Below are 44,818 nucleotides of genomic sequence, written 5' to 3' on the forward strand. Positions count from 1 at the left end.
GTTCTCATTAGTGAATTTTGAAAGCCACTAATTTATCCTAAGCGAGCAAGGAATGAGTTATCAAGTTTTAGCAAGAAAATGGCGACCGCAAAAGTTCTCCGATGTGGTAGGGCAGAAACCTGTTCTTACCGCACTTGCTAACGGATTAAATGAAAATCGCCTGCACCACGCCTATCTTTTTTCTGGTACGCGTGGCGTGGGGAAAACCTCCATTGCTCGTTTATTTGCGAAAGGGTTAAACTGCGTTGAAGGCGTAACGGCCAATCCTTGTGGCGTTTGCGAACATTGTAAAGCCATTGAAGAAGGGCGCTTTATCGATCTCATTGAAATTGACGCTGCTTCACGCACTAAGGTCGAAGATACCCGTGAATTGCTCGACAATGTGCAATACAAACCGGTGCAAGGGCGTTATAAAGTCTATTTGATTGACGAAGTGCATATGCTCTCTCGCCATTCTTTCAATGCCTTGCTGAAAACCCTTGAAGAACCGCCTGAATATGTCAAATTCCTGCTGGCAACCACTGATCCGCAGAAATTGCCGATTACCATTTTATCTCGCTGTATTCAATTTCATCTGAAAGCGCTCGATCAGCAACAAATCGCCGATCATTTGTCCTTTATTCTGCAGCAAGAAAAGATCCCCTTTGAACCCCTTGCCATTGAAAAATTAGCTAAAGCGGCACAAGGCAGTATCCGTGATAGCTTAAGTTTAACCGATCAAGCCATTGCAATGAGCAACGGCAATATTACCCTTGATGCGGTAAATACAATGCTCGGCTTGCTTGATGACAGCCAGCCTATTGATATTTTGTACGCGTTACAGCAGGGCAATGGTGAAGCCTTAATGAAAGCCATTCAAGCGGTGGCGGAAAAAGGCAGCGATTGGAATGAACTGCTAAAAGCGGTGGCCGAAAATCTGCATAAAATTGCAATGTGTCAATTATTGCCACAAGCGCAAATTAGTGATGAAAGCCATATCGGCTTTTTGGCGAAACATCTTCCACCAGAAGATGTGCAATTTTTCTATCAGATTATTTTAAACGGACAAAAAGAGCTTGCCTTCGCACCAAATCAGCGAATGGGTGTGGGAATGATTTTATTGCGTGCTTTAGCTTTCCACCCTAAATTAATCCAAGCAGCTCCTGCTATGCAGCCAGTGGAACAAGTGAATGAGCGCAATCATACTGCGCAAAGTGCGGTGCAAAATTCGGCAAAATTAGTGGAGATGCCTGTTGTATCACAACAGATCAAAGCAAATTCAGCGCCACAAACCAAAACAACGCCGTCTGCTAGACAGCCAGTTCGTTCCACACAAAGCCATTCATCTTCGCCAGTAAGCGATTCTACTTTTGATGTGCTTGATGCGCTAGATCAGCTTTCTAAACCCACAACAAGCGAAAAAAAAAACACTAACGCCAATAACGCGAAGCTAGTTTCGGAGCCAGCGGTTCACCACTCGCAAGAGATCAGCTTGCCTGTGGTAGAGCGCAAATTCACTCAGCAAAAAAATACGGCACGAGCTACTCATCAGGCTACTTCTCAGCCGTCTGTTTCTCAATCCGCTATTTCTCAAGCACCATCTCAATCAGCAGCAATGATTCCGCCAATGCGTGAGCCGGTGGGCGAAAGTGCGGTGCAAAATTCGTCAGATTTTTCTGCTGATCTTGATCAGGAAGAGGATCTCAATTTGCCCGAAAACTACCGCTGGAATTGGAGCAATCCAGCAATGGCGGAGGAGCAGGATAGTGCCAGACTGTCTGAAATCCGCAAAGCCATTTTGGAAAACACTACACCAGAATTAAAAGAAAAAGTGCTTACAATGGCAAAAGCACAGGACAAATGGACGGAAATTATTGAGCAACTAGATATTTCAGGCTTGGCAAAGCAAATGGCAATGAATTGCGTGATTTTAAGCCAAGATGAAAAGCAAATTCGCTTAGGCTTGCGTCAAGATAAATTGCACCTCAACAATGAAAAACTGCGTATTCAATTACAAAATGCCCTCAGCCAATTTTATCAGCAAGATATAGCTGTTTCTGTGGATGTGAATACCGATTTTCAGCAACTCACACCAATGGATTATCGCAAACAAATCTACCAAGAGCTAAGCGATCAAGCGCGAGAAAATTTACAAGCAGATGAACGTTTGCAACGCCTTTGTGAAGAATTTGGTGGCGTATTGGAGCTTGATAGTGTTCGACCAGTTTAAGCATTTGAAACGCATTTTATGCCTAAAAATAAAGTGCGGTATAAAATTCTGATATTTTTTATCGTTTAATAAATCATCACCTTATTTTTTTTATATTTACTCTCCTATATACTCATAAATAAGTATATAGATCCAATTAGATGATCTTTTTTCTCAATCCCTGCATAAAAACTGTGCGGAAGATCACATAAAATGCAACAATATATTTACACTAGATTTACTCTTGTTAAACTTGCGCACGAAATTTTATGTTTAATTTTTATGAGGTTCTTTATGTTATGGTTTCTCTCCTGCGTAGCCTTACTTTTGGTGGGCTACTTTTTGTATGGTTCTGTGGTTGAACGCGTTTTTAAGATTAATCCAAACCGTGCAACACCTGCTCACACAATGGCAGACGGCGTGGATTATGTGCCGATGTCTAAAAAGAAAATCTGGCTTATTCAATTATTAAATATTGCAGGAACAGGTCCGATTTTCGGTCCAATCCTTGGTGCGTTGTACGGACCTGTTGCAATGTTATGGATTGTATTTGGTTGCATTTTTGCTGGAGCGGTACACGATTATTTCTGCGGAATGTTGAGTGTTCGCAATGGCGGTCAATCTGTGCCTAACCTTGCAGGAAAATATTTGGGGGCACCTGTTAAGCATTTTATGAATGCGCTTGCTCTCGTATTATTAATCCTTGTTGGGGTCGTATTCGTTATTTCACCAGCTAGCTTATTAACCAACCTAACGGTGGATAATGTGGGTGAAATGTTTAACTTAGAGATGAAAAGCACCTTATTAGTTTGGACGGCAATCATCTTTGGTTATTACATCATTGCGACCCTAGTGCCTGTGGATAAAATTATTGGTCGTATTTACCCACTGTTCGGAGCGTTATTGCTATTTATGTCTTTCGGAATGTTATTTGCCTTATTGTTTGAAGATAAAGCCTTATTCCACACAGTTGGTGAGATGAGCTTCTCGAAATTCTTTGAAAATATGCATCCAAAAGATTTACCAATTTGGCCGTTAATTTTCGTGACTATTGCCTGTGGTGCGGTTTCAGGTTTCCACGCAACACAATCTCCATTAATGGCGCGTTGCATGGAAAACGAAACAGAAGGTCGTTTTGTTTTCTATGGTGCGATGATTGGTGAAGGCGTGATTGCTTTAATTTGGTGTATGGTAGGCTTAACTTTCTACGATAGCCCAGCATTAATGAATGATGCGATCACAGCGGGTACGCCTTCAAAAGTGGTGTATGATTCAGCAACCCATATGCTTGGCTACTTTGGTGGTATCTTAGCGGTACTTGGTGTGGTGATCTTACCAATTACCTCTGGGGATACGTCATTCCGTGCTGCACGTTTGATTATTGCTGAATTCTTCAAAATCGATCAACGTAGCTTAGTAAAACGTTTAATGATCGCAATTCCATTATTCGTGTTAGGTTTCATTATTTCTAAACTTGATTTCCAAGTGATCTGGCGTTATTTCGGCTGGGCAAACCAAACTACCGCAATGGTAATGTTATGGACAGCCGCTGCTTATTTATACCGTTATCATAAATTCCACTGGATTTGTACTATTCCAGCGATCTTTATGACAATGGTATCAGCCACTTTCCTTGCTTACGCGAAAATCGGTTTAGGCTTAAGCTACGATGTATCTGTTTGGGTTGGCGCAGGTTTAACAGTATTAGCAGTGATTTGTTTCTTTACTTTGTTAAAACCGATTGCTAACGGTGATCCTGATTCGGAAAGTGTTAAAAGCTAATTAAAAATACACAAAAATTTAACCGCACTTAATTTATTTAAGTGCGGTTTTTTTTCTGATAAATTTATCTATCAATATAAACCAAAGATTTATTTTGCATTGATCGCATTGCCGCACTGGCAATATAAACTGCGTTTGCCGGCAATTCGTTCAGTACGCTAGGTTTATCGGTTAATAAGTGCTGAAGAACGCTCTCGGATTCCAGCTCAATCGCACGGGTCATCCAATAAGGGCAATGTTCGTTTGGTTGCCCGTATTTTTGAATGCCTTTGCTACTTTCACGCAATGAAAGATCGGCTTCAAATTCATTATACATATTGAAATGCTCTCGGTTGCCGTTAGCAAAGGTGAGTGTTACGGTTGAGGTAAAGAAATTGATGAGCATTGAGCCTAGTTCACCGTGAATAGCGATGTCCCATTTAGGCAAGCGATAGGCTGTACCCATTTCCAGCGAGCCGAATACGCCGTTTTTAAATTGGAGTAATAATTGAATAATGTCGTGATGATCGGGTGTTTCAAGGTGGGCGCGATTGGTGGATTGAGCAAAAACAGCGTCCACCTCACCAATCAGCCACGCTAATAAATCCAGTTCATGAATTTCGTGAAAGAGTTTACCACCAGTGAGTTGAATATCATTTTTCCACCAATCTTTTTGATAAATTGGGTTGATCCAACGTTGGCGATTGGCTCGTACAACAGTAATTTTACCTAATCGTTGCTGAGTTAAAAATTGTTTGGCTTGTTGTAAACCGGGCAATACTCGTAAGCAATGCCCGACAAACAATGGGACATTTTTGGCTTTGGCTTGTTGGAGTAAATCCGTTGCGTCTTGTGCGTTGATGGTAAAAGGCGTTTCAATAAAAACCGCACAGCCTTGTTGAATGGCGATTTCGGCAAGCTGCCGATGGCTTTGATTATAGGTGGCAATCAAGACCAAATCGACTTTTTGTTGAGCCAATAAACTGGCTAAATCGGCGTAAGCAAAAGTGCGGTGCTTTTCTGCTAAGTTTTGTGCAAGGTCAATTTGCAAATCGGTTACGCCCACGAGTTTGGCTGGGGATTGGTTAAAAATTGCGGCGAGCTGTTGTCCGAAAAAACCACAGCCGACTAAAGCAACATTAATTTGATCCATTTTCTTTCTCCTTTTGTTGTAAGCGTTGGCGTAAGGCACGGAAATAGCGTAACAGGGCGTGCTGAAAGCGATCGACTTCTCGGGCTTCAACCGCATCAACCCATTCTCGATATTGCAAAGCAACGTCCGTTGGTGAAAGTTGTGGTGGCGGCAAATTGGCTTCTTGCTGTTGAAAGATTTGCCAAAAGGCATCTAAATATTGCAGCAATAACGGGTTTTGAATGGCTTGATAAGTTTGCAGATGAATTTGATATTCCAGTTCCAGTGAAAATTGCTCTTTGCGTGCAAGCCGTTGTAACTCAAGGCTTATTGACTGCAATTCCTCAATGTGGCGTTCATTGATATGGGCAATGGCAAGAGGGGCAAAACCGTATTGTAAAATCTCTCGTACATCTAAAATATCTAGCAGATATTTCATATTATTCTGCAAATGCAACTGAGTGTGAAAGGCGAGGCTGTGGATCATCGGGATGAGCGAAGAGGAGCTAACGAATGTGCCGACACCGTGCCGAATATCTAAAATATGCAAGGCTTCCAATGACTTAATCGCTTCACGCAAACTAGAACGGCTAACAGCTAAGGTTTCCATTAGCTCATTTTCCGTAGGCATTAAATCCCCTTCTTTTAAGCCACGATCTAAAATCAGTTGCTTAATTTCTTCTTGTAAAGCGAGATTTTTCACTTTTTTTTCAGATTTTGTCATTTTTGTGATCTCTATCGCAGAAATATTGTACAGAATAAGACATCATATATCTAAATTTAAGACATCTGATGTCTTATCTCTTAATTGATTAAATAGTAACTTATTTTAATGGCATTGTCAGTGAATAATTGAACAATTAAACCAAAAGGAGAGATTATGGCAACACTTTCTCTAACACATATCTATAAACGCTATCGCAATGGTTTTGAGGCGGTGAAAGATTTTAATCTAGAGGTGGAAGATAAAGAATTTATTGCGTTAGTTGGGCCTTCAGGTTGTGGAAAATCAACCACATTGCGAATGATCGCAGGGCTGGAAGCCATTTCAGAAGGGGATTTTTATATTGACGATCGCCGTGTCAATGAGGTTGAGCCAAAGGATCGGGATATTGCGATGGTGTTTCAGTCTTATGCCCTTTATCCACATATGACGGTTTATGAAAATATGGCATTTGCCTTGAAGTTACGCAATGTTGCCAAAGCGGAAATCGATCGCAAAGTGCGTGAAGCGGCAGCCATACTTGGGCTAGATGGTTTACTAGATCGTAAACCGAAAGCCTTATCAGGTGGGCAACGGCAGCGAGTGGCATTAGGACGCACCATTGTTCGTTCGCCAAAAGTATTTTTGATGGATGAACCTTTGTCCAATCTTGATGCCAAGCTACGCAGTAATATGCGGGCGGAGATCATTCGCATTCATAAAAAACTCAATGCCACCACCATTTATGTCACGCACGATCAAACGGAAGCGATGACAATGGCGGATCGCATTGTGGTGATGAATGCGGGCGTAGTGCAACAAATCGGATCGCCAAAAGCGATTTATGATCACCCAGCTAATTTATTTGTGGCAGGGTTTATTGGTGCACCAACGATGAACTTTTTAAAAGGGCGGTTGGAAAATCAGGCGTTTTTGACCGCAGATCAGCAACAATTAGCCATTCCTGATGAGATTTGGCGGCACTTAGTGGCGTTGGGTAAGGAACATCGAGAGGTTATTTTAGGCATTCGCCCTGAAAATATTACTAACGAACCGCTGTTACTTGGTTCTTATCAAAATGCAAGGGTAACTGCTCCCGTTTATGTGGCGGAATTGCTTGGTGCGGAATATATCGTGCATACCCGACTAGGTGAGCAACCCATTAAAGCGATTGTTCATTCACGACAAAAAATTGAAATGGAACAACAAATTACTTTAGCCTTTGATATGAAACGGGCACATTTTTTTGATCCAATCAGCGAGCAAGCGTTGTTTTAATTGCTCCTCCGATAACAATGAGGTGAATTATGAAACTGAAAAAATTATTAACCGTAGCCGCATCGGTGGTGTTAGGTGCGTTAGTGCTAAATGGTTGTAAAGATGAAAAACAGGTAGCGAGTTCGGTGGCAACAAATGATCCTGCTGAATTAGCGGGCAATATCACGATGTGGCATTCTTTTACACAAGGTCCATGCTTAGAAGTGATCCAACAAGCCGCAAATGACTTTATGCAGAAAAATCCAAAAGTGCGGATCAAAATTGAGACATTTTCGTGGAATGATTTTTATACTAAATGGACAACGGGATTAGCTTCGGGCAATGTGCCTGATTTAAGCTCCGCCTTGCCGAATCAAGTGATCGAAATGATCAATGTTGATGCCCTTACGCCGATTAATGATGTGATTGATAAAATTGGGCGTGATCGCTTTTCTGCTAATGCGATTAAAGAGGGGACGGTGGGGGAAAATAATTATTCCATTCCGCTTTATTCACACGCTAAAGTGCTTTGGGTTCGCAAAGATTTGTTAGAGAAAAATGGCTTGAGCGTGCCACAAACGTGGGAAGAGCTTTATCAAGCGGCGAAAGCTTTAACCAAAGATGGCGTTTATGGGCTTTCTGTGCCGATGGGAACGAATGATTATGTGGCAACAATTTTCCTTGATCTTTATATCCGAAGCGGTGGCGGTACGTTGTTGAGCAAAGATCATAAAGTGGATTTGACTAGCCCATTAGCCCAAGAAGCGATTAATTATTGGGTGAAAATGTACAAAGAAACCTCACCGAAAGATGCCGTAAACTACAACATTTTGCAACAAGCGACCTTATATTATCAAGGCAAAGCAGCGTTTGATTTCAATTCGGGCTTCCATATTGGTGGGGTGCAAGCGAACTCACCTGATCTTTTACCTTATATTGATGCCTATCCTGTACCAAAACGGAATATTAATGATCCGCAAGGTGCGTCTGAAACCTTGAGTTTTCCACTTGTGGTATGGAAAAACTCAAAACACCCAGAGATCTCCAAAGCCTTTATCGAAAGCATTTACCAAAAAGATCGCTATATTCAGTTCTTAAATGCCGTGCCAGTCGGAATGTTGCCAGCGGTTACGGGCGTTGATGACGACCCAGCCTATAAAGATTTACCGATTCGCCAAGAATTTAAACACGCGGAGAAAGTGATCCAAGAGGCGGTGAATCTTGGTTCAGCGATTGGTTATGAGTATGGACCAAATGTATATGCAGGCTTGCTGACGAACCAACATATTATTGAAGCGATGTTCCAAGATATTGTGGTGAATGGCACAGATCCGATGGTGGCAGCGAAAAAAGCAGAGCAACAGCTTAACACCTTATTTGAAACCATTTCGCAATAAGAATTAGGGGCGGTTCGCCGCCCGATTCATAGTCGTTTGATTTCAAAATAATACTGCGTTACTTCGCCCTGCTGTACTCTTTGTACTGTCTACGGCTTGTTGCCTTGTCTTATTTTGAACTTAAACGACTACAAAAACAAACGACTACGCAAATTCTCAATAATTGAGAAGGAGGCTTTATGTATCAAAAAAACTATACAAGATGGATTTTTGTGCTGCCAGCGATGATTGTGGTTTCGGTGCTGTTTGTGTATCCCTTCCTCTCAAGCATCTTTTACAGCTTTACCAACAAAAATCTGATTATGCCGAATTGGAAGTTTGTCGGTTTTGATAATTACATTGCTGTGATCAATGATCCTAATTTCTGGCTGGCATTCTCCCATTCGATTTTATGGACGCTTTTTTCTCTCGTGGGACAAGTGCTGGTTGGCTTTGCCCTCGCAATGGCGTTGCATCGCATTCGTCATCTACAATGGCTTTATAAAATCCTTTTGATTATTCCTTGGGCGTTTCCAACTATCGTGATTGCCTTTTCGTGGCAATGGATCTTAAACGGCGTTTATGGCTATTTGCCGAATATTTTAGTGCAATTAAATCTGATGGAAATTGCACCGCACTTTCTTTCTGATAGCACTTGGGCGTTTATCAGTTTGGTGTTTATTAACGTTTGGTTTGGTGCACCACTGATTATGGTGAATGTTCTATCCGCCTTGCAAACCGTACCACAAGAACAATACGAAGCGGCGAAGATTGACGGTGCGAATGCGTGGCAAGTGTTCCGCCATATTACACTTCCACATATCAAAGTGGTGATTGGATTATTAGTGGTGTTACGCACAGTTTGGGTGTTTAACAACTTTGACATTATCTATCTCATCACGGGTGGTGGGCCAGCTAACTCAACAATGACATTACCAATCTATGCTTACAATATGGGCTGGGGAACTAAAATGCTCGGACGCTCTTCGGCGGTAACCGTGCTGTTGTTCCTTTTCCTACTGTTAGTTTGTTTTATCTATTTCAAAGTGATTAGCCGTTGGGAAAAAGAGGGGGAATAAAATGAAAACGAAAAAATCAATGTTAGGTGATATTGCCGCACATCTTTTCCTCATTATCACCACGATTATTGCGGTGTTTCCCTTAGTGTGGATTATGATTTCATCGGTTAAAGGCAAAGGAGAACTTACCAGCGAGCCAACAAGGTTCTTGCCAAAAATCTTTACGTTAGATTATTTTGAACACGTTATCAATGACTTACATTTCATCGTTAATATTAAAAATAGTCTGTTTATCGCCTTAATCACCACGCTGATTGCGATTATTATCTCGGCAATGGCAGCTTACGGTATCGTACGATTTTTCCCAAAATTGGGTGCGATAATGTCGAAATTGTTGGTTACTACTTATATTTTTCCACCGATTCTGCTTGCCATTCCTTATTCCATCGCAATGGCAAAAGTGGGATTAACTAACACAATGACAGGGCTGATTGTGGTCTATCTCTCATTTAGTGTGCCTTATGCGGTGTGGTTATTGGTGGGCTTTTTCCGTACCGTACCGATCGAAATTGAAGAAGCCGCACGCATTGATGGGGCAAATAAATTCACCGTATTCTTTAAAATTGTATTACCGCTGGTTGCACCCGGCATTGTGGCAACCGCCATTTACACCTTTATTAATGCGTGGAATGAGTTTTTATATGCCCTCATTCTCGTCAATGACACCAGCAAAATGACGGTGGCAGTGGCATTGCGTTCATTAAACGGGGCGGAAATCTTAGATTGGGGCGATATGATGGCAGCTTCCGTATTGGTTGTGTTGCCATCAGTGCTGTTCTTCACCTTTATTCAAAACAAAATTGCAGGTGGGCTTTCAGAAGGCTCAGTCAAATAACATTTATTGAGGAAAATAATATGAAAAATTATGCAGTTATTGGGGTCGGCTATTTTGGTGCAGATTTAGCCAGAATTATGAATGAAACAGAAAATGCACGGGTAACGGTGGTTTACGATCCTGAAAACGGAACAGCCGTTGCACAAGAATTGGGTTGTGATGAAGCCCATTCTTTAGAAGCAGCGATTAATCGCCCTGATGTGGATTGTGTCATCGTGGCAACGCCAAATTATTTACACAAAGAACCCGTTTTACTGGCGGCAAAATATAAAAAACACGTTTTTTGCGAAAAACCCATTGCATTAAGCTATCAAGATTGTGATGAAATGGTGCGAGCTTGTGAAGATAATGGCGTGATTTTTATGGCAGGGCATATTATGAATTTCTTCAATGGTGTGCATTATGCCAAAGAATTGATTAATCAAGGCGTGATCGGCAAGGTGCTTTATTGCCACACCGCACGCAATGGTTGGGAAGATTTACAACCGAATGTGTCGTGGAAGAAAGTGCGGTCGAAATCGGGCGGACATTTGTATCATCATATCCACGAATTAGATTGTGTGCAGTTTTTAATGGGGAGAATGCCGAAAACGATAACGATGACAGCAGGTAACGTGGCTCATCAAGGCGAAGGATTTGGTGATGAAGATGATATGCTATTTGTGAATATGGAATTTGAAGACGGGCGATTTGCGGTATTAGAGTGGGGATCGGCGTTTCGCTGGGGAGAGCATTATGTGTTAATTCAAGGGGAAAAAGGGGCGATTAAGCTGGATATGTTCCACTGTGGCGGCACATTGCGAGTAAACGGCAAAGACAGCCATTTCTTAATCCACGAAAGCCAAGAAGAAGACGATGACCGCACGCGTATTTATATGGGAACCGAAATGGACGGAGCAATTCAATACGGTCACCCCGGCAAACGCACGCCACTGTGGCTTAACTCTGTCATGCGAAAAGAAATGAAATACTTAAACGATATTATGCACGGTATGAAACCAAGCCAAGAATTTGAGAAATTATTGACAGGAGAAGCAGCAAGAGCGGCGATTGCCACTGCGGATGCTTGTACAAAATCTCGTTATGAAAATCGTAAGGTGGAAGTGCGAGAAGTGATGTAGAGAGATAAATATTTCCCCCTTTTAAGGGGGAAATTTATATAGTCCAGTTTGTTATAAGAAAAATCCCTTATTTTTCCACCGCACTTTTTACTTCATCAATCATAATGCCCATACTTTCCAAACCGCCAAAAGTTAAGTACCAATTCGCGGCGTTTAAGTAAACAATGTGGTTATTTTTATAGGCTTGGGTTTGCTGGATAATGGCGTTGTCTAACACAGTTTTTGCGTTGTTGGCTTTATCGGTAATGGCTGCGGTGCGATCGACAACCAACAAATAATCTGGATTTTTCTCTAGCACATATTCAAAACCAATGCTCATTCCGTGCGTGGAAGATTTGATGTTTTTATCAATTGGAGTGAAGCCAAATCCACTGTACACAATGCCGTAGCGTGAGTTTTCACCAAAGGCACTTATACGGCTTTCATTGACTAAAGCGAGTAGGGCAGTTTTGCCTTTGGTTTTCTCGGCAAGGGCTTTCATTTGCTTGTCTAGCTGTGCCAGTTTTTCATCGGTCAGTTGTTGTTTATCAAAAATTTGTCCAAAGGCGTGGATATTTTGTTGGAAACTTGGATAGAAATTAGCGTAATCCACTTTCACGAAAAACACGGGGGCAATTTCTTTTAAGCGATCCAGCACTTTTTCTTGGCGACCTGTGGCGATGATCAGATCAGGGTGAAGATCATTGATTTTCTCAAAGGCCGGTTCTGGTGGCACGCCAACGCTTGGGTAATTTTCCTTGCTAAATTCACTCAAATAGTCAGGCACTTTTCCCGCGTTGCTAATGCCGACAATGCTGTCTTTCGCCCCTAACGCACGAATGGTATCCACCGCAGAAAAATCAAGCACCACCACACGCTTAGGGTTTTGTGGCACAACTTGTTTGCCCGCGGCGTTTTCTACCGTGATGTCCGCCGCATTGGCGCTAGCAACACCGAGTAACGCACAAAGGCTAAGGGCAAGGGTTGATAAGGTTTTTTTCATAGCATACTCCTGTATTAAGCTGATTGATGTCGAAAATACACAGCAATTTTATGCTGATTAATTTGTTGAATTGGGATTGGCATATCATAAATGCTGGCTAAAATCGGCTCTTGCATCATTGTGGCAACGTCCCCTTGATGCATCAATTTGCCGTCTTTCATTGCGATAATGTAATCGGAATAGCAAGACGCAAAATTAATATCGTGGATTACAATCACCACGGTTTTATTTAATTCTTTGGTGAGCTTGTGTAGCACCTGCATAATTTGTACGGAATGTTTCATATCCAAATTATTCAGCGGTTCATCAAGCAAAATATAATCGGTATCTTGCGCCAAGGTCATTGCAATGTAAGCGCGCTGACGCTGCCCACCGCTGAGCTGATTGATATATTGATGACGAAACTCGCCTAAATCCATATATTCAATGGCATTATCAATAAAAGTGCGGTCATTTTTGGTTAAATTTCCTTGGCTATAGGGAAAACGTCCAAAAGCAACCAATTCTTCCACCGTTAAAAGCAAATTAATGTGGTTGGATTGTTTTAAAATAGAAAGTTGCTTGGCAATGTCGCTGCTTTTTTGTTGATCTAACGGCACACCATTTAGGCTCACGATGCCGCTATCGGCGCGCAGTAAACGGCTGATAATGGCAAGCACCGTGCTTTTTCCTGCACCATTTGGGCCAATAAAAGAGGTGATTTTGCCGCGCGGAATGGTTACCGAAAGGTTATCCACCACTTTTTTCGTGCCATAGGTTTTATTAATATTTTTAATTTCTATTGCCATTTTTTATTTGCTCTTAATAACAGATAAAGGAAATACACTCCACCGACAAAATTCACAATGATGCTTAGGGTTGTATTAAAAGTGAAAACTTGGGAAACCAATAATTGCCCGAAAACAAGAGTGATTACCGCAATCAACATTGCTGCGGGGATTAACACTGCGTGGCGATAAGTGCGAATAAATTCAAAGGTAACGTTCATTACCAACAAGCCTAAGAAGGTTAAAGGCCCCACAAGTGCGGTGGAAATTGAAGTTAAAATTGCCACAACAATGAGCAACCGTTTAGTGATCACCAGATAATCCACGCCTAAATTAATCGCCTGTTCACGCCCAAGGGCAAGCACATCAAAATAGCGTACATAGCGCCGGGTATAAAGAATGGTAGCGAGCAAGCCAACCAATGCGATCCATAAAATATCAATATTGATGCGGTTAAAACTGGCAAAGCCAATATCTTGCGCGATCTGAAATTCATTCGGATCGATCAGCACCTCCATAAAGGAGGTTAAGCTTTGGAAAAATGTACCGAAAATGATCCCCACTAAAAGCAGGAAAAATAGACTTTGCTGCTCCGTTTTAAATAGAAAATGATATAGCCCCATTGCGAATAAAATCATCAAACTGGTGCAAGCAAAAAATAACACAATGGGGTTCATTGAGGTTAAGGTGTTAGAACCAAAGAGAAAAATAATCAGGGTTTGAATGAGCAAATAAAGGCTATCCAAGCCCAAAATACTTGGCGTTAAAATGCGATTATTCACAATGGTTTGAAAGATCATTGTCGCCAGTGCAATGGCCACGCCTGTCATTACAATGGCAAGCACGGCTAGGGCGCGGTTGTATAAGGCATATTCCCAACGGCTAGGCAGATGATAGAACACATACAGCACCACACTCAGCAAGGCAAAAATACTGAGTAAAATCAACGATATTTTAGGATTATAGAAACGCTTAGCCATTTTGAATCCTTTGTTTTAACAGCATATAAAGAAAAATGGCACTGCCGAACACACCCACAATGGCGTTAATGGAAATTTCGTAAGGATAAATTAGCGAACGCCCTAAAATATCACAAAAAAGCACAAAAACAGCACCCAGTAGCGCGGTGTGAGAAAGCACTTTTTTCAAATTATCGCCTAAATAAAGAGTAACAATATTAGGGATAATCAGCCCGAGAAAGGGGATCACTCCCACAGAAACAATGATGATCGATGACACCGTTGCCACAATCGCCAAGCCTAAATACAGCACTTGCTGATAGTTCAAACCGAGATTAACAACAAAGTCTTGCCCCATTCCCACAATGGAAAAGCGATTGGCAAACACATAGGCAAGAACAAGTGCTGGCACGCTGAAATATAACATTTCATAACGCCCAGCCATCACTAAAGAAAAATCCCCTTGCAACCAACCAGAGAGATTTTGCAACAGATCTTGTTGGTAGGCGATAAAAGAGGTGATTGAACTAATAATATTGCCAAACATAATGCCCACCAACGGCACGAAAATGGTGTCTTTAAATTTGAGGCGAGAGAGTAGCGTCATAAACAATAACGTACCGAGAAAAGAAACCAGAATCGCCACGCTGGTTTTGAGCAACATTGACGCAGAAGGAAACAGTAACATTGCAATTAAAATGCCAAGCCTTGCACTGTCCATTGTGCCTGCTGTGGTTGGGGATACAAAACGATTGCGACTCAACTGCTGCATCACCAAACCACAAATACTTAATGATGATCCTGCAATTAAAATACTCACCAAACGCGGCACACGGCTGATTAAAAAGATCTGCCATTGGGCGGAATCAAAGGCCAGCAAACCTTGCAGATTGACCGTACTCACACCCAAAAACAGCGAAATACCCGAAAGCAACAATAATAAGATAAACAAATAACGGCGTTTAACCATATAACATATTTTGCAAATGAGAATAATTAGCATAATTATACCAAGTATTATCACGTCAGGGCTACGCTGCAAAGGAAAATTAAAGTGCGGTGTAAAAATTCTGTATATTTAAAATCTTTCATAGAAAGCACTATTTTTCTTATCATTTGGAGCGTATGATAGGCAAAATTTTATTGATAACTAATGAGGAATAGAATGGAACAGCAATTTTCTCCTTTATTTCAACCTTATGTTTTGAATAATAATGTTGAAATCAAAAATCGTTTAGTGGTAGCCCCTTTAACGCATTTTGCTTCAAATCCCGATGGTACATTGGGAAGCCAAGAAGCTCAATTTTTGCAAGGGCGAGCAGAAAATATGGGAATGTTCATTACTGCGGCGACGTTGGTTTCCGAAAATGGTAAAGCTTTCCACGGACAGCCAGAAGCCTTAAATGAATGTCATTTGGAAAGTTTATGTAAAACGGCTGATATTATTAAACAACAGGGAGCAAAAGCCATTTTACAAATTCACCACGGAGGAAATTTAGCGTTATCTGAATTGTTGAATGGAAAAGATAAAGTTGCCCCTTCGGCAGATCCTAAAACTGGAGCAAGGGCTTTAACTCAGGAAGAAATTTTACAAATCATTCAAGATTTTGCTCGTGCTACAGAGCTTGCTATTCGAGCTGGGTTTGATGGAGTAGAAATTCACGGAGCAAATGGTTATTTAATTCAGCAATTTTTCTCTGCGCAAAGTAATCAACGTACAGATGAATGGGGCGGCAATTTAGCAAACCGCCTGCGTTTTCCTCTTGCAGTGATTGATGCCGTCAATGCAGTGCGCGAAAAACATCAATGCCCAGAGTTTATTATTGGTTACCGTTTATCACCAGAAGAACCCGGAGAGAATGGTTTAACAATGGCAGATACACTTGAACTTGTTTCTGCTTTAGTTGAGCAGCCGTTGCAATATTTACACGTTTCGCTATGGGATTTTTACAAAAAAGCTCGCCGTGGTGCGGATACCAATGCAGCTCGCCTTGAGCTTATTCATCAGCGTTTAAATGGTCGTTTGCCATTAATCGGGGTGGGGAATTTATTTACCGCAGAACAGATCGTGGCAGCCTTGAATACTGGGTGGGTGGAATTTGTTGGGGTGGGTAAGTCCATAATGATTAATCCAAATTTGGCGACCTTAATTGCTGAAGGAAAAACGCAAGAAATTATTACCGCACTTGATCCTGAGCAGCCTGATCATTATCGCATACCCGATCATTTGTGGTCGCTATGTGTGAAAGGAAGCCCTTGGTTACCACCAGTGCAAGGACAAGATTGGCAGCCTGTCGATATTTAAAGTATGAATTATTGAAAACGCAAATAGCACTCAATGAGTGCTATTTTTATATTTATCAAGTTCGGTGTGATTTTTATTAAAATGTTTGTTTTATCTCAATGAGCGGCAATCAGTTGTGATAGATAAAATCCGCCAACTTCTTGAAATTTCAAGCATTAAAAAAGCCTTTCGAGTGGTTACAAAAGGCTTAGTTAAGTGTTTTGGTGCTCTGAGCGAGACTTGAACTCGCACGTCCTATGGACACTACCCCCTCAAGATAGCGTGTCTACCAATTCCACCATCAGAGCAAAATTCGGTTTAAATTATTGTGGGATATCTGAGTTTTGTTTTTCTTCCGCTTTTGGTTGCTGTTCTTGAATTTTTTCGGCAACTTGTGAAAGATTATCAAATTTGCCTTGTTTAACTTCACCGTGGTGAGAATTAATATTCGCGATAGCAAGGCTAGTAATAAAGAAGATAATTGCTAAGATTGCCGTTGTGCGAGATAAAAAGTTACCCGCACCACTTGAACCAAATACTGTACCTGATGCACCGCCACCAAATGAAGCACCTGCATTCGCCCCTTTACCTTGTTGGATTAGAATAAAACCAATAAGGGCAACAGATACAACTAAGTAGATAATTAACAGTGCTTGATACATTATTTCTTCTCTTATTATTGGATACCAAAAATTAACGGGCAAATATTAGCGAATATTAAAACGCTGCGCAAGGAATTTTCTTAAAAAAAATCATTGATTGTTTTAATTATAAGCAATTTAGCGTTCAACAAAATTTACGATTTTCTCACCGCACTTTTCTTTCTCAGTGCTTTTGCTTTTTGAGTTGTTGCCTGCTGCCGTGATAATGCACTAAGCTGTCGTAACGCATCAAAATTGGTATAACTGAGCATTTCAGGCAGGGATTGCACCAATTCGTGCATAAATTGATGATAACTCAGCGCTTTTTGGCTAATACTGTTGAGCTGTGCTTCCCAGTGGGCGGTCATATCTGGTAGCGTGGCAATGTCAGGCAGGGCTTGAATTAAAATTCGTCCTGTTTCGGTGCTGTGAATATGACGCCCTTTTTTATAAACAAAACCACGCTTAAATAGCAGTTCAATAATGCTGGCGCGCGTGGCTTCTGTGCCTAAACCATCGGTTTCGCGTAGGATTTTTTTCAACGCTTTATCTTGTACGAAACGCGCAATCCCAGTCATTGCGGAAAGCAGCGTTGCATCTGAAAAGGGCTTTGGTGGTTGCGTTTTTTTACTCAGAATTTCGCCTTTTTCACAGAATAATTCTTGCTCTTTTTCCACTTCAGGCAGCAAAGGTTCAGCATTATTTTGCTCATCATTTTCTTTGCCCCACAGTTCTTTCCAGCCTGCCACTTGTAAATTGCTGGCTGCTGCGGCAAATTTTCCTCCCGCAATATTTAAGGTGATTTTACAGCGGCGGTATTCCGCATCTGCGCAGAATTGGGCGAGATATTGGCGCGCGATAAGATGATAGATATTACGTTCCATTTGCGTCAGATTGACAGGGCGATTTTTTGCCGTTGGAATAATTGCGTGGTGTGCTTCCACCTTTTTATCATTCCAGCAACGGTTTCGCTGTTCAGGATTGATAATAGTCGGTAACGGCTGATAATCGGGCGCGTGAATGGAAATAGCATTCATCACCTTATGGCGTTCAGCGAAATGTTCTTCAGGCAAATAACGGCAATCGGAACGCGGATAAGTAATCAAGCGGTGCGTTTCATATAAGCGCTGGCAAGTATCTAGCACTTCTTGCGCTGAAAGCCCGTAGCGTTTTGCCGCATCAATTTGCAAGGCGGAAAGGGAATAAGGCAAGGGGGCGGCTTCTTTTTCGCGTTTGTCTTGATAATCCGTTACCGTTGCAGGCTGGCCAGTAATACGCTTCACCACATTTTCCGCTAAGGCGCGGGAAAGCACACGGCCGTCTTCATCTTGATAATCTTCGCAGGCTTTACTTGGCTGCCAAAGAGCGGTGAATTTTTGTGGCGTTTTTTCCAGTGTTTGCACAAAAGCCTGCACTTCAAAATAATCTTTCGGTTGGAAGTTTTCAATTTCTAGATCACGGCGAACGATTAAGCCTAGCACAGGCGTTTGCACGCGTCCTACCGAAAGCACACCACGATAGCCTACGTTCTGTCCACGCTTAGTGTAAGAACGCGTCATATTGATGCCATACAGCCAATCCGCTCTGGCGCGCGCAAGCGCTGAGGTGGCAAGGGGGATAAAGTTTTGATTCGATTGTAATTTTTTTACCGCTTTTTGCACCGCACTTGGGTTTAAATCGCTAATTAAGCAGCGTTGAATTTGTGCTTTTTTCTCAGCAGAAAGATTGGCGTAGCTAAACACTTCGTCCACCAACAATTGCCCTTCACGATCTGGGTCGCCGGCATTGATAAGTAGATCTGCTTGATGAATCAGTTTTATTACCGTATCTAGCTGTTTTTTCACTGATTTTTTTGGGATAAGCAGCCATTTTTGCGGCACGATAGGCAAATCTTCCACACGCCAAGTTTTGAATTTGGGATCGTAAGCTTCGGGTTCAGCTTGCTCTAACAGATGACCGACGCACCAAGTAACACAGTCATTTTCACCACAGCGAATAAAACCATCACCGCGCTGATGAGGTTTGGGCAATACATCAGCAATGGCGCGGGCAAGGCTAGGTTTCTCGGCTATAAATAATCGCATAGGGGACAACATCAATCATCTAAAACAAAGTTCGGCATTCTAACACAGATTTGATTATTCCCAATTTATTAATTTTTCGTTAGAATGTCGCCACTTATTAACATTGAGGATAAAAATTATGTTTGGAAAAGGTGGCTTAGGCAACTTGATGAAACAAGCTCAACAAATGCAAGATCGTATGCAAAAAATGCAAGAAGAAATTGCACAGTTGGAAGTAACAGGCGAATCAGGCGCAGGATTGGTAAAAATTACGGTGAATGGTGCGCATAATTGTCGTCGCATTGAAATCGATCCTTCGCTAATGGAAGACGATAAAGAAATGCTCGAAGATCTTATCGCAGCGGCGTTCAATGATGCGGTTCGTCGTGCAGAAGAATTGCAAAAAGAAAAAATGGCATCTGTTACCGCAGGAATGTCATTACCCCCTGGCTTTAAAATGCCATTCTAAATTTTCCCTAATTTTGCACCGCACTTCGTTTCTTATTAAAAATCAAAGTGCGGTGTGTTTTTTGTTTATTTTTAGGCAAAACAATGCAAACAAGCCCATTATTAGAAAATCTTATTGACGCATTACGTTGTTTACCTGGTGTCGGTCCGAAATCTGCACAACGAATGGCGTATCATTTATTGCAACGAGATCGCAGTGGTGGAATGGATCTCGCCCGTGCATTAACTGCCGCAATGTCGCAAATTGGCCATTGCGAACAGTGCCGAACCTTTACTGAAGAAGAAGTTTGCACCATTTGCAATAATCCACGCCGTCAAAACACAGGCTTGCTTTGTGTGGTAGAGCAGCCTTCCGACATTCAAGCCATTGAACAAACAGGACAATTTTCAGGACGTTATTTTGTCTTAATGGGACATCTTTCCCCGTTAGACGGCATTGGGCCAAGAGAAATCGGCTTAGATTTACTTAACAGGCGCCTACAAAATGAAGCCTTTCGTGAAGTGATCCTTGCCACCAACCCAACGGTGGAAGGCGAAGCTACCGCCAATTACATCGCGGAACTTTGTATGCAACAAAATATCAAAGTAACCCGCATTGCGCACGGAATTCCTGTCGGCGGTGAACTAGAAACTGTGGATAGCAACACCCTCGGCCATTCTTTCTCAGGGCGGAGAGAGATTCAGTATTAAATATTGGAAAATTCAATGCGGGGATAATAAAGAAAAGAATGGACTAGCTGAACTCTAATTAAAAATCTAATACATTAATTTTAAAAGATTTTTATTTTAAATATGTCTATAAAGGGTACTAAAAGGGTACTAAAAAACAAAATCAACATAACCCACAATAAACCAAAATAAACGATTAAAGCCAGTGTTTCCACGGTTTCCCATTTATTCCCGCATAATTCCGCCAAATTCCTGATAAAAAACGCTGAAAGGCGGGAAAAATGGGGATTTGTTGAAAAAATGAAATAGCCCCGTTTTGGGGCTATTGTGGCTGATTTTATTTGCTTAGGCAATCTTTAATAAGATAGCCGGCGGATTTTCCTAAGATATACGGCTTATAAATGTCCGTACATCTAATAACTTGAACTTTGCCCCCGTTTTCTTGATAGGTATCAACAAATAGCCCATCTTTGCGGCGTAACGTATAAGCAAAAGAAGGGGCGTAGATATGTCTATTTTCTTCTTCTGCACGTGGAACATAAGCGAGGATAATGCAATCCGTCCAGATTTTTTGTAATTGCTCTGATACTTCTTGCGTTGCCTCACCAATAACTACTTGATCAACCTCAATGAGTTCCGCAAAGACTTGCGGCGTTAATAGCCCCGTTCTGGTGTATTTGATACGATCTAATAGCCCAGCATTTTCTTTCAAATGCGCCCACACATCACCCGCAATAACGCACACATTCGGCAATTTTCCAATGTCGCCCGCAATTTTTGCTTTTGCGTCATCAATAATTTTTAAAATATCCGTACTAGTGTCATTAAGTTGTTTTTTCGCTGTTTTTAAGCTCAAAACGTGATCGCTATCATAATTGTCCGCATTTTGTGCTAGGGTGGCAACTTCAATTTCACGACCCAGCCCGATAACATCTTGCGTTACGTTTAAAGCATATTGTTTGAGATTATAAGACGCTTCATATTCTTCACGGTAATCCATAGGATATTCAATATCGTGTTCATCTAGTGTGACGATAATTGATTTTGCATATTCTGGCGTAAGGCGATTTGAAACCCCGTGAATTTCGCGGATTGTTGAAGTCAATCTAAAGGCTTGTCGCCCAAAAACAGGAACCGCCCCGCCCTCGTTTGGAATTTCTGCAATAGGGAATAAAACTTCACTTACAAAATTCGCGTTAAAATAGCCCTGTGCTAGTTTTGTTAAAACGGGGTCAGTAACCCTTAATGTTCTTAATGTGTTTTGCGTACTCATTAATATACTCCTCTTAGTCCTTTGGTAATTGCTAAAAATGCTTGCTTATATGAAACTTTATGCCGTTTCATATAAAACATAATATCTCTGTCTAATGCCTCCCCCTCTGCTTTATGTCTTTCTTCTGCGGTTTGTTCTAATAGCTCTCGCGTTCTTTCCCGTTCTGTTTGCATTGATAAATTAATGATCGTTCCTCTGCTTTTTAACAGGGCTTTTATCTTGCTTGCTAAACCTGCTTCCCCCTCTTTAAGGGTAACAATGCCGCTTTCATCAAATGTATCCGTAAGGGAGATAATTTCTCTTGCAAGCTCCCTTTGTCCGGGCAAGATATGAAGATTTTTAATAAGTTCCTCGATAAAATCTTCATTTCTTTCTTTTTGAAGTTGCTTTCTAAGCGCCTCATTATCTTTTTCTAGCTGCTTATTTTTTTCAGATAATACCGCTAATTTATCGTCTTTCATTATTCCCCCCGTTATTTATGGATTAAATTAAATGCTTGTTTATAGGTGATATTTGCAACAGATTGTAAAAATTCTGCTTTGTCTGTTGCGTCTTGTGGATTATCTAAAATCTTGATATTAATTTCGTCGTTGAGATTAATCACGCTCACGCGTGGATCTAACATTTCTTTTATGGCTGGTTCGTCTTTGCCTTTCAATAAAAAGCCAATATGCTTTAAATATGCGCCAATGCCTTTTATTGGGTTCTGCTCATTCTCTTTTCTGAAAAATGCGCAAGAAATCCCACTAATCTCGCCGTTTTTTATTTTGCCAAGTAAATCGTCATTAATTTCAATTTCTGCAAAAAGTCGGTTATTAATATTGTATAGCTTCGATACTTCCCCTAGTTTTGGTTCATCATTATCCGGGTGTCCAATCACGGCATTCGCAGAACGTAAATCTTTATCATAAAACTGTGCAATAGATTTTATTTCGTCTTCTCTAACTTGTGTTGTTCCGCTCTTAAATAATCCGCCTCGCAATACCTCAAAAATAGCCTTTTTCATTTTTTGCCCCTTTGTCTGATTTTTATCAGATATTTTATAGAGGTTAGTTGTGTGGTTTAGTCTGTGGATTAATAAACAAGTGCAAAAACAAAAAGCCAACATTAAAAATTTCCCCCTAGGGTTGTAAAAAGACGGGGACAGGGGGGACACAGGGGATACAAAAATGAAATGCTTTATTTTTCATTATGTTACGTTCATTTTTGTGTCCCCAAACAGGGCAAAAATTGGGGACACAATAGGGGGACACGCAAGAAAAAAGCCCGTTTTTGGCGGGCTTTGTCTGTTTTTTATGCGTTAATCCTCTTCTTCTAGCAAATAAACGAGGTAAGAACGCGGGCGATTTTGGTCGATATTCTTCGGCACGCGCACAACATAGGGCTTTGCTTTTTCTGCACCGGGTTTTAGCATTCCTTTATTAATTAACACGTCGCACGCCATTTTTAGCGGGTAGCCGTCAATAGCTTCTTTAAAGGCTTGGGGGTAAATATAGAAATGTTCTTTATTACCGTTTAACTGCGAACTAAGCACGCGATAACCTGCCGTATCTCTAATGGTAATATCGCCACGGCTTGGCACTTCAATAAAACGGCTATCCCGATTAGCTAAAAGCCAATCTATCACCCCTTCGGAGATTTTCCGATCTTCTCGGTTTTCAATGCCAAATTCTGCGAGCCAGTCATTAAAACACTTTATTAATGCTTCGCTATTGCTATGCTCGCTCCAGCCCGTTAAATGGCGGGAGAGCTGCAACGCCGTTTCTAAAATAGCAAATCGCCCTGCCACGCGTTGCACTTGCGCACTTGCGTTTTCGGGTAAACGCTTCTGCCATTGTTCGGCATAGGCTTTATAAGTGGTTTTCACGCGCTCACTTTGCTCAACAAGATATTCAAGCCACGCGCGCCCAATCACGCCATAATGCGAAAGCGTGGCTTCGTTTAAGTGGTCGGCGTGGGCTTTGCTGTTGGGAAAGCCTGAAAGGTTGCAAGGTTCGCTAATTGGCACATTTAAAAGGCGCACGAGTTGCCCCGCATTAATGTCCACGCCTTTTAATTGTAGATAGGTTTCTAAATCCTTTTCGCCCGCAGAAAGTGCGGTGATTTTCCAGCGCGTAAATTCACGGTTTCCCCCTTCTTTCATTCCTTGCAAGCGTCCACTTCCGTTAAATAGGGAATAGGCAATATTTGCCACGTCATTAAAATTTTTTGCTTGCCCGAGTTCGTCAAGGGTCATAAAGCCGTCATTGCGTGCGGCAGCTTCGTTATTCATTGCGTGCGGCGTGCTGTTCCAGTTCAATGAAATTTTCTCACGGTTGCCATAAACGCTATTGGCAAGGTTTAATGTGGTGCTTTTCCCTTTGGTAGAATGATTATGCAAATGCACGCCAAAAGGTTCAGCGTTTAATAGCGATAATAGCGGGCTTGCCAATGCTGTGGCAATGCCTAACATCATTGAGGCGTTTCCCTCAATATGGCGCGCGATTTCCTGCCGCCAGCTCTCAAGCGTCCCTTTTGTGGTGTAGCCCTCTTTGCTGCCGCTTTTTTCAGTGAAAATCACGGGCTTTTCAGGCTCGCCGATAATCTCGCCATTCGGCAATAAATACGCGCCACCATTCCAGCCCGTTTTATTGGTGATAATCCATTCGGGCTTGTTTTCGCCCTGAATATGGAAATAATCCACCAAGTTTTTTAGTTGCTCACTGGTGGACATTCGCAAACCGTTCGCCTTGAATTTATCCCACGCTTGCGCTTTGCCAAAGTCTGCCGTTGGCATTGCTTCCGTGATAGTTTTATGATTAAAAGCGTGCTGCCATTGGAAAATATAATAAAATTGTCCCGTGTTGCTAATGCCTCGCCCTACAATTTGCAAATCATCACAAAGCCACGTGGCCCGCTCGCTGATAATATCGCCGTCGCGGTCTAATTTCGGCACAACATAATAAAGTCCGTTTAATTTTCCCGTGCGGTATTCAATAAACGGGGCGGATTTATCTTCATTCCGCTCTTGGCTCAATTCCGCCACCTGTTGCGCTTGTTTTTTGACTTCCTCATTGTTGCGCAATTCAGCAATATAAGCACTTGAGTTCTCCAATCTTTGCCCAATGCTATCAATTATTTGTACTATCTCGGCTTTGGTATGCTTGGCTAAATTAAGTTGGATTTCGGCAATTTGTTCTTTACTCAATTCGCCGCACTTTACAACACAAATAACCTTTTGATTTTCAGGCGCAAGGCGTAAACGGCTGATTTCTTCAAGCTGATCACTGCCTAAAATCACAGGTTTTTGCTGGCGGTTGCCGTGAATGGCTTCATTAAGTAGAAGCCAGCCTTGCCCGTTGCCGTCTTTTCCCCACAGATTCCACGCTTCACTTCCCGCTAAAATAAGCATTTCATCAAGTGGGGCGTTGGGTTGATCTTTCAAAAACGGGGCATTTTTTAATTTAGTTTTCATTTTGCCCCCTTAACTGTGTTTCAATAAAATTCATTTTATCAATGCCAGCACTGCTAATATCAATGAAACACCTTAATAGCAATTTTACACGGTTGATCTCTGCAAAAATTTCTTTTTCATTGAGTTTTTTGCCACCTTCAATGAGTTTAAAACTGGGGGTTGTATTAAGCATAGCGCACCCCCTTAATTCTTGCGATAAATACCGCACTTTCACGGGGTAAATTTAAAAATTGGCGGGCTGCCGCTTCGCTTTGGGCATAAGTTGAAATGTGTAGGCGTGTGCCTAGCAATAAGAATTTATAGATCATTGCTGTAACTCCACTGAATAAATGTTGAAAAGTTACCGCTAAAGTTGTCAGGCTTGGGCGGTAACGTGTTACGGGCTGACAAACTGCGATCAGTGGAACACAGCAAAGGGCGAAACCTTTCCCATAACACGCCACCATAGATAGACGCTCTCGGCTTTCGTGAAGCGCTGGGCGTTCTTGGGGTGTGTTGGTACTACGCATAAAAAAACACGCATTAAGCGGCGTGTATTCATACGCCACTGATATATCGTTCGAGTTGTCAGGCTCGGCACTTTTTGAAAGTGCGGTGATAAAATACGACAAATTTCCCGCACCTGTCAATCTTTTTTTGTTAGAATGTGATTTAGTCATTGTTTCGCTCGGTATTGTTAAATAATGGCTAGGGGCTTTTCCTTGTTGGTCGCTTGGAAAAGCTCCGCTTGTTTTTCCGTTCATTGGTTCGCACTCGCTAAATAGCGTTGCACCTCTTGGGCACTGAAAAGCGTGCTGTTGCCGAACTTGGTCTTTTTAATTTTGCCTTGTCGGGCTAGGCGGTCTAATTTTCCGCGCGATACGCCAAAAAGTTCTGCCATTTCCTTTACGGTGTAATGCTTGCAAAGGTCTGTTGCTTGTGTGTCATTCATTGCCTTTCTCCTTGAATGTGAGTTGAATATTTCGCCCGTTCATCATAACCGCAGAAAATCGTTCATTTAAGTCAAAAATGATTTATTTTGGGTTATTTTGCTCGGGCTTTTATAGGCTATAAAACTCTTGGAATGGCGTCAATATGCTCATAAAGAGCATAATTTCAGTAAAATGTGACAGATTTTATTGATTTTTGTCACGTTTTTAAAATTTAAATTTTTAAACGCAATTTAAACTCTATTTAAACGTCATTTAAACGCCATTTAAAAATTGAGTTTAAAAAATAACCAATAAATACACTCAAAAAAAATTTTTATTTTTAAGTTTGATTGCTGATTTTTTGTGCTAAATCTCGGCGTTCTTTATTTAGTTTTCGCTGATTTCTGATAATGCTGTAAATATGGCTTTCGCTTAAATGAAATTTTTTTACAAGCTCTTGCAAATTATCGCCGGTAAAACTGTGATAAATTTCGTTATCTCTTAATGCAACCTTTAAACGGCTTCCAAAAGGTAAATAAAAACTTTTCCCGCCAAAATATTCACCTAGCTTAAAGGCGAGTGATTGGGCTTTTTTTATTGCGTTTTCTTCGCTTTCGCCTAGCTCTTTTAGCTCATTGGCAAAAACGTCAATAATTTCACCTAGAATAGTCGCCCATTTACCGCGATAGTTTGATAAATCTTCTTTTTTCATTCTCTTTTTTCCTTTTGTCTGTGATTTATCAATCAATAATAAATAGGGATAGCATTTTTCTGAGTTTGTGGAGTTTCAGACATTGCCAATTAGGGACACAAGGGGACACAACAATAAATATAATATATTGATTTTATTGATTATATTATATTGTGTCCCTAGTGTCCCCCGTGTCCCTAAAGAAATAGCAAGGCGAGGGGGAATTTTATAAGGCATTTATTGCGGGCATAAAAAAAGCAAGCCTAAAAGCTCGCTTTCTTTTGCGGGGTTAGATTAATCAAATAGCCCCGTTCCCTTTGCACATTGCTCTACATAATCGCCCCATTGTTGCATAGCTGGGCGACGTTGTTCGACATAGTCGGCGCGGTTATAGGTTCGGCTTGTTTTGTCGCCGATTTTATGTGCTAAACAGCTTTCCCCAATGCGGTGATCTGTCATTTGGTCTTCTAGGTAAGTTCTTCCAACAGTTCGCAAGCCGTGGGCGGTTTGCTCGCCCGTGTAGCCCATTCTTCGCAAAGTGCTAGCTATCGTTCCTTTGCTCATTGATTTAGGTAGGCGACTGCGCTTAAAACTAGGGAAAACAAATTTGTGCGTGCCAGTGATTGGGCGCAGTTGTTTCAAAATATCAATCATTTGGCTGGATAGTGGTACAGTATGCGCAAATGCGCCCGTTTTGACTTTTTTCATCTTTTCCGCTGGGATATGCCAAAGATTTTTTTCAAAATCAATTTCTGACCATTCAACCGATACCGCTTCAGATGGTCGAACCATTGAAAGCAATTCCCATTTAAAAAGATATTTGGTTAATTCTTCCCCTCTGTCATCTGCCACTGAGCGCATAAGCGAGGGCAATTCAGAATAGTGAATAGCCGCATTGCTAACTTGTGGCTTTCTGTGGTATGCGCCTGACGCTTTATAACAAGGATTGATTTCAAGCGCGCCTATTGTTACAGCATAATCTAAAATCTGATTAGCTAGATTAATCATTCTATGCAAAGTGTCGTTATAGCCCTTTTCGTCTAATGGCTTGACGGCATTAACCAGCAAAGGAGAATTAATTTCAGTAACGGGATAATTCCCAAGAATTGGAAATAAATACATTTCTAGCCGTCGCCAGTTCTTCAGCATTGTCAGCGGTTTGATTTCATTTTCTCGCTTCTTGCGCCATTGTTCAGCAATAGCGAGAAAGGTATTATTTAATCTTTGCGCTTGTTCTGCTTTTGTTTGGGCAAGGTGAAATTTAGGGTCAATGCCTTGCACTAGGAGCGAACGGATTTCTTCGCGTTTTGTGCGTGCTTGTGCTAGCGATAATTCGGGGTAATTGCCAAGCGTGAGCTTTGTGCGCTTTCCTGTGGCTGGGTTGTCATAGCGGATCCGCCATATTTTTGAGCCTGTTGGCGTAAGCTGTAAAAACAAGCCGCCACCGTCATTTAATTCATTTCTTCCACCCGCTGAAAATTTCGCTTTTTCTGCCTGCGTGTTGGTTAAAGGTTGAATAATTCTCGCCATTTAGTACCCTCCAAAATTTACTGATTGCGGTATAAGGTACTAAAAAAGGTACGAAAAAGCAAAATCAAAATGAACTAATATGAAGCATAATAAACGATTAAAAGGGGGGTAAATGTAGGAAAATCAAGGGTTTTGAAGCTTTATAAATCAGGATAAACTACTATGAATTATGGATTTGGTGCGACTAGCTGGACTCGAACCAGTGACCCCCACCATGTCAAGGTGGTGCTCTAACCAACTGAGCTATAGTCGCACTGAAATTTGCGAGCTATCTTAGCGAGTTTTATTGCGTAAGACAAGCTTGTTTTGCATATCAAATAATTAATTGACATAAATTTAATCAATGGGTTAGCGTTTTTTGCTGTTTTTTTCGTGTGGGCGATCTCGATCTCGTCTTGTTTTAGGCGTATAATAGCCCGCAATTTTTAGTTTGTATTTTGAAGAACAATGGAGTAAGTAATGTCTAGAAGACTAAGAAGAACCAAAATTGTATGTACTATGGGGCCTTCTACAGACCGTGGTAATAATTTAGAAAAAATTATTGCGGCGGGCGCAAATGTAGTGAGAATGAACTTCTCTCACGGTACGCCTGAAGATCACATTGGGCGTGCGCAGCGTGTGCGTGAAATTGCACAAAAATTAGGTAAAACTGTGGCGATTTTAGGGGATCTACAAGGGCCTAAAATTCGTGTTTCTACCTTTAAAGATGGCAAAATTTTCTTAAATGTTGGTGATAAATTTGTTTTAGACGCAGAATTACCAAAAGGTGAAGGTGATCAAGAGTCTGTAGGTTTAGATTATAAAACCTTACCGCAAGACGTTGTTCCGGGCGATATTTTATTATTAGACGATGGTCGTGTTCAGTTGAAAGTATTATCCACTGAAGGCGCGAAAGTGTTCACTGAAGTGACAGTTGGCGGTCCTCTTTCAAATAATAAAGGGATTAACAAATTAGGTGGTGGTTTATCTGCAGACGCGTTAACTGAAAAAGATAAAGCGGACATTATCACTGCAGCACGTATTGGTGTAGATTACTTAGCGGTGTCTTTCCCACGCTCAAGCGCAGATTTGAACTATGCGCGTCAATTAGCGGAAGAAGCAGGACTTAAAGCAAAAATTGTTGCGAAAGTAGAACGTGCGGAAACCGTAATGAGTGATGAAGCAATGGACGATATTATTCTTGCTTCTGATGTGATTATGGTGGCGCGTGGTGATTTAGGGGTTGAAATTGGCGATCCTGAATTAGTAGGTGTGCAGAAAAAATTAATCCGCCGTTCACGTCAATTAAACCGTGTGGTGATCACCGCAACACAAATGATGGAATCGATGATCAGCAACCCAATGCCAACGCGTGCGGAAGTAATGGACGTAGCGAATGCGGTATTGGACGGTACAGACGCAGTAATGCTTTCGGCGGAAACTGCTGCGGGTCAATACCCAGCTGAAACGGTGGCTGCGATGGCGAAAGTATGTTTAGGCGCAGAAAAAATGCCTAGCGTAAATGTTTCACGCCACCGTGTTGATCGCACTTTTGAAACGATTGAAGAAGCAGTTGCGATGTCAGCGATGTTCGCAGCAAACCATATGAAAGGGGTTGCGGCAATTATTGCAATGACAAACAGCGGCCATACAGCGAAATTAATGTCGCGTATTAGCTCTGGCTTACCAATTTTCGCATTATCACGTCATCAAGAAACCTTGAATCTTTGTGCGTTATATCGTGGTGTTGTGCCAGTTCATTTCGATCAAGAAAGCCGTACAATCGAAGGCTTAAAAGCTGCGATTCAATTGTTGAAAGATAAAGGGTATTTAGTAACAGGTGATCTTGTATTACTAACCCAAGGTGATCTTTTAACTTCTGGCGGAACAAACACTTGTCGCACATTAGTGGTTGAATAATCTCATTTTTAACCAGAACTAAGATTGAAAAAGAAAAGTTACCCACCAAAATGGGTAACTTTTTTATTTGATACCTATCAATTTTAATCGGAATAGCATTTCCTTATTTTTCCTACTGATTGTTATAATGACGACGTTTAACTTTATCGGGAGAAAGCATAATGAGCGTATTTAGCAAAGACCAAGTATTGGACAGATTTCGTTTTCGTGCCGCAACGCGTTATTACGATCCAAACAAAAAAGTGAGCCGTGAAGATTTTGACTATATTTTAGAGCTTGCACGTTTATCGCCAAGTTCTGTAGGCTCAGAGCCTTGGCACTTTGTGGTAATTCAAAACCCCGAATTGCGTGAAAAATTGAAACCAGTGAGTTGGGGAATGGCAACGCAACTTGATGATGCGAGTTATGTAGTGGCGCTTTTAGCCAAGAAAAATGCCCGTTACGATTCAGATTATTTTCATAATGCTTTGGTTAAGCGTGGATTAACCGCAGAACAAATGGAAAAAGCAAAAGAAAAATACCGCACTTTTCAGCAAAATGATATGAAAGTGCTAGAAAGTGAGCGTGCATTATTTGATTGGACAAGTAAGCAAACCTACATAGCCCTAGCGAATATGATGACAGGCGCGGCATTTATTGGCGTGGATAGCTGTCCAATTGAGGGCTTTAACTATGATGCGGTAAATCAAATTTTAGCGGAGGCAGGGGCGTTTGACCCAGCGGAGTGGGGCGTTTCTGTGATGGTAACCTTTGGTTATCGTGCGAAAGAGATTAAAGCCAAATCAAGAAAATCGATGGAAGAATTGGTCACTTGGATTGAATAAATTTTAAAAAAAACCACCGCACTTTATTTTCTCAACCTTGCTAGCTAGATAAATGCTAGGTGTTAATGAAATAGAAAAACTGAAGTGCGGTGGTTTTTTCGTGAATTTTCGCATTATGAATCCAAATGAAGATTAGCTTCTATCTTGTTTTATCAATTTATTAATCTACTTCAACTAACGAGCTGTCGTTCCACAGTTCTTCTAAATATTCCATCAGGCGTTCTTTCTCGTCTTTGTTTTTAATCCCTGTTACATCTACGCCAGCTGCACTGGAAAAACGGATACGAATATGAATATCATCAAATTTTTCTGCGATCTTTCTAGGTAAAACCTCTTGTAGTTTGGCGATAATTTTTAATTGATATTCTTGGCGTTTTTTGTCGCTTTCTTTCATAAAACGGATGTCTAACTGTTTCATTATGTTCTCCTTGTTTTCTTGATTATTTATTCTGTTCAGCAAAAATGAGAAAATTTGCACCGCACTTTTATTTTTAGGATGTTAAGCGGCAAATCGCATTTGCTTTTTAGGCTTCATTTGATGAATGGTATTGGTGATGACTCCAATAATTGGCAACGCAGACCACTTTTCACATTTGATGCTTTGCATTTTGGCGTCTAGCGGCAGAAAGATAAATTCTTTACCGTCATAGGCAGCAAACTCATATACGCAGAAGTGGTGATTTTGTTCCATTACGACTAAATCACCAATGCTAAGATGATCGCTTTGTTCCACCACAAGCATATCGCCCATTTCAATTCCCCACGCCAACATATTTGGATTGGTTACCTGAACAAAGCAGGTTTTTTGTGGGCGTTTAATGCAATATAGGTTTAAATCAAGTTTTCGATTAAAGGTTGAGTTGAAAGATTCACTATCCGTTAAAAATGGCATTGGCTGATAGGAAAATGGGGGTTGTTCGTTGAGGTAATTCATCATAATGCTCCGCTAATCATCAATTTACTGGTTGTTTATACAGTGAAGATGATACTGGTGTTTTATACAGTTCGTCAATACTGTATAAAAACTTTTTTTCACTTTTTTGTGTGGCTAAGGCAAATCAAGGGAAGAAAGAAGAAAATAATGTGTTTTATCTAATTTATAGGGAAATATTTCTATATTTATGCAAATAATATGCGTTAATTTACGATTTTATATTTTCTTTAGCACAAAATTAGGCTATCTTTACACTCGCTATGGGGGATCTAATTTTAGATCTGAATATCAACAATCTTCTGAAGTCATTGATCTTCAGTTTTAAACACAACATTGTAAATAATTATGAACACATCTCGTTTATATTCTCTGTTTTTTCACGGAAGTTTAGTGAAAAGAATTTCTATCGGTTTAGTGCTAGGTTTGCTACTTGCGATTATTGCGCCAAGCTTGCAATCTGTACTCGGTTTCAACCTTGCTGAAAAAGCGGGTTTTTTAGGTAAAGTGTTTGTGCGCTCATTGCGTGCTGTTGCGCCAATTCTTGTATTCTTATTGGTAATTTCAGCCATTGCGAATAAAAAAATTGGTACGCAAAGTAATATGAAAGCTGTGGTGGTTTTATATTTGTTAGGCACGTTCCTTGCAGCATTAACTGCGGTGTTATTTAGCTTTGCTTTTCCAACCGAAATCGCACTACAAACACAAGAAAATTCTTTATCGCCACCAAGTGAAGTTTCTCAAGTATTAGGCACATTAGTGTTAAATGTGGTGGACAACCCAATCAATGCGTTATTTAATGCCAACTTTATCGGTATCCTTTCTTGGGCAATCGGTTTAGGTGTTGTATTACGCCACGCGTCAGATACCACGAAAAATGTGATGAATGATCTTTCTGAAGGGGTATCAAAAATCGTTCACTTCATCATTAGCTTTGCGCCAATCGGGGTGTTTGGTTTAGTGGCAGAAACCCTTGCAGATAAAGGCTTGGACGCGTTACTTGATTATGTGCGTTTATTATGCGTATTAATCGGTGCGATGCTATTTACTGCGTTCGTGGTAAACCCAATTTTAGTGTACTGGAAAACACGCCGTAACCCGTATCCATTAATTTGGACTTGTGTACGCGAAAGTGGTTTAACCGCATTCTTCACACGTAGCTCGGCGGCAAATATTCCTGTAAATATGGAATTAGCGAAACGCTTAAACTTAAATGAAGATACCTATTCTGTATCTATTCCGTTAGGTGCAAGTATTAATATGGCGGGTGCGGCAATTACCATCACCGTATTAACCTTAGCAGCAGTGCATACTTTAGGTGTGGACGTTTCATTCCCAACAGCCTTGTTATTAAGTGTGGTAGCGAGTGTATGTGCTTGTGGTGCTTCTGGTGTGGCTGGAGGCTCATTATTATTAATCCCATTAGCTTGTAGCTTATTCGGTATCTCAAATGACATTGCCGCGCAAGTAATGGGCGTAGGCTTTATCATTGGAGTGTTACAAGATTCTGCAGAAACCGCATTGAACTCATCAACTGACGTGGTGTTTACTGCAGCAGTGTGTATCTCTGAAGAAGAAGCACAAAAAAGCTAATCTTTACTAAAGATAAAAAAGAAAAAAGAGCGGATGAAAATTTCCGCTTTTTTTTATAGGTGGCTAATATGATTAAGATCGAAAATGCAACATTCCAGCTTGCTCATTATCAACGCTTAAAAATTGATGAATTATCCATTCACCCCAATGATTATTGGGGTGTAGTGGGCAGCAATGGCAGTGGCAAAACCGCGCTCGCCTTGGCGCTGGAAAGCAAATTGCCTTTACTGGAAGGCGCAATGGAAAATCGCTTCCAAACTATTTGTTCCCTTTCTTTTGAAAAACAACAGAAAATTGTGAGTGAAACCTTTAAAGATCGCAACAATGATGGCGTCAGCCCTGATGATTTCGGCAAAACGGCCAAGCAGACTATTTTGGCTGAACAGAACGATCTAGCGTTATTTGAAGAATATATTTCTCTGTTAAAAATCACCGCACTTTTAGATCGCCCTTTTATCCAGCTATCCACGGGGGAAAGCCGTAAAGTATTACTGTGCCAAGCCTTAGTGCAACAACCTGATTTGCTGATTTTAGATGAGCCTTTTGAAGGGCTGGATCAGCAATCTGTCAAAGAATGGAAAGCATTGCTCGCGCAGTTACAACAAAAAATGGCGATTTTACTGATCTTAAATCGTTTTGAAGATATTCCTGATGAAGCCAATCATCTCGCTCTGCTGGAACATCAAGAGGTTATTTTGCAAGGAGAACGCCAGGCTATTGAGCAACAAAGCCTTTATCAACAACTTCGCTATGCAGAATCCGCCCAGCATATCCCCTTGCCTGAACGCGCTGTCCCTGAGATAAAACTCGATGAAAATCAACCGCTCTTTGAATTAGAACAGGTTACCATTCAATATGGCGAGAAAAAATTCTCGATAAACTTGATTGGCAAGTTAAGCGTGGCGAAAACTGGTGGATCAAAGGCCCAAATGGTGCAGGAAAATCTACCTTGCTTTCGGTAATTAGCGGTGATCACCCGCAATCTTACGCCAATAAAGTGCGTTTATTTGGCAATCAACGCGGTTCGGGCGAAACGATTTGGCAAATCAAACAAAAAATTGGTTATGTCAGCAGCCAACTGCATATGGATTATCGCGTGAATTGCTCCGCGCGAGATGTGATCCTATCGGGCTTTTTTGACAGCATTGGCGTTTATCAAAAAGTGCCAGATGCCCTGCATATTAAAGCGATGGAATGGCTTGCCCGTTTAAATTTAACCGCGCAAGCTAATCAGCCGTTTAAATCCTTGTCTTGGGGACAACAGCGTTTATTGCTGATCACTCGTGCAATGGTAAAACATCCGCCCGTGTTGATCTTAGATGAACCCTTACAAGGGCTAGACGGCGTGAATCGTAAACTGGTTAAAGGCTTTATTGATCAACTGGTGACGAACAGTGAAACGCAGTTACTTTTTGTTTCCCACCAAGATCAAGACGCGCCAAGTTGTATCACTCATTTATTTGAATTTGTCAATGAAAATGGGCATTATCGCTATATACAAAAGGCTATTTAATTTGTTAGACTTCAATCAGTTATCACCCATTTTAAGGAGAGAAAAATGGAATTGTTAGACGGTTTTCCAGTTGCTGTGGTCGTCTTTGTTATCTTTGTGATTGTTGTACTGTTTTCCACCTTGAAAACCGTACCGCAAGGTTATCATTGGACGATTGAACGCTTTGGGCGCTACACTCGCACCCTCACCCCTGGGCTAAATTTTGTCGTGCCTTTTGTGGATCGCGTAGGGCGAAAAATTAATATGATGGAACAGGTATTGGATATTCCTTCGCAAGAAGTGATCTCAAAAGATAATGCCAATGTATCCATTGATGCCGTGTGTTTCGTGCAAGTGATTGATGCGCGCCGTGCCGCTTATGAAGTAAACCATTTAGAGCAAGCGATCATCAATTTAACGATGACGAATATTCGTACCGTGCTAGGCTCAATGGAATTGGACGAAATGCTTTCGCAGCGTGATAATATCAACGGACGTTTGTTATCCATTGTGGACGAAGCCACCAACCCTTGGGGCATTAAGGTAACGCGTATTGAGATCCGTGATGTGCGTCCACCACACGAACTCATCGCCGCAATGAATGCGCAAATGAAAGCAGAACGTAATAAACGTGCTGAAATCTTGGAAGCAGAAGGGATTCGTCAAGCGGAAATCTTGCGTGCAGAAGGGGAAAAACAATCCCGTATTCTCAAAGCGGAGGGGGAACGTGCGGAAGCCTTTTTACAAGCGGAAGCCCGTGAGCGTGCCGCCGAAGCAGAAGCCAAAGCCACCCAAATGGTGTCGGAAGCCATTGCCGGCGGAAACACCAAAGCCATTAATTACTTTATCGCACAAAAATATACTGAAGCGTTAAAAGAAATTGGTGGTGCGAATAATAGTAAAGTGGTGTTAATGCCACTTGAAGCAGGCAATTTAATTGGTTCAGTAGCAGGCATTGCCGAGCTATTAAAAGGTGAAAAGCAATAATTTGCCTATCAATATCAGGGGCATTGCCCCTTTAAATATAAACTAAGGGGATAAGTATGGAATGGCTCGCAACTTGGTCAGTGTGGCACTGGCTTATTTTAGGCTTTGGCTTATTAATTGCCGAAATTCTCATTCCGGGCGTATTTTTGCTCTGGTGGGGCTTGGCGGCCATTATTATCGCAGGTGTAATGGCATTATTTGTCACCTTATCCTTAACCTTTTTAGTAATTGGCTATGCCATTTTAGCCATTATTTTAAGTTTTTCTTGGTGGAAATACCAACACGGCAAAGATCTCCAAGATCAATCGCACACTTCATTAAACCAACGGGATCACGCAATGCTTGGAACAAAAGGCATCGTGCAAGAAATCAATGAAAACGGCATTGGGCGTGGTCATTTTGGCGACACCACTTGGCGAATTCAAGGCAAGCATTTGCAGGTTGGCGACGCCATTGAAGTGTATAACGTGGAAGGGATCACCTTATTTGTTAAGAAAGTAGAATAGCACAATGAAACATTTAATTATTTTCGCCCACCCAAATGGGCAAGACAGCTTTAATCGCAGCATTTTAGACCGCACTTTGAACGCCAGCCGAGCGCTCAAAGTAGAAACCCAAGTGCGTGATTTATATCAACTAAATTTTGATCCCGTCATTTCGTGGGCTGAATTACAAGGGGCAAATCAAGGCATCACTCCCGCAGAAATTCGCGAAGAACATCAGCTCATTCGTGAGGCGGATTTGATCACTCTCGTTTATCCCCTATGGTGGATGGGTTTTCCTGCAATTTTGAAAGGCTATTTAGATCGCGTGCTGAGCCACGGCTTTGCGTATAAAACAGAAGACGGACAATCTGTCGGCTTATTGCAAGGCAAAAAAATGCAACAGTTTATCACCATTGGCAGTAATGTTGAGAAATATCAACAACTTGGCATTGATAAATCGTTGCGTGATTGCTTGGTGGACGGCTTATTTAATTTTTGTGGTATTACCGATATTCAGCATAAATTCTTTGGTGATATTCATATTATTGATGACAAGGCGCGCCAACAAATGCTTGAAGACGTGGCACAAATTACTTCGCAAAATTTGACCGCACTTTTATCCGCAAAAGAAATCTCAAACACCAAGGAAACCCCATAATGAGCAACGAAAACAGCCTGAACCATTTTTCTCTCATTAGCCGCTTATTCGGCAATCTGTTTTACCGCTCACCGCAAGATGCTACCTTGCAAAATGTCTTTGCTTGGTTGCAACAAAAGCCACTCAATGGACTATGGCCTTTGGAAACGGATAAACAAAGCGAACAAGCCCTTGAAGCCTTACAAATGAAGATTGATTTAGCCTTATTAGATCAAGAATATCAGCGTTTATTTGCTGGCGAAAAAGCACTCGTGCCAATGAATATTGAAGCTTATGAGCTTAAGTCCGAAGATTTCATCGCTTTCCGTCAAGAACGTGGAATGCCCGAGTTAGAACAAAGTGCGGTGAATTTTCCGCTTGTTTTTCTCACCGCTTCTTGGATTGAAGATAATCTTGATTCCGTTGAAGCGCAACAAACCTTATTTGCGGAATTTCTACTACCTTGCGCCACAAAATTCTTAAACGCCGTGGAAACGCAAGCCAATCTCCCTTTCTACCGCTCACTCGCTATTCTCTCACGAGAAATCCTTTCCGCAATGGCTGATGAGTTGGAAGAAACTGCTCTTTAGGGATAAAAATTTCTGAAAAAACCACCGCTCTTTAATGGGTAATTTAATGGCCAATGTCTATGAAAAAAGGGTGAAAACATTATTTCACCCTTTTATTTTCTAATCATACAAACTTGGATCACTTTCATTTGGACGGGTTTTGAAACGCCGGTGCAGCCACATATATTGCTCTACGCCTTGCAAGATTTCTTGTTCAACCACTTGATTCATTCGAGTAGCGATGTCAATTTCGGTATTGAGATCAGAAAAATCTACGGGTGCGGATACTTTCACGGTGTAGCCTGAGCCGTCTGCGTTGCGTAATGGCGCAAAAGGAATCACTTTGCTGTTTGGGGAAGATTTCAATAAATAATAACTGCCCGTTGTGGTGGCGGCATCTTTCACCGCAAAGAAAGGCACAAAAACAGCATTTTTCCGCCCGTAATCGTGATCGGGCGCATACCAAATAATTTCACCACGGCGTAAGGCTTTGATCATATTGCGTAAATCTTTGCGATCAAGCATATCTTTGTTAGAACGTAGTCGTCCCCAAGTTTGCAGCCAATCCATTAGCGGATTATCGTTTGGGCGATAAACCCCAATGCCGGGGGTGTAAAGCCCTAAAATTCTTGCCCCTAGCTCAAGGGTAAGAAAATGCACGCCCGCTAGAATCACGCCGTCTTTTTGGTAGGTTTTTAGGTATTCAATGCCTTCCACCTTCGACCATTTTTTGATCCGTTTATCCGACCAAAACCACGCCATTCCTGTTTCAATAATCGCCATTCCCGTGGCTTTCACATTAGCCTGCGCAATGTCATCAATTTGCTGTTCGCTATAATCAGGGAAACAAAGGGTAAGATTTCGCTTGGCGATTTTCATTCGCCGCTTGCCAACGCTTAACTTAGAAAAGAGCCAGCCTAATCCATTCCCTATCTTTAACAAAAGGGGATAAGGCAAGAAAAGAATGAGCCGCCAAATGGTTAAACCAATCCAAAATCCCCAATATTTTGGGGCGAGAAATGCACGTTGAAATCTTGGAAGTGATGAATTTGCCATAACTAAAAGAAAGCTGTTCGTTAAAATTGGTTTAATCAAAGCGGTAGTTTAGCGGAAATTTTAGTAAATAGCATTTATCCTATGGTAAAATCTGCAAAAATTTGTCATTTAATGGAAAAGAATGAGGTCAAAATGGCGCAATATTCTACTCAATTTCAACAAGCGAAAGTGCTTGTTCTTGGCGATGTGATGTTAGATCGCTACTGGTTTGGTGCAACTAATCGCATCTCCCCTGAAGCCCCTGTGCCAGTGGTGCGTGTGCAAGAAAATGAAGAGCGCGCAGGTGGTGCGGCAAACGTGGCAATGAATATTGCTTCGCTCAATGTGCCAGTGCAATTACTCGGTTTAACAGGGCAAGATGAGGCAGGCTCGGCGCTTTCAACAATGTTAGAAAAGCAAAACATTGATTGCAATTTCGTGCAATTAGCCAGCCACCCAACCATCACCAAATTACGCGTACTTTCTCGTCATCAGCAATTATTACGCCTTGATTTTGAAGAAGATTTTCATAACGTAGAAAGCGATTCATTATTAGCGAAATTACAAAGTGCGGTGCAAAATTTCGGTGCTTTGATCCTTTCTGATTATGGCAAAGGCACACTTAATCAAGTGCAAGCAATGATCCAAATTGCCCGCCAAGCTAAAGTACCCGTGCTAATCGATCCTAAAGGCACGGATTTTGAACGCTACCGCGGCGCAACCCTATTAACCCCAAATATGTCAGAATTTGAAGCAGTGGTGGGCAAATGCCATAGCGAAGATGACATTGTGGAAAAAGGCTTAAAATTAATCCGAGATATTGAATTAAGTGCCTTATTGGTTACTCGCTCAGAAAAAGGAATGACCCTACTCCGCCCAGATCAACCACCATTCCACCTGCCAACAGAAGCGAAAGAAGTGTTTGATGTAACCGGTGCTGGGGATACGGTGATCAGCGTGTTAGCAACGGCATTGGCAGATGGCCGCAGCTTTGAAGAATCCTGCTATTTAGCCAATGTTGCCGCAGGCATTGTGGTGGGCAAATTAGGGACTTCTACGGTGTCGAACGTAGAATTAGAAAACGCCATTCACGGACGCACAACCACTGGCTTTGGTGTGATGAACGAAGAACAACTTAAAGAAGCCGTGGCGCAAGCCAAGCAGCGCGGTGAAAAAATTGTGATGACCAACGGTGTGTTTGACATTATTCACCCCGGCCACGTTTCTTATTTAGATAACGCCCGCAAGCTCGGCGATCGTTTAATTGTCGCAGTAAACAGCGATGCTTCCGTGAAACGCTTAAAAGGCGAAAGCCGCCCAATCAACCCACTAGAAGCCAGAATGGCTGTACTTGCCGGGCTTGCCGCAGTGGATTGGGTAGTAGAATTTAGCGAAGATACTCCGCAACGTTTAATCAGCGAAGTGTTGCCTGATCTGTTAGTCAAAGGCGGCGATTATAAACCAGAAGAAATCGCAGGCGGAAAAGAGGTTATAGCCAACGGCGGCGAAGTCAAAGTGCTAAATTTCGAAAACGGCTTTTCGAGCAGTAATGTGATTAATAAAATTCGATCATTGAAATAAAAGATAGAATGAAGTTCGAAATAGGAAGTGCGGTGTAAAAGTACCGTACTTTTTTATATCCAATAATTAAATATTTATAAGTAAAAAGGCGAAATCACAATTTCGCCTTTTTTAATGCAATTATTTCGCAATCCGTTTGTATTTAATACGGTGAGGTTGCACAGCATCAGCGCCGAAGGTTTTCTTCTTCCATTCTTCATAGTCTGAGAAGTTACCTTCATAGAAGGTAACTTTGCCTTCATCGCCGTAATCCAAAATATGGGTCGCGATACGGTCTAAGAACCAGCGGTCGTGGGAAATCACCATCGCACAACCCGGGAATTCTAAGATCGCATTTTCTAAGGCGCGCAAGGTTTCCACATCAAGATCGTTGGTTGGTTCGTCTAATAACAGCACGTTACCGCCCGCTTGTAATAGCTTGGCTAAATGTAAGCGCCCACGTTCCCCACCTGAAAGCTCACCAACGCGTTTTTGTTGATCTACCCCTTTGAAATTGAAACGCCCAACATAAGCACGGCTTGGGATTTCAAAGTTGCCAATACGCAAAATATCTTGCCCGTGTGAAACTTCTTCCCATACGGTTTTGCTGTCGTCCATTTCATCACGGAACTGATCCACGGAAGAAAGCACCACAGTATCACCAAGGGTGATGCTACCGTTATCTGGCTGCTCTTGCCCTGAAAGCATACGGAAAAGGGTGGATTTCCCTGCGCCGTTCGCCCCGATAATGCCAACAATCGCGCCTTTTGGAATGCTGAAAGATAAGTTATCAATCAAAGTGCGATCGCCATAGGATTTACTCAAATTGCTCACTTCGATCACTTTATCCCCTAAGCGTGGGCCAGGTGGAATAAATAACTCATTGGTTTCATTACGTTTTTGGTATTCACCGCTGTTTAATTCTTCAAAGCGAGCCATACGCGCCTTGCTCTTCGCTTGACGACCTTTTGGATTTTGGCGAACCCATTCTAATTCTTTTTCAATGGATTTTTGGCGAGCAGATTCAGCCGCTGCTTCTTGGGCTAAGCGTTTTTCTTTTTGTTCTAACCAAGAAGAGTAATTGCCCTCCCAAGGAATGCCTTCACCACGGTCAAGCTCTAAGATCCAACCAGCTACATTATCTAGGAAGTAACGGTCGTGGGTAATGGCAACTACTGTGCCTTCATAATCGTGTAAGAAACGCTCTAACCAAGCCACAGATTCGGCGTCTAAGTGGTTGGTTGGCTCATCTAATAAGAGCATATCTGGTTTTTCGAGCAATAAGCGGCAAAGTGCCACACGGCGGCGTTCGCCCCCTGAAAGATGCTCGATTTTTGCGTCCCAATCAGGCAGACGCAGGGCATCAGCAGCACGTTCAAGTTGGTTTTCAAGATTATGTCCATCGTGCGCTTGGATAATGGCTTCTAGCTTTGCTTGCTCGGCGGCAAGTTTATCAAAATCCGCATCAGGATCGGCATAAAGCGCATAGACTTCATCTAAACGATTTAACGCAGTTTTTACTTCCGCCACCGCTTCTTCTACCGCTTCACGCACGGTTTGTTGCGGTTCAAGTTTGGGTTCTTGTGGAAGATAGCCAATTTTGATCCCCGGTTGTGGACGCGCTTCGCCCTCAAATTCTTTATCCACGCCAGCCATAATGCGAAGTAGCGTAGATTTCCCCGCACCATTTAAGCCGAGTACACCAATTTTCGCCCCTGGAAAAAAGCTGAGGGAAATATCTTTTAAAATATGACGTTTCGGCGGGACAACCTTACCGACACGGTGCATAGTATAAACAAATTGTGATGACATAAATTGTTCTCTTAGCTGTAAAAAGTGCGGGTTATTTTACTTGAATTTTTGCTTAATTAAAAACTGAATTTCTTGGCATTAATATAACTCTTGATTTATAAACCTCCCTGTCTTATTATAACTTAAAGTTTATGGATTATGAGGGCGAATGATGTTTGAATTGCTTTTTCACCCTGAAGCAATTGCTGAAATTGAAAGCTTAACACCATTAATGAAAGCAAAAGTATTAAATGCGTTAGATAAGTTAGAAGCACAAGGTAATTTACTTCGTTTTCCTCATACCAGACCGATTAGGGAAGGATTATTTGAGCTAAGAGCAGGCGGCAAAGATATTTCTCGCACTTTTTTTGCTTTTGCCATTGGGCAGAAAATTTATATTTTGCGTACTTTTGTGAAAAAATCACATAAAACCCCACTTAATGAAATTGAATTGGCATTCAAGCGTTTAGAGGAGATGACGGATGAAAGTTAAACCAATAAGTTACAAAACAGTAAAAGAAAAACTATTGCAAGATGAGGAAACCAAGGCGCTTTATATTCAAGAACGAAAAATAGAAGAATTACAGCTTTTGTTAAAATCATTACGCCAACAAGCAGGCCTAACCGTTTCACAAGTGGCAGAACGTATGGGGGTTTCTCAGCCAGCGGTCAGTAAATTAGAAAAAAATGCCAGCCGAGCTTCCGTGATGACATTACAACGCTATGCACAGGCTTGCGGCGCTGAATTATTGATTTCTTATAGTTAAATATTGATTTCTTATAGTTAAATTTAGTACAAGGCTATTTTTGCTATCGCCCTGATCGTAAATGGTCAGGGCATTTTTATGGATAACATTTTAGGCTGGGTCTACCTTTTGGCGAATTGAAAGCGAAAAAAAACCTCCCAAAAGGGAGGTAGGAAAGTAGTTTAGCTATTTATTTTGATTATTTTATTTAGGAACTTTATGAATATCAAGCAATCACTCGACAGGGCATATACTACCTATAAGCTGTTGATAAATAAATGATGAATTTACATTTTTTTGATATAAATCACAGAAATAGAGTTTTTTTGTTAGATTTTGTTGTTTAAATCAGCAAATGGCATTTTGTCTGCCTTTGGATTTAGTGGTAGGATTTTGCTTTCTTTTGTTTTAGTAAGGAAGATTATGTTCAAAAAATGCTTGGGACTCTTAACGTTAGTTCCGTTGCTTAGCGTTGCCCACCCGCACGCCTTTATTGATATGCAAAGTAAGGTGTTGGTGGAAAAAGGGGAGTTGGTTGGGTTCTCGATGCAGTGGGTGCTTGATGAGCCAAGTTCTGCTAGTATTATTTATGATTTAGCCCACTCCACCCAACCAAGCGATAAGCAAAAGCTGATTGATGAAGCAATGAAAAATATTGTCAATGAGCATTATTTTAGCTATCTCTTTGATAAAGATAAGAAAAAGATTAAGTACAAAGCGCAGCCGCAAAATTATGGAATGAAATCAAATGGTACACAAGTGATGTACTATTTTGATTTTTTGTTGTCTAAGCCCCAAGTGCTGAAGGAAAACCAGTTTGAATTAGCGACATACGATCCCACTTATTTTGTGGCAATGACTTATCCAACCGAAAATAAGCCTACAGAAAATAAACAAAGTGCGGTGGATTTTTCACAACTTCCTGCTCAATGTACGGGCAAGGTGATTGAACCGAATGTTGATGAAAAGGTGCGTGAATATGCGGCGTCTTTAGATCGTAGTCAGCGTGATGAGGACAGTTCCCTTGGCGAAGTGTTTAGCCAAAAAGTGGAGATTGTATGCCATTAAACAACCGCACCCAAAAGGGCTTTAAGTATCTGGCAATATTGCTGTTACTCGTAGGGCTAGGGTTTTATATCTTGCCTTATTTATTTGGGCAAACCATCAGTTGGCAAAAGGCCTTTAACCAGAGTATTTCTGGTTATTTACATCAAATTAAACAATATCCTGTGCAAGCAGGTTTAGGTTTAATGTTTATCAGTTTTTTGTATGGTGTGTTGCACGCACTCGGCCCAGGGCACGGTAAATTTGTCATTGCCAGTTATCTATCCACTCACCAAGCGAAATTAAAAACCAGCGTTCAGCTCACCTTGTTGTCTTCTTTAATGCAAGGCGTGGTGGCGGTGGCGGCGACCTCCATTATTGTGGTGGGATTGCGTTTGTCTTCTCATTATTTCAAATTGAGCCAACTTTGGCTTGAGCGATCCGCTTTTATTTTAATGTTCTTGTTGGGTGCATATTGGATTTATCAAAGTGCGGTGAAATTTTTGCGAGAATTTCGCCACAAGAAACGCACCATTTCGGTGGGAAAAATTCACGCCATCAAACCGATTTCGGCAAAAGCGATTTCAGAAAAGCCTGTTCAGCTTGTGCAATCTTATTGTGATCATAGCGATCACGCAGAAGGTTGCAGTTGTGGGCATCAACACTTGCCGAGTTCGCAGCAATTAGACAAGGCGACCAATTTTAAATCCCGTTTGCTTGTGATTTTAACCATTGGAATGCGACCTTGCTCTGGAGCTATTTTTATTCTTTTTCTTTCCTATATGCTGGATCTTTATCAATGGGGAATGGCAGCGGCAATGGCGATGGCAGTGGGAACAGGGATTACGCTTTCTTTATTTGCCTTGATTGTGCAATATGCAAGGCAGACCGCGGTGAAATTAGGGCGTTGGTATGTTAGCGCAGAACATTCCCCCTATGCCGAAATTGCGGTGAAATTGATTGCAGGGTTTCTGGTGATCTTTTTTGCGGCAGCATTATTTTATGGCACAACCTTGCCTGTGCGTGGTGGGGCGGTGCTATTTGGCGGATAATCTTTCAGATGAAAAATAGGGGTGAAATC

The 44,818-nt window shown here is 41.5% G+C and carries 44 protein-coding genes, 2 tRNA genes and 1 pseudogene (1 of these 47 running past the window's edge); 24 read left to right on the plus strand and 23 right to left on the minus strand.

Going from position 1 to position 44,818, the window contains the following annotated elements; all coding sequences use genetic code 11:
* The 3 genes from apt to ACLS0A_RS03360 form a co-directional block, all read left to right on the plus strand.
* Window positions 1-31 carry the 3' end of an adenine phosphoribosyltransferase gene (gene apt, locus ACLS0A_RS03350; protein WP_416082392.1) on the plus strand. It extends 512 nt beyond the left edge of the window, so 31 of the gene's 543 nt are visible here — the last part of the coding sequence; its start codon lies off the left edge, out of view; it ends in the stop codon at window positions 29-31.
* 21 nt (window positions 32-52) lie between these two features.
* Window positions 53-2,209 (plus strand): DNA polymerase III subunit gamma/tau, encoded by a 2,157-nt coding sequence (gene dnaX / locus ACLS0A_RS03355; protein ID WP_423105261.1) that lies wholly within the window; start codon window positions 53-55, stop codon window positions 2,207-2,209.
* Between the two features lie 273 nt (window positions 2,210-2,482).
* Window positions 2,483-3,970: a carbon starvation CstA family protein gene (locus ACLS0A_RS03360; RefSeq protein ID WP_416082390.1), complete on the plus strand. Its 1,488-nt coding sequence runs from the start codon at window positions 2,483-2,485 to the stop codon at window positions 3,968-3,970.
* A 64-nt stretch (window positions 3,971-4,034) separates the two neighbouring features.
* Here the strand turns inward: ACLS0A_RS03360 and ACLS0A_RS03365 are convergent, their stop codons facing one another.
* A complete protein-coding gene (locus tag ACLS0A_RS03365) occupies window positions 4,035-5,102 on the minus strand; it encodes a Gfo/Idh/MocA family protein (protein ID WP_416080372.1) in 1,068 nt (355 codons plus the stop codon).
* On the minus strand, window positions 5,089-5,805 hold the full coding sequence (locus ACLS0A_RS03370) for a FadR/GntR family transcriptional regulator (protein ID WP_416082389.1): 717 nt from the start codon (window positions 5,803-5,805) through the stop codon (window positions 5,089-5,091). The genes ACLS0A_RS03365 and ACLS0A_RS03370 overlap by 14 nt, the downstream gene beginning before the upstream one ends.
* Before the next feature lie 156 nt (window positions 5,806-5,961).
* Between ACLS0A_RS03370 and ACLS0A_RS03375 the strand changes: the two genes are divergently transcribed.
* From ACLS0A_RS03375 to ACLS0A_RS03395, 5 genes are all read left to right on the plus strand, one after another.
* On the plus strand, window positions 5,962-7,062 hold the full coding sequence (locus tag ACLS0A_RS03375; RefSeq protein WP_416082388.1) for an ABC transporter ATP-binding protein: 1,101 nt from the start codon (window positions 5,962-5,964) through the stop codon (window positions 7,060-7,062).
* Window positions 7,063-7,091: 29 nt separating this feature from the next.
* Window positions 7,092-8,438, plus strand: a complete 1,347-nt coding sequence (locus tag ACLS0A_RS03380) for an ABC transporter substrate-binding protein (RefSeq protein WP_416082387.1) — start codon at window positions 7,092-7,094, stop codon at window positions 8,436-8,438.
* Window positions 8,439-8,617: 179 nt separating this feature from the next.
* Window positions 8,618-9,496 (plus strand): carbohydrate ABC transporter permease, encoded by an 879-nt coding sequence (locus tag ACLS0A_RS03385; RefSeq protein WP_035685882.1) that lies wholly within the window; start codon window positions 8,618-8,620, stop codon window positions 9,494-9,496.
* A 1-nt stretch (window position 9,497) separates the two neighbouring features.
* On the plus strand, window positions 9,498-10,331 hold the full coding sequence (locus tag ACLS0A_RS03390) for a carbohydrate ABC transporter permease (protein ID WP_035685878.1): 834 nt from the start codon (window positions 9,498-9,500) through the stop codon (window positions 10,329-10,331).
* Between the two features lie 20 nt (window positions 10,332-10,351).
* Entirely contained in the window at window positions 10,352-11,452 is a 1,101-nt protein-coding gene (locus ACLS0A_RS03395; protein ID WP_416082386.1) for a Gfo/Idh/MocA family protein, read from the plus strand.
* Window positions 11,453-11,519: 67 nt separating this feature from the next.
* On the opposite strand, the gene ACLS0A_RS03400 is transcribed toward ACLS0A_RS03395, so the two are convergent.
* The 4 genes from ACLS0A_RS03400 to ACLS0A_RS03415 are packed head-to-tail and all read right to left on the minus strand — an operon-like array spanning window position 11,520 to window position 15,130.
* On the minus strand, window positions 11,520-12,434 hold the full coding sequence (locus tag ACLS0A_RS03400) for a siderophore ABC transporter substrate-binding protein (protein ID WP_416082385.1): 915 nt from the start codon (window positions 12,432-12,434) through the stop codon (window positions 11,520-11,522).
* 14 nt (window positions 12,435-12,448) lie between these two features.
* The gene (locus tag ACLS0A_RS03405) at window positions 12,449-13,222 is read right to left on the minus strand and encodes an ABC transporter ATP-binding protein (RefSeq protein ID WP_416082384.1); all 774 of its coding nucleotides are present in this window, start codon (window positions 13,220-13,222) and stop codon (window positions 12,449-12,451) included.
* Window positions 13,213-14,181: an iron chelate uptake ABC transporter family permease subunit gene (locus ACLS0A_RS03410; protein WP_416082383.1), complete on the minus strand. Its 969-nt coding sequence runs from the start codon at window positions 14,179-14,181 to the stop codon at window positions 13,213-13,215. The genes ACLS0A_RS03405 and ACLS0A_RS03410 overlap by 10 nt, the downstream gene beginning before the upstream one ends.
* Window positions 14,174-15,130 (minus strand): ABC transporter permease, encoded by a 957-nt coding sequence (locus tag ACLS0A_RS03415; protein WP_416082430.1) that lies wholly within the window; start codon window positions 15,128-15,130, stop codon window positions 14,174-14,176. The genes ACLS0A_RS03410 and ACLS0A_RS03415 overlap by 8 nt, the downstream gene beginning before the upstream one ends.
* Window positions 15,131-15,325: 195 nt before the next feature.
* On the opposite strand from ACLS0A_RS03415, the gene ACLS0A_RS03420 reads away from it, so the two are divergent.
* Entirely contained in the window at window positions 15,326-16,465 is a 1,140-nt protein-coding gene (locus ACLS0A_RS03420; RefSeq protein WP_416082382.1) for an NADH-dependent flavin oxidoreductase, read from the plus strand.
* Window positions 16,466-16,666: 201 nt separating this feature from the next.
* Here the strand turns inward: ACLS0A_RS03420 and ACLS0A_RS03425 are convergent.
* From ACLS0A_RS03425 to ACLS0A_RS03435, 3 genes are all read right to left on the minus strand, one after another.
* Window positions 16,667-16,752, minus strand: a tRNA-Leu gene (locus tag ACLS0A_RS03425).
* A 15-nt stretch (window positions 16,753-16,767) separates the two neighbouring features.
* Window positions 16,768-17,106, minus strand: a complete 339-nt coding sequence (gene secG, locus ACLS0A_RS03430) for a preprotein translocase subunit SecG (protein WP_126372074.1) — start codon at window positions 17,104-17,106, stop codon at window positions 16,768-16,770.
* A gap of 134 nt (window positions 17,107-17,240) precedes the next feature.
* A complete protein-coding gene (locus ACLS0A_RS03435; RefSeq protein ID WP_416082381.1) occupies window positions 17,241-19,169 on the minus strand; it encodes a DNA topoisomerase III in 1,929 nt (642 codons plus the stop codon).
* Window positions 19,170-19,287: 118 nt separating this feature from the next.
* On the opposite strand from ACLS0A_RS03435, the gene ACLS0A_RS03440 reads away from it, so the two are divergent.
* Together ACLS0A_RS03440 and recR are read left to right on the plus strand one after the other, a co-directional pair.
* The gene (locus ACLS0A_RS03440; RefSeq protein ID WP_103853095.1) at window positions 19,288-19,617 is read left to right on the plus strand and encodes a YbaB/EbfC family nucleoid-associated protein; all 330 of its coding nucleotides are present in this window, start codon (window positions 19,288-19,290) and stop codon (window positions 19,615-19,617) included.
* Between the two features lie 83 nt (window positions 19,618-19,700).
* On the plus strand, window positions 19,701-20,306 hold the full coding sequence (gene recR / locus ACLS0A_RS03445; protein WP_103853094.1) for a recombination mediator RecR: 606 nt from the start codon (window positions 19,701-19,703) through the stop codon (window positions 20,304-20,306).
* 316 nt (window positions 20,307-20,622) lie between these two features.
* On the opposite strand, the gene ACLS0A_RS03450 is transcribed toward recR, so the two are convergent.
* The 10 genes from ACLS0A_RS03450 to ACLS0A_RS03495 form a co-directional block, all read right to left on the minus strand.
* On the minus strand, window positions 20,623-21,558 hold the full coding sequence (locus ACLS0A_RS03450) for an inorganic pyrophosphatase (protein WP_416082380.1): 936 nt from the start codon (window positions 21,556-21,558) through the stop codon (window positions 20,623-20,625).
* A complete protein-coding gene (locus ACLS0A_RS03455) occupies window positions 21,558-22,019 on the minus strand; it encodes a hypothetical protein (protein ID WP_416082379.1) in 462 nt (153 codons plus the stop codon). Before ACLS0A_RS03455 ends, ACLS0A_RS03450 begins: the two co-directional genes overlap by 1 nt.
* A gap of 11 nt (window positions 22,020-22,030) precedes the next feature.
* Complete coding sequence (locus ACLS0A_RS03460) at window positions 22,031-22,564, minus strand: hypothetical protein (protein WP_416082378.1); 534 nt, start codon at window positions 22,562-22,564, stop codon at window positions 22,031-22,033.
* A 294-nt stretch (window positions 22,565-22,858) separates the two neighbouring features.
* Complete coding sequence (locus ACLS0A_RS03465; RefSeq protein ID WP_416082377.1) at window positions 22,859-25,012, minus strand: DUF927 domain-containing protein; 2,154 nt, start codon at window positions 25,010-25,012, stop codon at window positions 22,859-22,861.
* Window positions 25,002-25,184 (minus strand): hypothetical protein, encoded by a 183-nt coding sequence (locus ACLS0A_RS03470; RefSeq protein ID WP_416082376.1) that lies wholly within the window; start codon window positions 25,182-25,184, stop codon window positions 25,002-25,004. Before ACLS0A_RS03470 ends, ACLS0A_RS03465 begins: the two co-directional genes overlap by 11 nt.
* Window positions 25,177-25,755: a host cell division inhibitor Icd-like protein gene (locus tag ACLS0A_RS03475; protein WP_416082375.1), complete on the minus strand. Its 579-nt coding sequence runs from the start codon at window positions 25,753-25,755 to the stop codon at window positions 25,177-25,179. Before ACLS0A_RS03475 ends, ACLS0A_RS03470 begins: the two co-directional genes overlap by 8 nt.
* On the minus strand, window positions 25,752-25,943 hold the full coding sequence (locus tag ACLS0A_RS03480) for a helix-turn-helix domain-containing protein (protein ID WP_416082374.1): 192 nt from the start codon (window positions 25,941-25,943) through the stop codon (window positions 25,752-25,754). Before ACLS0A_RS03480 ends, ACLS0A_RS03475 begins: the two co-directional genes overlap by 4 nt.
* Before the next feature lie 320 nt (window positions 25,944-26,263).
* Window positions 26,264-26,635: a Mor transcription activator family protein gene (locus ACLS0A_RS03485; RefSeq protein ID WP_410678767.1), complete on the minus strand. Its 372-nt coding sequence runs from the start codon at window positions 26,633-26,635 to the stop codon at window positions 26,264-26,266.
* A 273-nt stretch (window positions 26,636-26,908) separates the two neighbouring features.
* Window positions 26,909-28,144: a tyrosine-type recombinase/integrase gene (locus ACLS0A_RS03490; protein ID WP_416082373.1), complete on the minus strand. Its 1,236-nt coding sequence runs from the start codon at window positions 28,142-28,144 to the stop codon at window positions 26,909-26,911.
* Window positions 28,145-28,320: 176 nt separating this feature from the next.
* Window positions 28,321-28,397: transfer RNA gene (locus ACLS0A_RS03495), tRNA-Val, on the minus strand.
* A gap of 206 nt (window positions 28,398-28,603) precedes the next feature.
* Between ACLS0A_RS03495 and pyk the strand changes: the two genes are divergently transcribed.
* Both pyk and ACLS0A_RS03505 read left to right on the plus strand, forming a co-directional pair.
* Window positions 28,604-30,043 carry a pyruvate kinase gene (gene pyk / locus ACLS0A_RS03500; RefSeq protein ID WP_103853093.1) on the plus strand — a complete coding sequence of 480 codons (1,440 nt, stop codon included), beginning with the start codon at window positions 28,604-28,606 and terminating at the stop codon, window positions 30,041-30,043.
* A gap of 161 nt (window positions 30,044-30,204) precedes the next feature.
* Window positions 30,205-30,867, plus strand: a complete 663-nt coding sequence (locus ACLS0A_RS03505; protein WP_416082372.1) for an NAD(P)H-dependent oxidoreductase — start codon at window positions 30,205-30,207, stop codon at window positions 30,865-30,867.
* 160 nt (window positions 30,868-31,027) lie between these two features.
* Here the strand turns inward: ACLS0A_RS03505 and ACLS0A_RS03510 are convergent, their stop codons facing one another.
* Both ACLS0A_RS03510 and ACLS0A_RS03515 read right to left on the minus strand, forming a co-directional pair.
* Window positions 31,028-31,285, minus strand: coding sequence for a DinI-like family protein (locus ACLS0A_RS03510; protein ID WP_126372081.1), 258 nt, complete (start codon window positions 31,283-31,285; stop codon window positions 31,028-31,030).
* Between the two features lie 81 nt (window positions 31,286-31,366).
* Window positions 31,367-31,801 carry a LexA family protein gene (locus ACLS0A_RS03515; protein ID WP_416082429.1) on the minus strand — a complete coding sequence of 145 codons (435 nt, stop codon included), beginning with the start codon at window positions 31,799-31,801 and terminating at the stop codon, window positions 31,367-31,369.
* 345 nt (window positions 31,802-32,146) lie between these two features.
* Between ACLS0A_RS03515 and sstT the strand changes: the two genes are divergently transcribed.
* From sstT to ACLS0A_RS03545, 6 genes and pseudogenes are all read left to right on the plus strand, one after another.
* Complete coding sequence (gene sstT, locus ACLS0A_RS03520) at window positions 32,147-33,391, plus strand: serine/threonine transporter SstT (protein WP_416082371.1); 1,245 nt, start codon at window positions 32,147-32,149, stop codon at window positions 33,389-33,391.
* Between the two features lie 68 nt (window positions 33,392-33,459).
* A pseudogene (modF, locus tag ACLS0A_RS03525) lies at window positions 33,460-34,904 on the plus strand (molybdate ABC transporter ATP-binding protein ModF).
* 45 nt (window positions 34,905-34,949) lie between these two features.
* Complete coding sequence (locus ACLS0A_RS03530; RefSeq protein WP_103852710.1) at window positions 34,950-35,870, plus strand: SPFH domain-containing protein; 921 nt, start codon at window positions 34,950-34,952, stop codon at window positions 35,868-35,870.
* 56 nt (window positions 35,871-35,926) lie between these two features.
* On the plus strand, window positions 35,927-36,376 hold the full coding sequence (locus ACLS0A_RS03535) for an NfeD family protein (RefSeq protein ID WP_416082370.1): 450 nt from the start codon (window positions 35,927-35,929) through the stop codon (window positions 36,374-36,376).
* Window positions 36,377-36,380: 4 nt separating this feature from the next.
* Window positions 36,381-37,013, plus strand: coding sequence for an NAD(P)H-dependent oxidoreductase (locus ACLS0A_RS03540; protein ID WP_416082369.1), 633 nt, complete (start codon window positions 36,381-36,383; stop codon window positions 37,011-37,013).
* On the plus strand, window positions 37,013-37,582 hold the full coding sequence (locus ACLS0A_RS03545; RefSeq protein ID WP_416082368.1) for a TorD/DmsD family molecular chaperone: 570 nt from the start codon (window positions 37,013-37,015) through the stop codon (window positions 37,580-37,582). The genes ACLS0A_RS03540 and ACLS0A_RS03545 overlap by 1 nt, the downstream gene beginning before the upstream one ends.
* A 99-nt stretch (window positions 37,583-37,681) precedes the next feature.
* Here the strand turns inward: ACLS0A_RS03545 and ACLS0A_RS03550 are convergent, their stop codons facing one another.
* A complete protein-coding gene (locus ACLS0A_RS03550) occupies window positions 37,682-38,617 on the minus strand; it encodes a Kdo(2)-lipid IV(A) acyltransferase (RefSeq protein WP_416082367.1) in 936 nt (311 codons plus the stop codon).
* Between the two features lie 132 nt (window positions 38,618-38,749).
* On the opposite strand from ACLS0A_RS03550, the gene hldE reads away from it, so the two are divergent.
* Window positions 38,750-40,177 (plus strand): bifunctional D-glycero-beta-D-manno-heptose-7-phosphate kinase/D-glycero-beta-D-manno-heptose 1-phosphate adenylyltransferase HldE, encoded by a 1,428-nt coding sequence (gene hldE, locus ACLS0A_RS03555; protein ID WP_416082428.1) that lies wholly within the window; start codon window positions 38,750-38,752, stop codon window positions 40,175-40,177.
* Window positions 40,178-40,297: 120 nt separating this feature from the next.
* Here hldE and ettA read toward each other — a convergent pair whose 3' ends face one another.
* On the minus strand, window positions 40,298-41,968 hold the full coding sequence (gene ettA, locus ACLS0A_RS03560; protein ID WP_416082366.1) for an energy-dependent translational throttle protein EttA: 1,671 nt from the start codon (window positions 41,966-41,968) through the stop codon (window positions 40,298-40,300).
* A gap of 148 nt (window positions 41,969-42,116) precedes the next feature.
* On the opposite strand from ettA, the gene ACLS0A_RS03565 reads away from it, so the two are divergent.
* From ACLS0A_RS03565 to zevB, 4 genes are all read left to right on the plus strand, one after another.
* Window positions 42,117-42,440, plus strand: coding sequence for a type II toxin-antitoxin system RelE/ParE family toxin (locus ACLS0A_RS03565; protein WP_416082365.1), 324 nt, complete (start codon window positions 42,117-42,119; stop codon window positions 42,438-42,440).
* A complete protein-coding gene (locus tag ACLS0A_RS03570) occupies window positions 42,430-42,714 on the plus strand; it encodes a helix-turn-helix domain-containing protein (protein ID WP_194750108.1) in 285 nt (94 codons plus the stop codon). The genes ACLS0A_RS03565 and ACLS0A_RS03570 overlap by 11 nt, the downstream gene beginning before the upstream one ends.
* A 402-nt stretch (window positions 42,715-43,116) precedes the next feature.
* A complete protein-coding gene (locus tag ACLS0A_RS03575) occupies window positions 43,117-43,761 on the plus strand; it encodes a DUF1007 family protein (protein ID WP_416082364.1) in 645 nt (214 codons plus the stop codon).
* Window positions 43,752-44,789 carry a zinc transporter permease subunit ZevB gene (zevB, locus tag ACLS0A_RS03580; RefSeq protein WP_416082363.1) on the plus strand — a complete coding sequence of 346 codons (1,038 nt, stop codon included), beginning with the start codon at window positions 43,752-43,754 and terminating at the stop codon, window positions 44,787-44,789. The genes ACLS0A_RS03575 and zevB overlap by 10 nt, the downstream gene beginning before the upstream one ends.
* Window positions 44,790-44,818 lie beyond the last annotated feature (29 nt).

The sequence above is a fragment of the Avibacterium volantium genome, from assembly GCF_049366555.1.
Taxonomy (GTDB): domain Bacteria; phylum Pseudomonadota; class Gammaproteobacteria; order Enterobacterales; family Pasteurellaceae; genus Avibacterium; species Avibacterium volantium_A.

Excerpts from the sequence above, each read along its gene's own strand:
- dnaX (WP_423105261.1), top strand. The coding sequence starts at position 53 with ATGAGTTATCAAGTTTTAGCAAGAAAATGGCGACCGCAAAAGTTCTCC.
- ACLS0A_RS03360 (WP_416082390.1), top strand. The coding sequence starts at position 2,483 with ATGTTATGGTTTCTCTCCTGCGTAGCCTTACTTTTGGTGGGCTACTTT.
- ACLS0A_RS03365 (WP_416080372.1), bottom strand. The coding sequence starts at position 5,102 with ATGGATCAAATTAATGTTGCTTTAGTCGGCTGTGGTTTTTTCGGACAA.
- ACLS0A_RS03370 (WP_416082389.1), bottom strand. The coding sequence starts at position 5,805 with ATGACAAAATCTGAAAAAAAAGTGAAAAATCTCGCTTTACAAGAAGAA.
- ACLS0A_RS03375 (WP_416082388.1), top strand. The coding sequence starts at position 5,962 with ATGGCAACACTTTCTCTAACACATATCTATAAACGCTATCGCAATGGT.
- ACLS0A_RS03380 (WP_416082387.1), top strand. The coding sequence starts at position 7,092 with ATGAAACTGAAAAAATTATTAACCGTAGCCGCATCGGTGGTGTTAGGT.
- ACLS0A_RS03385 (WP_035685882.1), top strand. The coding sequence starts at position 8,618 with ATGTATCAAAAAAACTATACAAGATGGATTTTTGTGCTGCCAGCGATG.
- ACLS0A_RS03390 (WP_035685878.1), top strand. The coding sequence starts at position 9,498 with ATGAAAACGAAAAAATCAATGTTAGGTGATATTGCCGCACATCTTTTC.
- ACLS0A_RS03395 (WP_416082386.1), top strand. The coding sequence starts at position 10,352 with ATGAAAAATTATGCAGTTATTGGGGTCGGCTATTTTGGTGCAGATTTA.
- ACLS0A_RS03400 (WP_416082385.1), bottom strand. The coding sequence starts at position 12,434 with ATGAAAAAAACCTTATCAACCCTTGCCCTTAGCCTTTGTGCGTTACTC.
- ACLS0A_RS03405 (WP_416082384.1), bottom strand. The coding sequence starts at position 13,222 with ATGGCAATAGAAATTAAAAATATTAATAAAACCTATGGCACGAAAAAA.
- ACLS0A_RS03410 (WP_416082383.1), bottom strand. The coding sequence starts at position 14,181 with ATGGCTAAGCGTTTCTATAATCCTAAAATATCGTTGATTTTACTCAGT.
- ACLS0A_RS03415 (WP_416082430.1), bottom strand. The coding sequence starts at position 15,130 with ATGGTTAAACGCCGTTATTTGTTTATCTTATTATTGTTGCTTTCGGGT.
- ACLS0A_RS03420 (WP_416082382.1), top strand. The coding sequence starts at position 15,326 with ATGGAACAGCAATTTTCTCCTTTATTTCAACCTTATGTTTTGAATAAT.
- secG (WP_126372074.1), bottom strand. The coding sequence starts at position 17,106 with ATGTATCAAGCACTGTTAATTATCTACTTAGTTGTATCTGTTGCCCTT.
- ACLS0A_RS03435 (WP_416082381.1), bottom strand. The coding sequence starts at position 19,169 with ATGCGATTATTTATAGCCGAGAAACCTAGCCTTGCCCGCGCCATTGCT.
- ACLS0A_RS03440 (WP_103853095.1), top strand. The coding sequence starts at position 19,288 with ATGTTTGGAAAAGGTGGCTTAGGCAACTTGATGAAACAAGCTCAACAA.
- recR (WP_103853094.1), top strand. The coding sequence starts at position 19,701 with ATGCAAACAAGCCCATTATTAGAAAATCTTATTGACGCATTACGTTGT.
- ACLS0A_RS03450 (WP_416082380.1), bottom strand. The coding sequence starts at position 21,558 with ATGAGTACGCAAAACACATTAAGAACATTAAGGGTTACTGACCCCGTT.
- ACLS0A_RS03455 (WP_416082379.1), bottom strand. The coding sequence starts at position 22,019 with ATGAAAGACGATAAATTAGCGGTATTATCTGAAAAAAATAAGCAGCTA.
- ACLS0A_RS03460 (WP_416082378.1), bottom strand. The coding sequence starts at position 22,564 with ATGAAAAAGGCTATTTTTGAGGTATTGCGAGGCGGATTATTTAAGAGC.
- ACLS0A_RS03465 (WP_416082377.1), bottom strand. The coding sequence starts at position 25,012 with ATGAAAACTAAATTAAAAAATGCCCCGTTTTTGAAAGATCAACCCAAC.
- ACLS0A_RS03470 (WP_416082376.1), bottom strand. The coding sequence starts at position 25,184 with ATGCTTAATACAACCCCCAGTTTTAAACTCATTGAAGGTGGCAAAAAA.
- ACLS0A_RS03475 (WP_416082375.1), bottom strand. The coding sequence starts at position 25,755 with ATGAACGGAAAAACAAGCGGAGCTTTTCCAAGCGACCAACAAGGAAAA.
- ACLS0A_RS03480 (WP_416082374.1), bottom strand. The coding sequence starts at position 25,943 with ATGAATGACACACAAGCAACAGACCTTTGCAAGCATTACACCGTAAAG.
- ACLS0A_RS03485 (WP_410678767.1), bottom strand. The coding sequence starts at position 26,635 with ATGAAAAAAGAAGATTTATCAAACTATCGCGGTAAATGGGCGACTATT.
- ACLS0A_RS03490 (WP_416082373.1), bottom strand. The coding sequence starts at position 28,144 with ATGGCGAGAATTATTCAACCTTTAACCAACACGCAGGCAGAAAAAGCG.
- pyk (WP_103853093.1), top strand. The coding sequence starts at position 28,604 with ATGTCTAGAAGACTAAGAAGAACCAAAATTGTATGTACTATGGGGCCT.
- ACLS0A_RS03505 (WP_416082372.1), top strand. The coding sequence starts at position 30,205 with ATGAGCGTATTTAGCAAAGACCAAGTATTGGACAGATTTCGTTTTCGT.
- ACLS0A_RS03510 (WP_126372081.1), bottom strand. The coding sequence starts at position 31,285 with ATGAAACAGTTAGACATCCGTTTTATGAAAGAAAGCGACAAAAAACGC.
- ACLS0A_RS03515 (WP_416082429.1), bottom strand. The coding sequence starts at position 31,801 with ATGAATTACCTCAACGAACAACCCCCATTTTCCTATCAGCCAATGCCA.
- sstT (WP_416082371.1), top strand. The coding sequence starts at position 32,147 with ATGAACACATCTCGTTTATATTCTCTGTTTTTTCACGGAAGTTTAGTG.
- ACLS0A_RS03530 (WP_103852710.1), top strand. The coding sequence starts at position 34,950 with ATGGAATTGTTAGACGGTTTTCCAGTTGCTGTGGTCGTCTTTGTTATC.
- ACLS0A_RS03535 (WP_416082370.1), top strand. The coding sequence starts at position 35,927 with ATGGAATGGCTCGCAACTTGGTCAGTGTGGCACTGGCTTATTTTAGGC.
- ACLS0A_RS03540 (WP_416082369.1), top strand. The coding sequence starts at position 36,381 with ATGAAACATTTAATTATTTTCGCCCACCCAAATGGGCAAGACAGCTTT.
- ACLS0A_RS03545 (WP_416082368.1), top strand. The coding sequence starts at position 37,013 with ATGAGCAACGAAAACAGCCTGAACCATTTTTCTCTCATTAGCCGCTTA.
- ACLS0A_RS03550 (WP_416082367.1), bottom strand. The coding sequence starts at position 38,617 with ATGGCAAATTCATCACTTCCAAGATTTCAACGTGCATTTCTCGCCCCA.
- hldE (WP_416082428.1), top strand. The coding sequence starts at position 38,750 with ATGGCGCAATATTCTACTCAATTTCAACAAGCGAAAGTGCTTGTTCTT.
- ettA (WP_416082366.1), bottom strand. The coding sequence starts at position 41,968 with ATGTCATCACAATTTGTTTATACTATGCACCGTGTCGGTAAGGTTGTC.
- ACLS0A_RS03565 (WP_416082365.1), top strand. The coding sequence starts at position 42,117 with ATGATGTTTGAATTGCTTTTTCACCCTGAAGCAATTGCTGAAATTGAA.
- ACLS0A_RS03570 (WP_194750108.1), top strand. The coding sequence starts at position 42,430 with ATGAAAGTTAAACCAATAAGTTACAAAACAGTAAAAGAAAAACTATTG.
- ACLS0A_RS03575 (WP_416082364.1), top strand. The coding sequence starts at position 43,117 with ATGTTCAAAAAATGCTTGGGACTCTTAACGTTAGTTCCGTTGCTTAGC.
- zevB (WP_416082363.1), top strand. The coding sequence starts at position 43,752 with ATGCCATTAAACAACCGCACCCAAAAGGGCTTTAAGTATCTGGCAATA.